Source organism: Treponema sp. Marseille-Q4523 (genome assembly GCF_016901105.1).
Lineage (GTDB): Bacteria > Spirochaetota > Spirochaetia > Treponematales > Treponemataceae > Treponema_D.
Genome location: NZ_JAFEVM010000006.1, coordinates 1 through 57,671 on the forward strand (window position 1 = coordinate 1; position 57,671 = coordinate 57,671).

The 57,671-nt window shown below is 50.5% G+C and carries 48 protein-coding genes, 3 tRNA genes and 1 pseudogene (1 of these 52 running past the window's edge); 34 read left to right on the forward strand and 18 right to left on the reverse strand.

The window, feature by feature from the left end; translation table 11 throughout:
• The first annotated feature begins 524 nt into the window (after window positions 1-524).
• The 10 genes from JSQ97_RS02850 (at window position 525) to JSQ97_RS02895 (ending at window position 12,154) form a co-directional block, all read left to right on the forward strand.
• Window positions 525-2,015, forward strand: a complete 1,491-nt coding sequence (locus JSQ97_RS02850) for a hypothetical protein (protein ID WP_205074665.1) — start codon at window positions 525-527, stop codon at window positions 2,013-2,015.
• A gap of 126 nt (window positions 2,016-2,141) precedes the next feature.
• Window positions 2,142-4,229 carry an elongation factor G gene (gene fusA, locus JSQ97_RS02855; protein WP_205074666.1) on the forward strand — a complete coding sequence of 696 codons (2,088 nt, stop codon included), beginning with the start codon at window positions 2,142-2,144 and terminating at the stop codon, window positions 4,227-4,229.
• 86 nt (window positions 4,230-4,315) lie between these two features.
• Entirely contained in the window at window positions 4,316-4,996 is a 681-nt protein-coding gene (locus tag JSQ97_RS02860; protein WP_205074667.1) for an ATPase domain-containing protein, read from the forward strand.
• A 178-nt stretch (window positions 4,997-5,174) separates the two neighbouring features.
• Window positions 5,175-5,245: transfer RNA gene (locus JSQ97_RS02865), tRNA-Gln, on the forward strand.
• A 160-nt stretch (window positions 5,246-5,405) separates the two neighbouring features.
• A tRNA-Glu gene (locus tag JSQ97_RS02870) sits at window positions 5,406-5,477 on the forward strand.
• 137 nt (window positions 5,478-5,614) lie between these two features.
• Window positions 5,615-5,839: a sterile alpha motif-like domain-containing protein gene (locus tag JSQ97_RS02875; RefSeq protein WP_205074668.1), complete on the forward strand. Its 225-nt coding sequence runs from the start codon at window positions 5,615-5,617 to the stop codon at window positions 5,837-5,839.
• A 600-nt stretch (window positions 5,840-6,439) separates the two neighbouring features.
• Window positions 6,440-8,050: a RecQ family ATP-dependent DNA helicase gene (locus JSQ97_RS02880; protein ID WP_205074669.1), complete on the forward strand. Its 1,611-nt coding sequence runs from the start codon at window positions 6,440-6,442 to the stop codon at window positions 8,048-8,050.
• Window positions 8,051-8,172: 122 nt separating this feature from the next.
• Window positions 8,173-9,249 carry a hypothetical protein gene (locus JSQ97_RS02885; RefSeq protein WP_205074670.1) on the forward strand — a complete coding sequence of 359 codons (1,077 nt, stop codon included), beginning with the start codon at window positions 8,173-8,175 and terminating at the stop codon, window positions 9,247-9,249.
• Window positions 9,177-11,021, forward strand: a complete 1,845-nt coding sequence (gene aspS, locus JSQ97_RS02890; RefSeq protein ID WP_205074671.1) for an aspartate--tRNA ligase — start codon at window positions 9,177-9,179, stop codon at window positions 11,019-11,021. Before JSQ97_RS02885 ends, aspS begins: the two co-directional genes overlap by 73 nt.
• Window positions 11,022-11,197: 176 nt before the next feature.
• Complete coding sequence (locus JSQ97_RS02895; RefSeq protein ID WP_239446891.1) at window positions 11,198-12,154, forward strand: FAD:protein FMN transferase; 957 nt, start codon at window positions 11,198-11,200, stop codon at window positions 12,152-12,154.
• Between the two features lie 128 nt (window positions 12,155-12,282).
• Here JSQ97_RS02895 and JSQ97_RS02900 read toward each other — a convergent pair whose 3' ends face one another.
• A complete protein-coding gene (locus tag JSQ97_RS02900; RefSeq protein ID WP_205074673.1) occupies window positions 12,283-13,092 on the reverse strand; it encodes a TetR/AcrR family transcriptional regulator in 810 nt (269 codons plus the stop codon).
• Between the two features lie 240 nt (window positions 13,093-13,332).
• Here JSQ97_RS02900 and JSQ97_RS02905 point away from each other — a divergent pair, with 240 nt between their 5' ends.
• The 4 genes from JSQ97_RS02905 to JSQ97_RS02920 all read left to right on the forward strand — a co-directional run bounded on the left by JSQ97_RS02905 (window position 13,333) and on the right by JSQ97_RS02920 (window position 17,242).
• Window positions 13,333-14,106, forward strand: a complete 774-nt coding sequence (locus JSQ97_RS02905) for a transporter substrate-binding domain-containing protein (protein WP_205074674.1) — start codon at window positions 13,333-13,335, stop codon at window positions 14,104-14,106.
• Between the two features lie 355 nt (window positions 14,107-14,461).
• The gene (locus tag JSQ97_RS02910; RefSeq protein WP_239446902.1) at window positions 14,462-15,124 is read left to right on the forward strand and encodes an amino acid ABC transporter permease; all 663 of its coding nucleotides are present in this window, start codon (window positions 14,462-14,464) and stop codon (window positions 15,122-15,124) included.
• Window positions 15,111-15,833: an amino acid ABC transporter ATP-binding protein gene (locus JSQ97_RS02915; RefSeq protein WP_205074675.1), complete on the forward strand. Its 723-nt coding sequence runs from the start codon at window positions 15,111-15,113 to the stop codon at window positions 15,831-15,833. Before JSQ97_RS02910 ends, JSQ97_RS02915 begins: the two co-directional genes overlap by 14 nt.
• Window positions 15,834-15,847: 14 nt before the next feature.
• Window positions 15,848-17,242, forward strand: coding sequence for an MATE family efflux transporter (locus tag JSQ97_RS02920; RefSeq protein WP_205074676.1), 1,395 nt, complete (start codon window positions 15,848-15,850; stop codon window positions 17,240-17,242).
• A gap of 63 nt (window positions 17,243-17,305) precedes the next feature.
• Here JSQ97_RS02920 and JSQ97_RS02925 read toward each other — a convergent pair whose 3' ends face one another.
• Entirely contained in the window at window positions 17,306-18,010 is a 705-nt protein-coding gene (locus JSQ97_RS02925; protein WP_205074677.1) for a DUF3298 and DUF4163 domain-containing protein, read from the reverse strand.
• Window positions 18,011-18,160: 150 nt separating this feature from the next.
• Between JSQ97_RS02925 and JSQ97_RS02930 the strand changes: the two genes are divergently transcribed.
• The 7 genes from JSQ97_RS02930 (at window position 18,161) to JSQ97_RS02960 (ending at window position 25,679) form a co-directional block, all read left to right on the forward strand.
• Complete coding sequence (locus JSQ97_RS02930; RefSeq protein ID WP_205074678.1) at window positions 18,161-19,093, forward strand: ABC transporter permease; 933 nt, start codon at window positions 18,161-18,163, stop codon at window positions 19,091-19,093.
• Window positions 19,090-19,893 carry an ABC transporter ATP-binding protein gene (locus JSQ97_RS02935; RefSeq protein WP_205074679.1) on the forward strand — a complete coding sequence of 268 codons (804 nt, stop codon included), beginning with the start codon at window positions 19,090-19,092 and terminating at the stop codon, window positions 19,891-19,893. The genes JSQ97_RS02930 and JSQ97_RS02935 overlap by 4 nt, the downstream gene beginning before the upstream one ends.
• Before the next feature lie 284 nt (window positions 19,894-20,177).
• A complete protein-coding gene (yajC, locus tag JSQ97_RS02940) occupies window positions 20,178-20,573 on the forward strand; it encodes a preprotein translocase subunit YajC (RefSeq protein ID WP_205074680.1) in 396 nt (131 codons plus the stop codon).
• 15 nt (window positions 20,574-20,588) lie between these two features.
• Entirely contained in the window at window positions 20,589-22,331 is a 1,743-nt protein-coding gene (gene secD, locus JSQ97_RS02945) for a protein translocase subunit SecD (protein ID WP_205074681.1), read from the forward strand.
• Window positions 22,331-23,575, forward strand: a complete 1,245-nt coding sequence (secF, locus tag JSQ97_RS02950) for a protein translocase subunit SecF (protein WP_205074682.1) — start codon at window positions 22,331-22,333, stop codon at window positions 23,573-23,575. The genes secD and secF overlap by 1 nt, the downstream gene beginning before the upstream one ends.
• 201 nt (window positions 23,576-23,776) lie before the next feature.
• Window positions 23,777-24,637 (forward strand): 4-hydroxy-3-methylbut-2-enyl diphosphate reductase, encoded by an 861-nt coding sequence (gene ispH / locus JSQ97_RS02955; protein WP_205074683.1) that lies wholly within the window; start codon window positions 23,777-23,779, stop codon window positions 24,635-24,637.
• Entirely contained in the window at window positions 24,627-25,679 is a 1,053-nt protein-coding gene (locus JSQ97_RS02960; protein WP_239446893.1) for a Gfo/Idh/MocA family protein, read from the forward strand. Before ispH ends, JSQ97_RS02960 begins: the two co-directional genes overlap by 11 nt.
• A 168-nt stretch (window positions 25,680-25,847) precedes the next feature.
• Here the strand turns inward: JSQ97_RS02960 and JSQ97_RS02965 are convergent, their stop codons facing one another.
• From JSQ97_RS02965 to JSQ97_RS02980, 4 genes and pseudogenes are all read right to left on the reverse strand, one after another.
• On the reverse strand, window positions 25,848-26,963 hold the full coding sequence (locus JSQ97_RS02965; RefSeq protein ID WP_205074685.1) for a D-alanine--D-alanine ligase family protein: 1,116 nt from the start codon (window positions 26,961-26,963) through the stop codon (window positions 25,848-25,850).
• A gap of 54 nt (window positions 26,964-27,017) precedes the next feature.
• Window positions 27,018-28,123 (reverse strand): annotated as a pseudogene (locus JSQ97_RS02970) (formylglycine-generating enzyme family protein).
• A gap of 325 nt (window positions 28,124-28,448) precedes the next feature.
• Window positions 28,449-29,507: a formylglycine-generating enzyme family protein gene (locus JSQ97_RS02975; protein ID WP_205074686.1), complete on the reverse strand. Its 1,059-nt coding sequence runs from the start codon at window positions 29,505-29,507 to the stop codon at window positions 28,449-28,451.
• A 157-nt stretch (window positions 29,508-29,664) separates the two neighbouring features.
• Window positions 29,665-29,832, reverse strand: coding sequence for a hypothetical protein (locus JSQ97_RS02980; protein ID WP_205074687.1), 168 nt, complete (start codon window positions 29,830-29,832; stop codon window positions 29,665-29,667).
• 197 nt (window positions 29,833-30,029) lie between these two features.
• Between JSQ97_RS02980 and JSQ97_RS02985 the strand changes: the two genes are divergently transcribed.
• Both JSQ97_RS02985 and JSQ97_RS02990 read left to right on the forward strand, forming a co-directional pair.
• Entirely contained in the window at window positions 30,030-31,787 is a 1,758-nt protein-coding gene (locus JSQ97_RS02985; RefSeq protein ID WP_205074688.1) for an ABC transporter ATP-binding protein, read from the forward strand.
• A 12-nt stretch (window positions 31,788-31,799) separates the two neighbouring features.
• Window positions 31,800-33,533, forward strand: a complete 1,734-nt coding sequence (locus JSQ97_RS02990; protein ID WP_205074689.1) for an ABC transporter ATP-binding protein — start codon at window positions 31,800-31,802, stop codon at window positions 33,531-33,533.
• Between the two features lie 303 nt (window positions 33,534-33,836).
• On the opposite strand, the gene murE is transcribed toward JSQ97_RS02990, so the two are convergent.
• Window positions 33,837-35,591, reverse strand: coding sequence for a UDP-N-acetylmuramyl-tripeptide synthetase (murE, locus tag JSQ97_RS02995; RefSeq protein ID WP_205074690.1), 1,755 nt, complete (start codon window positions 35,589-35,591; stop codon window positions 33,837-33,839).
• 191 nt (window positions 35,592-35,782) lie between these two features.
• Here murE and JSQ97_RS03000 point away from each other — a divergent pair, with 191 nt between their 5' ends.
• Window positions 35,783-37,051, forward strand: a complete 1,269-nt coding sequence (locus JSQ97_RS03000) for an argininosuccinate synthase (RefSeq protein ID WP_205074691.1) — start codon at window positions 35,783-35,785, stop codon at window positions 37,049-37,051.
• 6 nt (window positions 37,052-37,057) lie between these two features.
• A complete protein-coding gene (locus JSQ97_RS03005; RefSeq protein WP_205074692.1) occupies window positions 37,058-37,957 on the forward strand; it encodes a DUF6675 family protein in 900 nt (299 codons plus the stop codon).
• Here the strand turns inward: JSQ97_RS03005 and JSQ97_RS03010 are convergent.
• On the reverse strand, window positions 37,954-38,847 hold the full coding sequence (locus tag JSQ97_RS03010; protein ID WP_205074693.1) for a DMT family transporter: 894 nt from the start codon (window positions 38,845-38,847) through the stop codon (window positions 37,954-37,956). The two genes, JSQ97_RS03005 and JSQ97_RS03010, sit on opposite strands and share 4 nt — an antisense overlap.
• Window positions 38,848-39,018: 171 nt before the next feature.
• On the opposite strand from JSQ97_RS03010, the gene JSQ97_RS03015 reads away from it, so the two are divergent.
• The gene (locus JSQ97_RS03015) at window positions 39,019-40,374 is read left to right on the forward strand and encodes a divergent polysaccharide deacetylase family protein (RefSeq protein WP_205074694.1); all 1,356 of its coding nucleotides are present in this window, start codon (window positions 39,019-39,021) and stop codon (window positions 40,372-40,374) included.
• Window positions 40,375-40,709: 335 nt separating this feature from the next.
• Complete coding sequence (gene tsaD / locus JSQ97_RS03020; RefSeq protein WP_205074695.1) at window positions 40,710-41,738, forward strand: tRNA (adenosine(37)-N6)-threonylcarbamoyltransferase complex transferase subunit TsaD; 1,029 nt, start codon at window positions 40,710-40,712, stop codon at window positions 41,736-41,738.
• An 820-nt stretch (window positions 41,739-42,558) separates the two neighbouring features.
• On the opposite strand, the gene JSQ97_RS03025 is transcribed toward tsaD, so the two are convergent.
• Genes JSQ97_RS03025 through JSQ97_RS03035 form a run of 3 tightly spaced genes read right to left on the reverse strand, consistent with a single transcriptional unit; the run spans window position 42,559 to window position 44,353 of the window.
• Window positions 42,559-42,996 (reverse strand): GNAT family N-acetyltransferase, encoded by a 438-nt coding sequence (locus JSQ97_RS03025; RefSeq protein WP_205074696.1) that lies wholly within the window; start codon window positions 42,994-42,996, stop codon window positions 42,559-42,561.
• Entirely contained in the window at window positions 42,990-43,550 is a 561-nt protein-coding gene (locus JSQ97_RS03030; protein WP_205074697.1) for a GNAT family N-acetyltransferase, read from the reverse strand. Before JSQ97_RS03030 ends, JSQ97_RS03025 begins: the two co-directional genes overlap by 7 nt.
• Window positions 43,547-44,353, reverse strand: coding sequence for a protein-ADP-ribose hydrolase (locus JSQ97_RS03035; protein WP_205074698.1), 807 nt, complete (start codon window positions 44,351-44,353; stop codon window positions 43,547-43,549). Before JSQ97_RS03035 ends, JSQ97_RS03030 begins: the two co-directional genes overlap by 4 nt.
• Window positions 44,354-44,465: 112 nt before the next feature.
• Between JSQ97_RS03035 and JSQ97_RS03040 the strand changes: the two genes are divergently transcribed.
• Both JSQ97_RS03040 and JSQ97_RS03045 read left to right on the forward strand, forming a co-directional pair.
• Window positions 44,466-44,539, forward strand: a tRNA-Arg gene (locus tag JSQ97_RS03040).
• Window positions 44,540-44,711: 172 nt separating this feature from the next.
• Window positions 44,712-46,103, forward strand: coding sequence for a GntP family permease (locus JSQ97_RS03045; RefSeq protein ID WP_205074699.1), 1,392 nt, complete (start codon window positions 44,712-44,714; stop codon window positions 46,101-46,103).
• A 108-nt stretch (window positions 46,104-46,211) separates the two neighbouring features.
• On the opposite strand, the gene JSQ97_RS03050 is transcribed toward JSQ97_RS03045, so the two are convergent.
• The 4 genes from JSQ97_RS03050 to nrdD all read right to left on the reverse strand — a co-directional run bounded on the left by JSQ97_RS03050 (window position 46,212) and on the right by nrdD (window position 50,292).
• Entirely contained in the window at window positions 46,212-46,580 is a 369-nt protein-coding gene (locus JSQ97_RS03050; protein WP_205074700.1) for a DUF488 domain-containing protein, read from the reverse strand.
• Window positions 46,581-46,635: 55 nt separating this feature from the next.
• Complete coding sequence (locus tag JSQ97_RS03055) at window positions 46,636-47,463, reverse strand: ATP-binding protein (protein ID WP_205074701.1); 828 nt, start codon at window positions 47,461-47,463, stop codon at window positions 46,636-46,638.
• A 172-nt stretch (window positions 47,464-47,635) separates the two neighbouring features.
• Window positions 47,636-48,130, reverse strand: a complete 495-nt coding sequence (gene nrdG, locus JSQ97_RS03060; RefSeq protein ID WP_205074702.1) for an anaerobic ribonucleoside-triphosphate reductase activating protein — start codon at window positions 48,128-48,130, stop codon at window positions 47,636-47,638.
• Complete coding sequence (nrdD, locus tag JSQ97_RS03065) at window positions 48,130-50,292, reverse strand: anaerobic ribonucleoside-triphosphate reductase (RefSeq protein WP_205074703.1); 2,163 nt, start codon at window positions 50,290-50,292, stop codon at window positions 48,130-48,132. Before nrdD ends, nrdG begins: the two co-directional genes overlap by 1 nt.
• Before the next feature lie 173 nt (window positions 50,293-50,465).
• Here nrdD and JSQ97_RS03070 point away from each other — a divergent pair, with 173 nt between their 5' ends.
• Together JSQ97_RS03070 and JSQ97_RS03075 are read left to right on the forward strand one after the other, a co-directional pair.
• Window positions 50,466-51,377: a fructosamine kinase family protein gene (locus JSQ97_RS03070; RefSeq protein ID WP_205074704.1), complete on the forward strand. Its 912-nt coding sequence runs from the start codon at window positions 50,466-50,468 to the stop codon at window positions 51,375-51,377.
• 203 nt (window positions 51,378-51,580) lie between these two features.
• Window positions 51,581-52,003: a bacteriohemerythrin gene (locus tag JSQ97_RS03075; protein ID WP_205074705.1), complete on the forward strand. Its 423-nt coding sequence runs from the start codon at window positions 51,581-51,583 to the stop codon at window positions 52,001-52,003.
• Window positions 52,004-52,156: 153 nt separating this feature from the next.
• On the opposite strand, the gene uvrB is transcribed toward JSQ97_RS03075, so the two are convergent.
• Window positions 52,157-54,154 (reverse strand): excinuclease ABC subunit UvrB, encoded by a 1,998-nt coding sequence (gene uvrB / locus JSQ97_RS03080; RefSeq protein ID WP_205074706.1) that lies wholly within the window; start codon window positions 54,152-54,154, stop codon window positions 52,157-52,159.
• Window positions 54,155-54,322: 168 nt separating this feature from the next.
• Between uvrB and JSQ97_RS03085 the strand changes: the two genes are divergently transcribed.
• Window positions 54,323-54,601, forward strand: a complete 279-nt coding sequence (locus JSQ97_RS03085; protein ID WP_187384841.1) for a type II toxin-antitoxin system Phd/YefM family antitoxin — start codon at window positions 54,323-54,325, stop codon at window positions 54,599-54,601.
• Complete coding sequence (locus tag JSQ97_RS03090) at window positions 54,598-55,023, forward strand: type II toxin-antitoxin system VapC family toxin (RefSeq protein WP_205074707.1); 426 nt, start codon at window positions 54,598-54,600, stop codon at window positions 55,021-55,023. The genes JSQ97_RS03085 and JSQ97_RS03090 overlap by 4 nt, the downstream gene beginning before the upstream one ends.
• 40 nt (window positions 55,024-55,063) lie before the next feature.
• On the opposite strand, the gene JSQ97_RS03095 is transcribed toward JSQ97_RS03090, so the two are convergent.
• The gene (locus JSQ97_RS03095; RefSeq protein WP_205074708.1) at window positions 55,064-56,314 is read right to left on the reverse strand and encodes a S1C family serine protease; all 1,251 of its coding nucleotides are present in this window, start codon (window positions 56,312-56,314) and stop codon (window positions 55,064-55,066) included.
• Between the two features lie 127 nt (window positions 56,315-56,441).
• Window positions 56,442-57,110: a RadC family protein gene (gene radC / locus JSQ97_RS03100; protein WP_205074709.1), complete on the reverse strand. Its 669-nt coding sequence runs from the start codon at window positions 57,108-57,110 to the stop codon at window positions 56,442-56,444.
• A gap of 208 nt (window positions 57,111-57,318) precedes the next feature.
• Between radC and JSQ97_RS03105 the strand changes: the two genes are divergently transcribed.
• Window positions 57,319-57,671, forward strand: the 5' portion of a protein-coding gene (locus tag JSQ97_RS03105; RefSeq protein WP_205074710.1) for a glucosaminidase domain-containing protein. Its footprint extends 295 nt past the window's final position; the window shows 353 of its 648 coding nt (coding positions 1-353); its start codon is at window positions 57,319-57,321; the stop codon falls past the right edge of the window.

Below are 57,671 nucleotides of genomic sequence, written 5' to 3' on the forward strand. Positions count from 1 at the left end.
TTCTATTTGAGTAGAATATAGAAAACGTATAGGTATCTCATATCTGTATGATATGTATTCTGCTGCATCAGCTGTAGATGATTTAGCAAACGAAAAATAGAGGTAAAAAAATGTTTACTGCAAGATATGATGTTATAATGATTTTGGTAAGTATAATTATACTGCTTTACTCTGTATTTTATATTTCTCGAACGGGGAAGAAAGATTCTAAAATATGGAGTAAACGACTGAATATAATTTCCATTGCCGTGCTTATCGGATTTACAATTGACTTTATAATGAATTTTTTCAAACTGTGGTAGAATTATTTATAACTCGATCGTAAAAACAGCTGTGCATTTTTTGTATAGCTGTTTTTTACACCCCGCATCCAGCGTTTTCCACTCTAGCGAAAACCACGGATGTTAGTCCCACAAATAGGGATATGTATGAGTGCTTTAGGCAAAGCGCGCCCTCACAGTAATTTTGTCGAATTTTCTCCTAAAAAAACTCCGAAACCGAACATTTAGGGCGACTATTAGGGTATGAACTATCGCTGTATATTGATCGCTGCAGTCTTTGCGGCATTTTCGTCGGTACATCGATTATCCGCCGCCGAAAAATCGGGAGCCGAACAAGCGTCTCGCCTAAGCTCAGAGCCGAAGGCGAAACGAAAATCGGAAGCGCTTTTTAAGAGGCTCAATCTAAGCGCATCATCGTCCTTGTACTTCGATGACGCGGACTTTGCCCTGTCATCGGCGGACACGACCTGCGGCATACGCGCCCGATTTCGCGATGCAGACCTGCGGTTTTACGAAGCCGTGTCCGATATCGCGCTGCCGAATTTCGGCGAAGCCTCCGTTCGCCTGCCGCAATACGGGGCGGCGCTGTTTTTCGACCGTGTGTCGGGTGTTCCGCTGACGCTGAAAGCGGGTACCCTGTCCTTAAGCGGAAGTTTTTCGCGTCTCGCTGCTCCTGCCCCGTCCTTTTCCACATCCCCCTTTGTAAAATCGTTTCCGACAAAAACAGGGATCGCATCTTCTCTTCCGTCGTCGTCTACGGGCAACAAACCGCCCGCTTTTGCAGCCGACTGCCGGCTTCCGGATACGGCTCCGCGCTTTGCCGGGTCGGGCGCTTCTTTTTTTTACCGCGAAGACGGAACGCTTGCCGCATCGGCGGACATCAGGATTGCTTTGCCGCGCATGATGAGCGCTGCCGTTTCGATTACAGGGGCAAGTTTTTTTCTCAAAAACGATACGTCGTCGTGGTTTTCCGAAATCGCATTTTTCAAACCGGCGCGGTATTCCGCATTCGCACTCCAAGCGCTCTTTTCGGCGCCCAACTTTACATCGCTTTTTACAACAGGCTTATACGATCAGCCGTCGGGGAAACTGCGCTACACATACAGAAGCGAAAACGTGTTTACAGCAGGAGGATTTACGCTGCTCGCTTCGGCGTTCGCCTCCGACGGACGCGGTATCATCACGCCGAACGGCACGGTACTGCATACGCTCAGTCAATTCCGCATCTCCTCGCAATATACTCACCGCTTCCCTTCACCGCGCCTGCCGTCTCTCACAGTCGGAGCGGCGGGAACTGTCCGGCAAACATACGTGCCGTTCCGCGACGGCGAACGAACGAGCGTCAAATGCGGAGGCGGCGTTCAGTATTCGGACAAATATATCTCATCGCGCCTCGTCTTCGAAATCGGCGGCATCGATTTTTCAAGCGAACAAGGAGTCGACGCCGATACGGTACGCTATGCGATTTCAGAGAATTTTTTCCGGCGAAAAGGGAAACTCCGTTACGGAGCGCTGGCATCGTACACGTTTTCAAAAAAGGCAGCCGAGGAATCGTGCAAATTTTCGCTTATGCACTCGCAAAAAAACATTACAAGCTCAGGCAGTGCGGGTTTTTCCTTCAAGCAGAAAAACGGCGAATACGGAGGCGGAGCCGCCTCTCTCGGATTTTCGGTTTCTCATACGACAAAATTTATTAAATATGCGTTTCGCTTATCGGCTGTCGGAAAATATTGATAATTTTTGCCGAAAATTTCGGGATAATTTTTTCAATAATTTTTGCGGTATTGAATAAAGCTCTGTAATCGGTTATATTTATTCCTTACTGCAAGGTGGAATTTTTTTTATAAAGAGGTAATCAATATGGACTTTGATATTTCAAAAATACGAAATATCGGTATCAGCGCCCACATCGACTCAGGAAAAACGACTTTGTCGGAACGCATTCTGTTTTACTGTAACAGAATTCACCAGATTCACGAAGTTCACGGTAAAGACGGCGTCGGCGCGACAATGGACAGCATGGACTTGGAACGCGAGCGGGGCATTACGATTCAATCTGCGGCAACGCAAGTGCAATGGAAAGATTACACAATCAACCTGATCGACACTCCCGGACACGTCGACTTTACGATCGAAGTCGAACGGAGTTTACGCGTCCTCGACGGCGCCATCCTCGTTTTGTGTGCGGTCGCAGGCGTTCAGTCCCAGTCGATCACCGTCGATCGCCAGCTGAAGCGCTATCATGTACCCCGCATCGCATTCGTCAATAAATGCGACCGTCAGGGCGCTAATCCCATCCGCGTATGTAAACAGCTGCGCGATAAACTCGGACTCAACGCCCACATGATGGCGCTCCCGATCGGGCTTGAAGACAAACTCGAAGGCGTCATCGACCTCGTCGCGATGAAAGCGCTTTATTTTGAAGGTCCCGACGGTCAGGAAGTGCGCGTCGCAGAAATTCCCGCGCACATGGTCGATGAGGCAAAAAAATATCGCGCGGATTTGGTCGATGCGGTATCGATGTTCGACGATCAGCTCATGGAAGACGCCCTCGAAGGCAAAGAAACCGAAGAAGAGATCATCGCGGCCGTCCGTAAAGCGACGCTTGCGGAGCAATTCGTCGGCGTGTTCTGCGGTTCGGCTCACATGAACAAGGGCGTGCAGCTCGTGCTCGACGGCGTCACGCGCTATCTTCCCGACCCGACCGAGGTTCACAATTATGCGTTCGACCTCGACAACAACGAAGCGCAGGTCGAGCTCTTCAATGTCGCGGACAAGCCGACCGTCGCGATCGCATTCAAACTCGACGACGGACAATACGGTCAGCTCACCTACGTCCGCGTGTATCAGGGCACTATCCCGAAAGGATGCGAACTGTACAATACGCGCGCGCGCAAAAAGTTCAAAGTCGGGCGGCTCGTCCGCATGAATGCGGACAAGATGGAAGACATCAACGAAGCGACACCGGGCGATATCGTAGCGCTCTTCGGCATCGACTGCGCATCGGGCGATACGTTCTGCGGCGGCGGACTCAATTACTCCATGGCGTCGATGTACGTTCCGAATCCCGTCATCTCCGAATCGATCACGCCGAAAGAAAAAAAAGACGCCGCTCAGATGGCGAAAGCGCTCAACCGCTTTACGAAAGAAGATCCGACTTTCCAAACCTACGTCGATCCCGAATCGAACGAAACGATCATCAAAGGTATGGGCGAACTGCACCTCGCCGTCTACGTCGAACGCATGAAGCGCGAATACAAGTGCGAAGTCGTCGTCGGTCAGCCGCAAGTCGCTTACCGCGAATCGATCACACAGAGCGCTCCGTTCAACTATACGCACAAAAAGCAAACCGGCGGTTCCGGACAATACGGACGCGTTGCCGGTATCATGGAGCCGCTCGCGGACAAAGATTACGAATTCGTCGATGCGATCAAGGGAGGCGCCATCCCGAACGAATACATTCCGTCCTGCGATAAAGGCTTCCGCAAAGCGATGGAAAAAGGCACGCTCATCGGCTTCCCCATCGTCGGCGTAAAGATGACGATCAACGACGGTCAATACCACCCCGTCGACTCATCCGACATCGCGTTCCAACAGGCTGCGATCGGTGCGTTCCGCGAAGGCTACGAAAAAGCAAAACCCGTCATCCTCGAGCCGATCATGAAAGTGTCCATTTCGGGACCGACCGAATTCCAGGGCAATATGTTCGGCCTCATCAACCAACGGCGCGGTGTCATCATCGATACGACGGATGAAAACAATACCTCGACCGTAAACGCGGAAGTGCCGCTTTCGGAGATGTTCGGTTTTTCGACGATCCTCCGCTCTTCGACGCAGGGCAAAGCGGAGTTTACGATGGAATTCCTCAAATACGGACGTGTACCGAACGCCGTAGGCGAAGAACTGATGAAAAAATATCAGGAAGAGCGCAAAGCCGCGCAAAAATAACGAGATGTGATAAAAGCGGTGTCGCATTCCGGCATCGCTCTTTCGCAAGCTCCATACTTTCTGCAAAAGTTTTATAGGAGGCAGCTATGGATAAAAAAGATCTTATCAACTACAGCCCGGTGCGCAGCTTTGACAATATTGCCGACGGAGGACTGAAAGCGGGCGAGATCGGACTCGTCACCGCAAAAAAAGGCGTCGGCAAAACCGCGATCCTCGTGCAGTTCGGTCTTGACGCGCTGCTCAAAGACGAACAGCTCGTTCACGTTTCGTTCGATCAGCACTCTTCGAACGTCATTTCGTGGTACGACAGCATCTTTACGGAGATATCCAAGAAAAAAAATATAGCGGACAATCCCGAATTGAAAGACAGCATTATGCGCGACCGCATGATTTTGAATTTCAGCCAGGAAACCTTTTCGCTTACGAAAGTCATCAACACGCTGAAAGCGTTGAAAGCCGGCGGCATCGCCGTTTCCGCGCTCGTCATCGACGGTATGAACATGGATAAAGTGAGCAAAGAAGACATCGAAGCCGTTTCCGCCTTCGTCAAAGAAGAAAAAATGACCGCGTGGTTCAGCGACACAAAGGCAAGCACGGATTTGGAAGGCTCCTGCCGTCCGGAACTGCTTCCCTTTTTCGATGCGGTATGCCACCTTGCCGCTTCGCAAAACGGAGTTGCGCTCAGTGTATTGAAGCTCCGCGATAAAAGGGCCGTTGCGGGTACGGTAAACCTCGATCCGAAAACGCTGCTCATGTCGGCAAAGTAAGATTCGCTTTTTATTCCGAATTATCCGATCGGAAAACGCGGCTGGAATCGCTCTATGCCGCAGGCTTGTCGATCGGATATTTTTTTGCATACACGGAATTCCGGCAACACACAGCATACACTGCACACACCGTATTGACAAATGCCCGCCAAATGCGTATAGTGACGGAACAGTATATTCCCCGATTGTGTAATGGTAGCACCGCAGATTCTGGTTCTGCTTGTGGGGGTTCGAATCCTCCTTGGGGAACGCAAAAGACTTTTCAAAAATTTCGATTTTTGAAAAGTTTCCTTGATTTATTATGCGATGTTTGAAATTAAGTCATTAACAATACAAAGACTTAATTTCAAACTCGACAGGCTGTCGAAAAAGTAACCGACTTTTGAGACAGCCCTTTTTGTCAGTACCGGGTCCCTTCGTCTATCGGTTAGGACGAAAGATTCTCAATCTTTAAAGACGAGTTCGACTCTCGTAGGGACCGAAGCTTTGCGTTTTTTTTTCGAAAATTCGCGGATATACGTGTGCGCTCTTATGCACTAATTATACAGTTCCTAAATCTGAAAATTTACTCGCTGCATAATTCTAAGGAAAAAATGTCGAAATAACGGAGGGTAGAAAATGTCAAAATCATTTTACTCATGGTTGTTGCAGTTTAAAAACGACAGTACGCCTGTAGGAGATATTGCACGAGATGCAATGTTTGATGCAGGTTTTCCTCGACATTCCGTTTCTCATAATCATTTAAGAGATTATCTTGAAAATATGGGGGCATGTGACAGTGCTATGGGGATTTTTGAAGAAGCTTTTATCCGCTATGAGAAAGATGCAAAACAAAACTCATAAAAAATACAGCTATGCAAGATACATTAAAACCTCTTTAAAGACAGATTTGTTTACAGATCTTCGGACGGTATTTGTAATTTTGCGGTTTTCGATGAAAACATCGGCGGCGTCTATCATATAACCGTTGATCGGTTTCGCTTCTTTTCGTTTTCTTTGCTCATTCGACATTCTGCGATCCGGAGGACAGCCTTTGCGACGGTAACGGCAAAATCGTTTATCTCGATATCGTGGATTTCTTTTTTCGAGACGAGAAAAATGCCTGTTTATTTCCCCCTGGTCGCTCATCGTTCGGCTGGTGCATACCACATATCAGACCTCGTTTTATTATACGCATCTCCTTCGTTTCTTTAATCGGACAATCATATTGCAAGATTGCACGGGAAACTTCGCGCTTCGCGCTCGTTGCAAGATTGCACGGGGAACTTCATGCTTCGCGTTCGTTTCAAGCTGCGCAAGGAACTTCGTGTTCTGTGCCGTTTGCAAGCGGCACGGCCGAAAAGCGCTCCTCAATTCCGCGTAAATTTGCTTTTTAAACCGATTATTACTGTGGAGGGAATGCCGAGTTCGGCATCCTCCCGGTACGAAAAAAAAGGGGAAACTATGCGAATCGAAAAAGAAATCTATAGCGACGGCGAAGCAGGCTTGGACGACGACGCGCTCAGTGCGGCAAAACGCGCTTTCGGCATAAGCTATCTCTATCCGTGGCAGCGCCTCGTCATCGCGAACATTATTGACGCGTACCGTAGCAGGAGTGCGGTAAATGCAGCGAAAGCGGATGTTTCGGATGTGAGCATCGAAGACGCGGCCGAATACGGCAAGCAGATAGTTCTCCTTCCGACGGGAGCCGGAAAATCCTTGTGCTTTCTCGTTCCCGCCCTGCTTTTGGACGGGCCGACGCTCATCATCTATCCTCTCCTTGCGCTCATGGCCGATCAAAGGCGGCGCATGGAAGAAGGGAATATCGGCAATGTCACGCTTCGCGGCAACCAAAGCGCCGAAGAGCGGGCGGAAAATTTCAATAAAATAAAAGCGGGTGCGAAAATCATTTTGGCGAATCCCGAAGTACTGCAAAATGAGGCACTGGTCGCCCGCCTTTCCGAATGCGCAATCGCACACGTCGCGATCGACGAAGCGCACTGCGTTTCCGAATGGGGCGACAGTTTTCGCCCTTCGTATTTGACGCTCGGGAATATCATCAAAAAACTCGGCTCTCCCCTCGTCACCGCTTTTACCGCGACGGCTTCTCCCCAAGTGCTTTCCCGCATAGCGGAAGTGCTTTTCGACGGAAGCGCGCGCATCGTGCGATCGGAAAGCGATCGGCCGAATATCCGCTACCGCGTCGAATACAGCTGCTGCAAAAAATACACGGCGCTCATGCTTGCACACACCGAACAAAGACCGATGATAATTTTTTGCCCTACGCGAGTCCGCGCCGAAGACATTGCACGTGATCTTACGATCTGTTACGGAAAAGGAGCGGCGCGTTTTTATCACGCGGGCTTGGAAAAATCGGAAAAAGATGAAATCGAAAAATGGTTTTACGATAAAACCGATGCCGTCCTCTGCGCGACCTGTGCCTACGGTATGGGTGTCGATAAAAAAGACATACGCACGATCGTTCACATCGACGCGCCGAACACGGCCGAACAATATATTCAGGAAGCGGGACGGAGCGGACGCGACGGAAAAGACGCAAACGCGATTTTGCTGTGGAGTCCCTCGGACACTGCCCGCTTTTCACGCTTTCCGAAAGGGAGCCGCGAATATGCGATGAAAGAATTCGCCGAAACGAAAAACTGCCGCAGGCAAGTGCTCCTCGACGCACTCGGCGCGGAGAAGGCGGTGTGCAGCGGCTGTGACATCTGCGATGCCGAAAAGAAAGCCGAAGCGAAAGAGAGAGATTTCCGAGCGATGCCGTCGTATAAAAAAATACGTTGCCTTGTACAGGATCGGTTTTTTCGGGCGGAGCGCGACGAAGAGTTTGCATTACGTTTTATAGCAAATCATCGGAACGCATACACGAAAATCGAACTTGAAGGAATGCTGCTGCCTCTTTTAAACGAACGCTCTCAAAAAATCTGCGGCCTCAATACGTGGGAACACGATACCGTTTCCGAACTCATCTTTCAGCTTGAAAAAAGCGGACGCATTTGCATAAAAACTTTTCCGTGGAAAGGGAAAGTCGGCATCCCGCGCGGCGGAAAATCATAAAAATATGGAAAAAAAAGTTTCTAATCGATATAATAGAAACAAAGCGAATATGAGCCTCGAGCTTTTAGAACGGGCTTTCGTCAGCATAATACGCGTTCCCGGAAAGAGTGAAGAGATAAAGTATGTTTAAGAAAAAAAATTTATTGTTTATTTTTTTAATTTTCGAACTGTTTTTGTATGCTGAAGATTTTTATTCGTGCGGAGGGTTATCTCATATGCCGCGTCGAGCCGACTGCAACCACCTTATGAGAACAACATATCCCGACGCTCGCGTCGGGGTTGTTGATTATGTTGCTGAAAAAGACGTTTCCGTATTTTTTCGAGATGAAGATTTACAGCTATCGTTAAATAATAAAAAAATAATAAGAAAAGGTACGGCAGTGAATTTGGATTGCGAAAGCAGCAGAATTCGATTGACCGATAAAAACAAGCAAAACAAATTACTTTCTCTTGTTTATGACAGTAATACATACAAAGGATTTATTTCAATAAAAAATCTCAAGATAAAAGATTGCAACGAGGTTCTCCCCGAATCAATAATTTCAGTAGAAGAAATCGGTATATCTAAAAAATATGTACCTTCATATTTTCTTGAAGTATTAAAAAATAAAGATACTTCAAGAATAAAAAAATATGATTACAAATATGCATTGGAAAATCAAAATCCCGATATACAAAGAGAAACCGAAGAATATATAGCACGGGCTTTACAGGAAGATCGGTTTTATGTTGTTATCAGCAATGTGGGACTGAGATTCCATAATGACAATTCTTTTTTGTTCAATAAAATTGAAAAAATATCCGATACCGTATATCGTTGTACGGGATACGGAGTACCTTCATTCGGCAGAGATTTGATAGACGAAACCGACTGGGACTCATATTTTTCATATGATCAAATAGATTCAAACGAATATGAATCGCTGATTTTGAAAATTGACGGCGATTTTATACACATTTACAGCGAAACTCAAAAAAGAGATTTAATTACCTATGTAAAACTATCCGACGATGCAGAGGTTCAGCTTATAAATCTGTTTAATCATAAAGATTGCAATACCGAAAATCTGAATTGGCCGCGTAATTCTCTTCCCACGCCGCCTGCAATGTATTACAATACCCCATCATGGAAAATTCAAAACGAAGCGTTACCTGCGGAGAACTGCGCAAAAGCGATGTCGGTAAAACCGTCGTCTTAAACGGCTGGGTGCACCGCACTCGCGATTTGGGCGGTATTTTTTTTATCAGTTTGCGCGACCGCTACGGCATAACGCAAGTGCTCGTCGGACCCGACGCGGCACAAAGCGTCAAAAAAACTGCGGCTTCGCTCAAAAGCGAATACTGCATTGCAGTACACGGCACCGTTTCCGCGCGGGGCGATAAAGACGTTAACGCCGATATGCCGACGGGTGAAATCGAAGTCGCGGCCTGCGATATCGAAATTTTTACGGTATCCGATCCGCTGCCCTTTGCGATCGACGAAGTGCGCCAAAAAGATGGAAGCGTCGTATTGCCGAATGAAGATCTCCGTTTAAAATACCGCTATCTCGATCTGCGCCGCGCTCCGATGCAGCATCATATCATATTGCGCTCTCAAGTGACCTTCGCTGTCCGCGAATACCTCACGCAGCAGGGCTTTCTCGAAATAGAAACGCCGACTTTTATTAAATCGACGCCGGAAGGTGCGCGCGATTATCTCGTGCCTTCGCGCGTGCATGCGGGGAAATTTTATTCGCTGCCGCAAAGCCCGCAGCTCTACAAACAGCTTTTGATGGTTTCGGGTTTCGATAAATATTTTCAGATCGCCCGATGCTATCGCGACGAAGATGCGCGCGGCGATCGGCAGCCTGAGTTTACGCAGATCGATATGGAGATGAGCTTTACAGACCGCGAAGAAGTGCTCGGCGTGACCGAAGGCATGATGGGCTATGTTTTCAAAAAGACGATGAACTTCGATTTGCCTCTGCGCTTCGACCGGCTTTCGTGGGAGGACGCGTTCGATTTGTACGGTTCGGATAAACCCGATCTCCGCTTCGGTTTGAAAATGCAGGACGCGGCTTTTATGGCAGAGCTCTCGGACTTCAACGCGTTCAAAGCGGGAGCTGCAAACTCAGGGCGCGATATCGAACGGCACAAACGCTCGGCGATAAAAGCGCTCGTCGTCAAAAACGTCGCCGACAAGTACAGCCGGAAAATGATCGAAGCGCTCGAAGCGGTTGCAAAGACGTATAAAGCGAAGGGGCTCGCGTGGATGAAAGTCGACGGTTCGGGTGCGTTCGAAGGCGGCATCTCTAAATTCTACGCGGGCAAAGAAAAAGAGATTTCCGAAAAGCTCGGCGCCGAAAAAAACGATTTGCTTTTGTTTGTGAGCGACGAAAGATGGCAGATCGCATGCGTCGCCCTCGGTGCCGTGCGCAAGCAGCTCGGTAAAGAGCTCGGCCTCTATGATCCCCGTGATCGGTTTCACTTTGTGTGGATCATCGATTTTCCGTATTTTGCGTGGAACGAAGACGAGAGCAAGTGGGAAACGGAACACCACATGTTTACGCTTCCGCAAAAAAAATATTGGGACACGCTCGAGAGCGAGCCGGGTGCCGTCAAAGGCGATCTCTACGATTTGGTGCTCAACGGCTACGAGCTTGCATCCGGTTCCATGCGTATCAACGATCCCGAACTGCAAAAACGCATTTTTAAAATCGTCGGCTACAGCGAAGAGCGCGCGCAAAAAGCGTTCGGTTTTCTCGTGCGCGCATTTCAATTCGGCGCTCCTCCGCACGGCGGCATCGCACCGGGTCTCGACCGCCTTATCATGCTCATGGAAGGGGAGGAGAGCATTCACGAAGTGATCGCCTTTCCGAAAAATAATTTGGCCGCTTCTCCGATGGACGAAAGCCCGAGCGAAGTGGAGCAGATACAGCTCGATGAACTGCACATCGCGGTGACCGAAAAGGAAGATGCAAAAGACGTATGAAAAACGTTTTCGATTTTAATAAGACAGGGGAAAATCGTGCTTTAATAAAACACCGTTTCGGAGTGCCTTTGTTCAGACAATGTTTTCAAAGAGCGATGTTCGCCTTATTAATTATTATTTTTTCGATTTGTTTACCTTCCTGTGTTCGTACTGCGGATCCGCGTACCGAAGCTCTTATGGGAACGGTATGCACGGTGAACGCGTACGACGACGGCACAAAATCGTTGTACGACGAACTCTTTGCGCGGCTGCATGAAATCGACGAGACCTTCAGCGTCACTATCGACTCGTCGGAAATCTCGGCGATAAATAAAGCTGCCGGTGAACGAAGCGTTTCCGTTTCTTCCGATACGGCCTACGTCGTTAGATCTGCTCTCGCCTTTGCGGAACTCACCGGCGGCGCCTTCGATCCGACCGTCGGCCCGCTCGTAAAGATTTGGGGTATCAATACCGATCACGCGCGTGTGCCCGCACAGAGCGAAATCGATGCGGTGCTGCCTTTGATAAACTGGCGCGATGTTTCCGTAGCGGACGACAATACCGTCATGCTCAAACGGCGCGGTATGGCGCTCGATTTGGGCGGCATCGTCAAAGGCTACGCTGCAGACGAATTGACGAAAATTTTGGGCGCGCGAAAAGTACGCCGCGCCATCGTCGATTTGGGCGGCAACATCTTCGTGTACGGCAAAAAAAAGGACGGCTCTCCGTGGCGTGTCGGCATTAAAGATCCGAAAGATCCGGAAGGCGTACCCGCGATCGTTTTGAATGTGGCAAATTCGACGATCGTGACAAGCGGCGTCTACGAGCGTTTTTTTACAGAAAACGGCGTACGCTATCATCACATACTCGATGCAAAAACGGGATACCCCGCCTCAAGCGGTTTGCTTTCTTCGACGATCGTATGCGAATCGAGCATGGCGGCGGACGCGCTTTCGACGAGCGTATTCGTGCTCGGCAAAGAAAGCGGTATGGAACTGCTTCGCCGGATGCAGTCGTCGGCCGGTACGCCTCTTGCCGAGATTCCGGGGCTTCACGCACAAGTGCTCGGCATATTTATCGAAGAGGATGGAAGCATAAGCGCATCGAAAGCGCTTGAAGGTTCGCTCGAAGCGCCTGCCGTAACGTTCGAATAGCGCTTGCCTTGCAGTGCCGTTATGCGTATGCGAAGCGGTCGGTTTATTAAAATTGCCATACGCCGTTCGAGCGACGGCTTGTTAAAACCGAACTGCAGCGTTTGAGCGGCAACGTCTTTTTGCGGGCGTCAGCCTTTCCAATAAGCTTCGGCTCTCGCGATGATTTTTGCAAGCGCCGAATCGTCTGCGGGAAGAGCAAAGAGACTTCCCGCGCCGCTTTCGGGATTTTGCCGAAGCGTTTCTTTTTTTTCGACGATGTACGCACTCAATTCCGCGCTCAGTTCACGCGCAAAAAAGAGGGCGCGTTCTTTGAGCGTATCGAGTACGGCATCGCCTGCCGCTCCGCGCTCATCCTTTGCAGGGCGTTCATTTTTTTTCGTTGCATCCGCGGTCTGCACGCCGTCCGCCTGCCGCATATCTTCCGTACGATTTGTATTCCCTGCGCTTCCCGCATCGAGCGCGCGCGTTTGTTCCGTTTCACTTTCCGTGCCCGGCAGTTTTCCTTCGGCTGCAAAGCGCGCGATAAAAGATGCCGTATCCTCCGCAATCTTTTGCGTTTCCCGTTCGGCCGCCCGATAAGCCTCGGACGAAAAGAATTTGCTCGAATGGATAAACGCATACATTTGAAAGAGCGGTTCGATTTCGTATGAACGGAAATACTGTTTGACGATTTTTGCAAGCGCATCGGAAAACGAAAGCGGAGCGAGAGAATCCGCGCTTTCGGGAATAAAGCGGACGCCGCTCATATAGTCGGCGCAAAAATCGATCGCCGCTTCACAGATCGCATCTCTGCTTGAAAAGTGATTGTAGAGAGAGGCTTTGTTTACACCGAGGAGAGAGGCGATGTCGGCGAGGGAGACGGCGCCCGCGCTTTTTTCGAACGCACACGTGAGAAAGGCTTGTATTATTTTATCGCGGTCTATCCGTTTTTTTGCCATGCCGTCATTATATCGAAATGCGCCGCACTTGTAACGGGTGCGGCGATGCGGTGTCAGTGAGGCGGACGGTGTACGCGATTGCCCCTCTTGTTCCGACGTATCGAAAAATCCGGAATTGATGAGACGTATCGAAAAAATAATTGACATTTTATATGCCAAATTTTATACTTTTACAGGCGGACAAAACTGCGTGCGCAGACTTTTGTCCCTTTTTATTTTTGCAACAGGAGGAAGAATAGTATGAAAAGAATTATGTTTGCGCTTTTTGCCGTGCCTGCTTTATTCTGCTTTATTTCGTGCTCGAAAAAAGCGCAGGTGAACATCACTTCGGCGGAAGATTTGAACGGCAAAATACTCGGGTGTCAGGCGGGAACGACGGGTGAAATTTATATTCAAGACGAAGTAAAGGGCGCAACGCTGAAATCGTTTAAGACGGGTATGGACGCGGCTCTCGATTTGAAAAACGGCGCGATCGATGCGATCGTTCTCGACGAACTGCCTGCAAAAGAGATCGTAAAACGCAACCGCGACTTAAAGGTGCTCGATATCCGCTTTGCAACCGAAGAATACGCGATCGCCGTAAAAAAAGGAAATACCGCTTTGCTCGCTTCGATCAATAAAACGATTTCCGCGATGAAAACGGACGGGACTTATGAAAAACTCGTAAAGGCGTTTATGCCTGCCGACGGCGCCATCGTCGTTCCCGAAGCGATTGTGTCGAACGGAAGTGAAATTATTAAAATGGGAACGAACGCCGCCTTTCCCCCATTCGAGTATATCGAAGGTACGGATCCTGTCGGCTTCGACGTGACGATGAGCCAGATGATCGCGCGCGACTTGGGGAAAAAGCTGCAAGTCGTCGATATGGCGTTCGACGGACTGATCGCGGCTCTTCAATCGGACGCGATCGATTTTATTGCGGCGGGTATGACTGCAACCGACGAGCGCAGAAAAAACGTCGATTTTTCCGAGCCGTATTATTCGTCGAATCAGGTCATCATCGTTCGAAAATAATTGATAGATCGAATATCGAGTTTGGAAAGTATTAGCTAATAGCGCTGTGTTTACGGCGAGAACCCGCCCGCTTAGCCGCGGTCGAGCTTTTTAAGTTAGGCTTCCGTAAGCCTAACGCTCGAAACGGCACGCGGCCGGAACCTCGCCGTAAACATAAGTTTATTTGTTTTCCAAACTCGCCATTCAATTGTTGCGCGAAACGGTTGGAAAAGGACTGTCTTAAAAATTACTTATTTTTTCGACAGTCCTGCGAGTTTTAGAAAACTCGAAATTGACCCTAATATTGACTGCAACGTTTTGAGCCGGATATCGCATTCGGCTCGAATCGATTTACGAGGAGCGGATTGTGTTTCAAATGTTTTATGACACGATGATTTCGCATATGCGCTGGAAGCTCATATTTTACGGGCTCGGTACGACACTGCTCATTGCGATCTGTGCCGTCCTCATCGGTTCGGTGCTCGGCTGCACCTTCGCTCTTTTTAAGATTTCAAAAAATAAAGTGCTACAAAAGATTTCGCAGATCTACACGACGGTTATACGCGGCATACCGATGGCGACGCAGCTGATGATTTTTTATTTTGTGATCTTTTCGCCGATCGGCATAAGCAATGCGGTGCTCGTCGCGATCATTGCCTTCGGCATCAATTCCGGCGCCTACTGTACGGAAATTTTCCGCGCAGGCATTCAAGGGGTCGATGCGGGACAGACGGAAGCGGGCCGCTCGCTCGGTCTTTCGTGGCGGCAGACGCTTGTTAAAATCGTTATGCCGCAGGCGTTCCGCGTCATCATTCCGACGTATACGAGCGAGTTTATCGCACTCATCAAAGAAACGTCGGTTGCAAGTTTTATCGCCGTAGTCGATCTGCAAAAAGCCTGCGACAATATCCGCAACGCCACGTACAACGCATGGCTTCCGCTTTTGTCGTGTGCGGCGGTCTATCTCTGTCTCACGGTCGGCTTGACAAAACTGTTTTCGATTTTTGAGAAAAGGATGGCGCGCAGTGATCGAAGTTAAAAATTTAATAAAAAGATTCGGAGGAGACGCAGTTATCAACGATATCTCCGAAACGATCGTTAAAGGCGAAAAGATCGTCATCATCGGACCTTCGGGTGCGGGCAAGAGTACCTTTTTGCGCTGCCTCAATCTGCTCGAACGTCCGGACGGCGGCCGGATTTTTTTTAACGGCGTCGATATAACCGCCGAAAAGACGAACGTCGACGAACTTCGCGCAAAGATGGGTATGGTCTTTCAGCACTTCAATCTTTTTCCGCACTTGACCGTTTTACAGAACATCACGCTCGCGCCCGTCACGCTCAAGCGCCGGACGAAAAGTGAGGCCGAAGCGAATGCGATGAAACTCCTCGCAAGAATCGGTCTTGCCGATAAAGCTTCGACTTATCCGTCGAAATTGTCCGGCGGGCAAAAGCAGCGCATTGCGATCGTGCGCTCACTCGCGATGAACCCCGACGTGATGCTCTTTGACGAACCGACGAGCGCGCTCGATCCCGAAATGGTCGGCGAAGTGCTCAACCTCATGAAAGGGCTTGCCGAAGAGGGCATGACGATGGTCGTCGTTTCGCACGAAATGGGATTTGCGCGGGAAGTCGCCACGCGCGTGCTCTTTATGGACGGAGGAGTCATCGCGGAATCGGGAACGCCGGATGATATTTTCAACCGGCCGAAGTGCGAACGGCTGCAGCAGTTTCTAAAATCGGTTTTATAAAAATTATTAATCCTATGCCTGAGACGGGTTTGTTGTTTTCGCCGAAGGATTTGCGGCGTCTCATTTTGCCGCTCATCGTCGAGCAGCTCCTTTCGATATTTCTCGGTATGGCCGATATCGTTATGGTGTCGACACTCGGCGAAGAAGCGGTGTCGGGCGTCTCTCTCGTCGATTCCCTGAACGTATTGCTCGTCCAGCTCTTTGCAGCCCTCGGTACGGGAGGCGCCGTCGTTGCCTCACAATACATCGGGCACGGCGCTCACGATATGGCGTCGAAAACCGCAAAGCAGCTTCTTTATACGATCGTCGCCGCCTCTCTTACCGTTTTGGCGCTCTGTCTCGGGTTTAACCGCCGGCTCCTTTCGTTTTTGTTCGGCAGTATCGACGACGGCGTTATGAGCGCTTCCCGCACGTATTTTTTTATTACGATTTTTGCGCTCCCTTCGATCGGTTTGTACAACGCGTGTGCGGCGCTGTTCCGCGCTCAGGGTAATTCCCGCGTGTCGATGCTCATCTCGCTTTTGATCAATGTTTTGAATATCGGCGGCAATGCGATCCTCCTCTACGGCTTTCGATGCGGTGTCGAAGGAGTGGCGTTTCCGACGCTCGTGTCGCGCACGGCGGCGGCCGTCGTTTTGCTTGCACTTTTGTACAAAGGCGGTGAATACAACGGACATCCTGCCGTTTCGATACGCGGCATATTCCGTTTCGAATTCGACGGAGGGATCGTCAAACGCATCCTCTCGATCGGAGTGCCGAACGGACTTGAAAACAGCATGTTTCAAATCGGAAAGATACTCGTGCTTTCGCTCATCGCGACGTACGGTACGACGGCGATCGCAGCAAACGCCGCGGCGAATACGCTTGCTTCGTTCGAAACGCTACCCGGTTCGGCGATGAGTCTTGCCATGCTCACGGTCGTCGGCCAGTGCATCGGTGCGGGAAAAACGGAGCAGGCCGAATACTATACGAAAAAACTGCTCGCGCTCGCATTCGTTTCGATGGCCGTGTTGAATGTGCCGTTCCTTTTGTGTTCGCGCTCGATCTTGAGCCTGTATGCGCTTTCAACCGAAACGACACGCCTTGCGTGGTATATGACGCTCTTGCACGGTGTATGCGCCATGCTCATTTGGCCCGTGTCGTTTACGTTTCCGAACTCGCTCCGCGCTGCGGGAGACGCCGTATTTACGATGATCGTTTCGATGATTTCGATGTGGGCAGTGCGTATCGGTATGAGCTATGTGCTCAAGCGGACGGATATTTTCGGCCTTATGTCGAGATTCTGCTGGCCCCCCTCGTTCGGCGCGCTCGGAGTTTGGTTTGCGATGATACTCGATTGGATCGTGCGCTCATCGTGCTTTGTGTACCGCTTCCGAAGCGGCGAATGGAAAAGAAAGCGCGTCATATAGAAAACCGCCGCAGTGCGCGGCGGTCGAAATTATTTATTAATTAAAAAATTGCGTCGGGCAATTTTATCTCACAGCTGAAATCGTAACTTTTTGTACGCCTTCCGAATACGGCGCGACAGCGTAGGGTTCGAAATAAACGGTGAGCGTTTTGCCGTCGTATGTGAACGTCTGATAATTGCCGGCTTCCGGTATGGTGCCTTCGGCTATCCAGTCCGTGCGCGCTTTTTGCGCTTCCGCTCCGTTTCCTCCGTAGTTTAAGCGCTTCATAAAATAATCTTTGCACTGCGTTGCGATATCTTTGACCGATAAGCCGGACGCTTCCGTGATCGACACTTCTTTTTTCAGCGCTTTGTCGTAGGTGATCGAGTCGAGCAGCGTTTCTCCGTGCGCGCCTCCTTCATAGCGGTACGCCGTAAAGAGCATCGAAATATAGTTGTCGCTTACGATGATCGAATCGCACACGGCTTTGTATTCGAACGGCGGAATTTTTTCGGCAGAAGCGTTCTTTGCGCTTTCGATTTCGCGCCGTGTCTTTTGCGCGGAGGATTTGAAATCGTCGTACGCGCCGAGCGTGCGCGATTTGATAAGAGAATTGAGATCGTCGAAGCCCGCGAACTGCGGATAGGCGATTTCCGCTTCGAAGGCGGCGTTTTTTTCGGAGACCGTCGTCATTTTGTAAGATGCCGCTCCCTTTTGAGATGCGGTTTGACATGCTGCGAATACGAGAGATGCAAGCACTGCAGAATACACGATGTGTTTTGTTTTCATAAAAACCCCTGTAAAAACTTTTGGCAAACGGCGGCGATTGTATTAAAACGGATACACATTTGTGCTTGCCGTTTCGGATTTGTCGCCTATTCACATAAATGAAAAAAAATATTACTATCAATAGTTACAAGAAGATTATGGGGAGTCTGCATGATTTACAGTGTTTTAATCGAAGGCTTGATATACGGCATTATGGTGCTCGGTGTCTTCGTGTCTTTCCGAGTTATCAATTTTTGCGATATGACGGTCGACGGAGCCTTTCCGCTCGGCGGCTGCATCCTTGCCGCGTGTTTGCTGCACGGCTTCCCGCCCGTCTTTGCGCTTTCGCTCGCATTTTTCGGCGGCGCTTTTGCAGGACTCGTCACGACGCTCATCTATACGCGCTTTCGCATACCCGATCTGCTCGCCGGCATCCTCGTCATGACGATGCTTTATTCGATCAATCTCCGTATCATGTCGAACCGTGCGAACATATCGTTTTTGCGCATCGAAACGATTTTTTCAAAGAGCGCCGCTTGGACGGAGCGCGTCTTTCCCACACTTCCTCCTGAAGCGGGCATCCTTTTGTTTTTAATAATTTTCGTCGCCGTCTTAAAAGGACTCCTCGATCTCTTTTTTCACACCGACATGGGCTTGACGATGGGCGCGCTCGGAGCGAACGAACAGATGGTCGTTTCGCAGGGCGTCGATCCGAAAATACTCCGCGGCATCGGCGTGTCTTTCGGCGACGGACTTGCAGCCCTTTCGGGTGCCTTTGCCGCAATGTACAACGGCTTTGCGGATGTGGGAAGCGGTACGGGCGTCATTGTCGGAGGGCTTGCCTCCCTCATGCTCGGAGAGTTTATCATCCGTTCGAATAAGATTTCCATGCAGACGCTCCGCGTTTTGCTCGGATCGATTTTATACCGCGCACTCATGTTCGCAGGCAGAAGCTACGGCTACCGAATCGGCTTGACGAGCAACGATCTGAAACTCGTTACCGGTTTGCTTATCATCCTGTGCCTCGTCATATCCAATTTGAAAGGTAAAGCGAATTTTAAATCGCATCTTTTACGGCCGGCGAAAGCGGGAGGCGAAGCATGATTGAATTGAAAAATATCGCGATAACGTTCAATCCCGGCACAGCAGACGAAAACGCGGCGTTGAAAAATATTGATTTGACGATCAATAAGGGCGACTTTATCACGGTGATCGGATCGAACGGAGCGGGAAAGTCGACGCTGTACAATGTCATCGCCGGTACGCTTTCTCCGACTGCCGGAACGATTTCGCTTTCGATGAACGGCTCCATACGCGATATCACGAAAGACGAAGAATACAAACGGGCACTGTACATAGGGCGCATCTTTCAAAATCCTCTGCTCGGCACTGCGGGGAAAATGTCGCTTGAAGACAATATGATGATATGCAGCAAAAAAGGCTGGAAAGGTTTGAAGATCGGCTTGAATGCCCGCACGCGCTCATATTTCCGAAGCGAACTCAAACAGCTGAACATGGGACTTGAAGAGCGTCTCTCCGACAATGTCGAACAGTTTTCAGGCGGACAGCGTCAAGCGTTGACGCTGCTCATGGCGGTCATGTCGCGTCCGGCTCTTCTTTTGCTCGACGAACATACTGCCGCCCTCGATCCTTCGAACGCCGCCCTCGTTATGAATTTGACAAAGCGCTTTGCGGAATCCTATGATCTCACCGTGATGATGGTGACGCACAATATGCAGCACGCGCTCGACTACGGCAATCGTCTTATCATGATGGACAAAGGCGAAATTATTTTCGACATAGCCGGAGACGAAAAAAAGAATTTGACGATGAACGATATCGTACAGCGCTTCCGCTCCATAAAGAAGACGGCGCTTACGAGCGACCGCATGATATTGCAGTAAATCGCACAGTATTTATTTGCGAAAAAAAATCCGTCCGAAGCGTCGCATCGCCGCCCGACGGACTGATTTTTGCAGGGGCAAAGGAAGGTTTAAACTGAACGGCGCTATTTCAGACGTGCAATTTAAATCTTTCCGTTTTTTTACAACGGTAAAATTATCGCGCGAGCGGATGTATCGTCGATTTTCGCATCTCCGGCATCGCTCTTGACGCGCCGACTTCTCTCGTGATATGCTCATAAAACTGGCATTTTTGTCAAATTTTAATAAAATGAAGGGGCTATACAATGTCTTTTATTCCTTTTTTAATGGGCGCAGCCGAAGGCGGAGCGGCCGGCGGTGCGTCGACAACCGGCGGTTTTATGTCATCGATCGTGATGATGGTGCTGCTCGTCGTTATTTTCTATTTTTTCCTTATCCGCCCGCAGAGCAAAAAACAAAAAGAAACGCAAAAAATGCTCGACGCGCTGAAAAAAGGCGATAAAGTCGTTACGATAGGCGGCATTCACGGCGTCGTTTCTTCGGTTGACGAAAAAAACGTCATCGTAAAAGTGGACGATGCGACAAAGATCAAATTTACGCGGAGCGCTGTCGCTGCAATCGAAAATCCCGAAGCTCCTGCAAAAGACGCGAAAAAATCTTCCGACGCCGATGCGGAAAAACCTTCAGAGGAAAAGAAATAAAACGGAGCTGTCAGCATGAATAAACGTACTCGTTTTGTAATCCTGCTTGCGGTGCTTGCCGTTTGTTTCGCTTTTTTGTGGCCGTCGATCAGCTGGTACTACGGCACGCCGAAAGAGATGAAAGCGCTCGCACTCGGTTCGCTGCAGAGCATTAAAGATTACGCGACCGTAAAAGCGTCCGACGACGTAAAGGCGTTTACGGATGCGGCGCGAAAAGATTCGAACGCTCAGCTCGACGAATCCTACGGCTGGATAAAAAAGATCGTCGCGCGGAACTATAAAAATATGGGTGCGAAAGTGCCGTCGCCTTTGACGAAAAGCGCGGTGCTCAACGCATTTTCAAGCGAGCAGGAATTCCGCGAAGCGGTGCAGGCCCGTTACCGCGACGCCATTTTAAAAGCGAAAAAACAATATCAAAATTCGGTAAAGCTCGGACTCGATCTGTCAGGCGGTATGAACATCATCGTCAAAGCCGATCTGGATGCCGCCGTAAAAAATCAGGAAGGAGCCGATACGGCCGAATCGAGCGCGACGCTCAAAGCAAACGCGATGCAGCAGGCGATCGACTCGCTTTCGAGCAGGATCGACCGCTTCGGCCTCACGTCTCCGGTGATCCGTCAGCAGGGTGAAGACCGCATCTATATCGAAATCCCGGGAGCTGCGGAAGCGGATGCCGTCAATACGATCATCATGGGAAAGGGCATTTTGAATTTCCGTCTCGTCGACGATGCGGCAACTCAGGCGTTTAATAATTATTATCTGCAAAATCCCGGAAACGTCTTCGCTTCGGACGGTACGCTGCTTGACGCTTCCGTCATTCCCGCCGACTGTGAAGTGCTCGGTCTTTATCAAAACGACGACTACGGTCTTGAAGACCGGATCGGCTGGCTTGCCGTAAAAAAAGAAATCGCGCTCGACGGCAGGCATATCAAATCTGCGGAAGTCGGTTCGAGCAATTTGACGAACCGCCCCGAAGTCGATTTCGTACTTGACGGCGACGGTGCCGTGATTTTCGGCGAGTTTACATCGGCTCACGTCGGCGAGCGGCTCGCCATCGTAAACGACAACAGGATCCGCTCGGCGGCGACGATCAACGACGCGATCACCGGCGGCCGCGTTGCGATAACGGGTTTCAATCTCGAAGAAGCTCAGACGCTGCAAAAAGTGCTGCAGACGGCCTGGCTTTCCGTGCCGCTTTCGGTCGAAAGCCAGCAAGTCATCGGCGCCTCTCTCGGACAGAAGGCGAAGCGGATGGGCATCATCGCAGTGTTGGTCGGTCTCGGCGCGATCATGTTTTTTATGCTCGTCTACTATAAAGGTGCGGGCGTCAACGCGTGCGTCGCGCAGATCCTCAACCTCTACATCATGTTTTCGGTGCTCTCGGCGTTCAATATGACGATTACGCTTTCGAGCATCGCCGGTATGATTTTGACGATCGGTATGGCCGTCGATGCGAACGTTATCATTTTCGAACGTATCAAAGAAGAGCTTTCCGACGGCAAAGGACGTACGGCTGCGATCGCTGCAGGATTCCGCAATGCGTTTTGGGCGATCATGGACTCGAATATTACGACCTTTATCGCGGCGATGTTCCTGTCTCAGCTCGGCAGCGGCGCGATCCAGGGCTTTGCGGTCAGCTTGGCGATCGGTGTCGTCTCTTCGGTGTTTACAGCCTTGTTCGTGTCGCATCTCATGTTCGATTTCAATACCGACGTGTGCCGCAAAAATACCGTGAGCATCAGCTGGAGGGTAAAATAATGACGCGAAAGACGATACATTTCAGCAAAGGTTTCCTTCCGTGCGCGGTCATCAGCGCGGCGATAATCGTTTCGGGCATCGCGGGATTTTTTATACGCGGCATCAATTTCGGTCTCGACTATCGTCCCGGTTTGCTCGAAGAAGTGCGCATCGCGCCCGCCGTCTTGGACGTGAGCTATTCCGGGGCTTCGAACGTCAGTCTCGACATGAGCGGCGAAGGGATCGACGTCGTCATAAGCGGAACGGGTTCGGAAAACAAAACCGAAACACTTTCGTTTGCCGCGAACCGAACGGTTTCCGATCTCGCGTCGAGTCTCAATGCGATCGACGGGATCCGCGCGCAAGTCAATTCGAACGCATCTTCTTCGACGGCGGATTTGTTCGTCGATACGAACGCGTCGAACAAGCTTTCGTCGACTCCGTACCGTTTGTATTCCGCCGGAAAAATCGATGTCGCCGTTTCGCAAGTGCGCGAAGCGCTTTCGTCGGTCGAAGGCATTTCGATTCAGCAGCTCGGTGCGGGAGAAGCGGCGAGTTTTCAAATCCGCATGGCCGATAAGGGCGACGGAAAATCGAGCGCCGATCTGCAAAATACGGTTTTGACGAATCTGAAAAACAAATTCGGAAATGACAACGTAGTCGTCGTCCGTACCGATTTTATCGGTTCGAATTTTTCGCGCGCGATCGCAGTGCAGTCGATCATCGTGCTTGCCTTTGCCGTTGCGCTTATATGGCTGTATGCGACGATCCGCTTTCACTGGGATTTTGCGCTCGGCTCGGTGCTTGCGCTTCTCCACGATTCGCTTATCATGATGACGTTTATCGTGTGGTCGCAGATGGAATTTTCGACGATGACGGTAGCGGCTGTTTTGACGATTGTCGGTTATTCGATCAACGCGACGATCGTTATCCTCGACCGCGAACGCGCGCTTTTGCCGATCATGCGGGACACGAAAAAATTTACCGACATTATCGATCAGGCGCTCACCGATACGCTGAGCCGTTCGATCATCACGACGGTGACGACGATGTTTGCTGCGGCATCCCTCTACGTGTTTACGCAGGGCGATATCAAAAACTTCGCGCTCGCACTTCTCGTAGGACTTGTCAGCGGCTGTTATTCGTCCATATTCATTTCGAGCGGATTTATCGCCGCGACGCGAAAAAATTGGAAGCCTGAGTACGGCATCCACCATTCGCTGAAGCTCCAAAAAGGCGTGTTCGACGTCGGAGTAAGCGTGTAAGCGCATTTTATTGATACAGTTTTGAAAAATACCGCGCGGGAATGCGCGGTATTTTTTTTATGACGATTGGATGCGTGAGACGGTTATTTATACTGTGTATCTCGCGCGACGCTAAAAACCTGCAGTCGAAATTTCCTTATCGCGTCATTTGTTTTTGTGCGTGCGGTGTACTAAATTCGCCGTTCGAGTTATACTGCCTCTATGACTGTCATCCGCTCCGATGTCCTCGGCTGCTGTTTCGGCGTGCGCCATGCCCTCGATGCGGCGCAAAAGGCGCTTTCGGACAATCCCGGAAAAAAAGTATATACGCTCGGTCCGCTCATCCACAATCGTCTCGCCCTCGAAGCGCTTGAAAAGCAGGGGCTTTCGGTGCTCGGCGAAAACGATGCCGAAAAAGCCGAATGCGGCAGCGTCGTCATCATCCGCGCGCACGGCGTGCCGCCTGAAACGATCGAAACGCTTCAAAGGCGGAACTGTACGGTCGTCGATGCGACCTGTACCCGCGTTACCGAAAGCCAAAAACTTGCCGCCTCTTCCGCGCAAAAAGGCTGCACGGTAGTGTTTGCGGGCGATGAAAAACACGGCGAAGTGGCAGGCATTGCGGGCTATGCGAAAGAGCGTTTCGTGCTCGTGCAAAGCGCGGAAGAAGCCGAGATTCTCCCGCTTTCGGAAAATGAAAAAGCGGTGCTCCTTTCTCAGACGACGTTCAGCAAAACGGAATTCGAAAAAATTGCGGAATTGTTAAAACGAAAGTGTCCCTCGCTCACCGTCATAAATACTATTTGCCCTGCGACGAAAGCGAGGCAGGATGCGCTTTTAAAGCTCTGTCCGAACGTGGACGGCGTACTCGTCGTCGGCGGAAAAAACAGCGCGAATACGAAGCGGCTTTTGCTTGCCGCAAGAGCACGATCGTGCCGCGCCGATTTGATCGAAACGGCGGATGAGATCCCGAGCGATTATTTTAAAATGAAAAGGGTCGGCATTACAGCCGGAGCGAGTACGCCCGATTACATAATCGATGAAGTCGAAGCTTCTCTTACGGGGTGCAAAGATGCGCAGTAAAAAAAAATATACTGCGGCTATAATCGGTACGGGAAGGATCGGTTTTACGCTCGGTTTCGATAAAAAACGCGAGCAGCCGGCAAGCCATACGGCAGCTCTCCTCAAAAATCCCCGCATACGCATTATCGCGGGCTGCGATACCGATGCCGAAAAACTTGCGGCGTGGAAACGGTACTGCAAGGGGGCGGCCTCTTATCATACGACAAGCTATCTCTTTGCCGCATGCAGTCCCGATATCGTCGTCGTTGCGGTCAACGAAAGCGCGCATTTGGAAGTAGCGCTCGAAGCGATACGGACTAAGCCGAAATTAATAATTTTGGAAAAGCCCGTCGCGCTCTCCATGAAAGACGGACTTGCGATCGCAGACGAAGCGAAAAAATACGGCGTGCCCGTACTCGTAAATCACGAGCGGCGCTTTGCCGACGACTACGCGGCGGCAAAATCCTACATAAAAAAAATCGGCGCTCTCCAGCGCGTGCGTGCCGAACTCTGCTCCGGTCTTCGCGTCTACGGAAAAAAATACGAAGCCTCCGGCGAATACAGTCTCTTTCACGACGGCACGCACCTCGTCGATATCGTGCAGTATTTGCTGTCGGACGTCGCGGATACGGAAAAGAGGCGGAGCATACTGTACAATATGTCGATTACGGGCATATACCGTGATGAAAGCGATCCTTCGATCGTGCAAAATCTCTCCGCGCACTTCGCATCTGATGTCTGTCCCGACGTCACGCTTACGATGAGCGGGCGCTCGCGTTTTTTTTCATTCGGCGTCGACATACTCGGAACCGAAGGGGCCGTCGCGATCGGAAACGGCTATGCGAAATTTTACCGCCGCGAAAAGGCGAAGCTGTACACGGGGTTTTATTCGCTTGCCGAAGATAAAAAAGTTTCCGCGCCGAAAAAGACACGCAGCTTTTCGAATATGGTGAAAAGCTGCGTCGATTTCCTCGATGGGATCGCTCCTCTCAAATCGACGCTCGAAGACGGATTGCAGACTCTCGACATCCTCGAGCGGATCCGTGCGGAACTTTGCGCATAAGGTTATTGCATGAAGATGCAGCCTACGCCCGCGCGAAGCGGTGCGAAGCAGCGACCGCAGCAAAGCGAGGACGCCGAGCGTGAGCGAGCCGCGAAGGGCGGGATGGCAAAAAAGTTTCGTCCGAAGTCCGTTCGTGTGTCGGGATTTTGCGCGGCAAAAATACGGCACTCAGCGCGATGTTTTTAAAACGCTTCGCTCTTTCCGGCGGAGGATCGCTTCTTCGATGAGCAATTCGGTGAGGCAGGTAAAACTCAAGCCTTCGCTTTCGCAGGCTTTCGGAAACATGCTGATAGCCGTAAAGCCCGGCATCGAATTGATTTCGTTGAGATAGATTTCGCCCGAGTCTTTGTCGAGAAAAAAATCGATACGGCTCAAACCCGATGCGTCGACGATCTTGTATGCGTTCAGTGCGATGTTTCTGATTTTTTCGCGGAGGCTTTCGCTTATGTCCGCCGGTATGCGAACGCCGTCGCTGTCTTTGTATTTTGCGTTGTAATCGTAAAACTCGTGCGTCAAAACGATTTCACCCGGTCCGTATACGCTAACGCTTTCGCGCACGCCTTCCGCCGCCGTCGTATTTCCGGTGACGGCGCATTCGAGTTCGCGGGCGTTTATCGCCTTTTCGATGAGCACTTTATCGTCCCACAAAAAAGCGTCCGCAAGTGCGAGCGAAAGCGCTTTTGCGTTTTCCGCTTTCGCCGCTCCGTTCGAAGAGCCCGCCGCGCAGGGCTTTACAAAAAGCGGAAAGCCGAGTGTACTGACGGCTTTTTCTACGAGAGCATCGTACGCGCGCGAATCGAGTACATCCGCTCTCCGAATCGTAACGTAGGGGACGACGGGAATGCCCGCCGCCTGAAGGACGACCTTTGTTTTTTCTTTATCCATCGTGAGCGCGCTTGCCGTGACGGAGCAGCCGACATAGGGGATGTCCGCCGTTTCGAAGAGCCCCTGAATGGTGCCGTCTTCGCCGTTCGTGCCGTGAAGGACTGCGAACGCGACGTCGATATCGAGCATTCTGCCGCCCGCCGAAAAGGCCGCATTTTTCATTCCGGGTGCGACCCTTATTTCAGCGCCCTCTTTTTCCGTTACCCTAAGCGCCGCCTTTGCGTCCGCTCTTACGCGGCCGAGTTCGGCATCGTCCTGTAAAAACCATCGTCCGTCTTTTGTGATGCCGATAAGAATGATTTTATGCTTTTTATCGATGTGCCGCGCGACCGCCGCGCCCGACATGAGCGATACTTCGTGTTCGCCGCTTTTTCCGCCGTAGATAAGTGCTATCGTCATATAACGAGTATACCGTTTTCGGTGCGGCGCGGGAATGGCTTAGCGCGTACCGAATTACGGGCGCCACGCCAAGCGGAAGCCGAGATAGATGCTTTTGTTTTTAGAGATGCCGCTGTTCCGTATGCCTACAGTGCAGGCCCTTGCACTATCTATCCAACGGCCGCCGCGTACAATACGGCGTTTGTTCTGCGGCTCGGGCGATGCGGGACCTTGAGGATCGGTAACGATATCTTCACTCTTATAAGCGTTATCGTTTAATGCAGGGTTTTTATCATACCAATCAAAACACCATTCCAAAACATTTCCCGACATATCATATAAACCAAGTGCATTCGCCCTTTTTTCTCCTACAGGATGGGTTTTGCCTTCTGAATTATCATTATACCACGCAACCTCTCCTGTCTCAGCCGTGTCCCACTTGTCTTTTGCTCCGCTTGCACTGTTCAGTTCGGTAAGCCATACATCGCCGTATCGTACCGCATTTGTGTTATCGCTTCCCTGCCAGCGGGCGGCATATTCCCATTCGGCTTCGGTAGGAAGCCTAAAGCCTTTTTTACTCATATCGGCATAGGCGGCATCGCAATCAGCTTCTGCCGTTGAGTTTTTTAATACCGCAGTATCGGTTTTGCTTTTGCGATATACGCATTCACTTTCACCCATCTTCATTTCGGTATACGCATTACACCACACAATACAATCCTGCCAGCTTATAGTTGTTACGGGTTCATCTTCGTTTCCGGTTCCGAGACTGCCTTTTTTCCCCGCATTTTTAAAGGTATAGCCATTTTCGGGTTTTACCGCCCAATCGTAGACGTCTTTCCAAAGTTTATACGTTACCTCCGTTTTACCGAGCACATAGGGGCTTAATTTTACCTTTCGTCCCGCAATAAATACGCCTTTCCACTTATCTTCATTTCCGGGTAAGGAGCCGGGATCGGGAGCAATGCCTTCGGTGCCGGTTGTCGGAGGAATTATTTTTACAAAATCGGCTGCATACGCTGGCGTTGAAGGCGTTGAAGGCGTTCCGCCGCTTGCGTCCGAGCTGTCCGTGCAGGCGGTAAACAGCAGTGTCGTTGCAATAAGTGCAGCCGTGATGAGCGCCGCCCCCCCCCCCCCTTAAAGGTATATGTCTTTATATTGTGAGTTTTAAACTTTGTCATAGACTCCTCCTCTTTTCAATCGATAATTTGTAAAATGAAAAACGCACGAAGACGGATCCTGTTCTGTGCGTATTGAGCGTAGTGTGTGCCCCTTATGTGCGGGCGGTCGGAATACGGCGGAAAGATGTGTTATATGCTCTCTCATGGCTTCAGTATAAAGTATATAATAAAAATTAACAAGCGAGCGTCCGCGCACAAAACGACCGCCCCTAAGCCTAAGTTATCTCGGGCTTTAAGAGCGGTCGGTTTAATCTGTAACGGGTGATTGGGAATGGGGTTGTCTCAAAAGTCGGTTAGTTTTTCGACAGCCCCGTTAATTACCGAATTACGGACGACAAGCCAAGCGGAAGCCAAGATCGGTGCTCCTGTAGTTAGGACTGCTGCTGTCCCGTAGACCTACAGAGCAGTAGCCCGCGGAGTGGAACCAGCTGCCGCCGCGCAAGACACGGCTAGTACCCTCATCGGGACCGTTCGGATCGATAACAATACCGTCCTGCACATAATCTTCGTCTGTAGGGCTCTCCTTATACCAGTCCCAGCACCACTCCTGAACATTCCCGCTCATGTCATGTAAGCCAAGAGCATTCTTCCGTTTTTCTCCTACAGGATGGGTTTTGCTATCTGAATTACCATTATACCATGCAACTTCACCCGTCTCAGCTGTGTTCCATTTGTCTTTTGCTCCGCTTGCACTGTTCACTTTGGTAAGCCATACATCTCCGTATTGTGCCGCATTTGTGCTGTCGCTTCCCTGCCAGCGGGCTGCATATTCCCCTTCGGCAGCGGTAGGAAGCCTAAAGCCTTTTTTATCCATACGGGGCTCGGCATATTTGCAATCATCTTCTGCCGTTGCGTCTTTTAATACCGCATCATCATTTCTTCGGTATACGCATTGCTCTATTCCTTTTTCTTTTTCCGTATACGCATTACACCATACCATGCAGTCCCGCCAGCTTATAGTTGTTACAGGCTCATATTCGCTTCCTGTTCCGTCTTTGCCTTTTTGCCCTGGATTTTCAAATTTGTAACCATGTCCAGGTTGTACCGCCCAATCGTACACTTCTTTCCACAGTTTATAGGTTACCTCCGTCTTGCCCAGCATGTAGGTGCTTAATTTTACCGTGCGATCTTTAATAAATACGCCTTTCCACTTGGCTTCATTTCCGGGTAAGGTGTAGTCAGGGTCAAGGCCGACGATGCCTCTTGTAGGCGGTATTATTTTTACAAAATCCCCTGCATCTTCAAAAGAACCTACATCGGGCGGTGTGGGCGGCGTTCCGCCTCCTCCCGCGTTATTCGGGCAGGCGGTGAACATAATTGCGATGAACAGCACAAAAGCTGCTCCCAAAAAGGCGAGTGCCTTGTGTTTTGAACTTGTTTTCATCTTGAAAACCTCCTTACAATATGTTTCTTTTAATGTGTAATGTGTGATTATATAAAAAAATATCTCAAACGGAACACGTACGTGTACATTTCGCCTGAGGCATTTGATTGTGCGAATAAAATTGTGTGTGATTGTATTATTTGGGCACAGTTCGCCCTTAGCGGAGAAGCGGAGAAGCGGAGAAGCGGAGAAGCGGAGAAGCGGAGAAGCGGAGAATTTTACCGATCCTGCGCATCGTGTCAAGTACCCTGTAGCACTGTTTTTGCATGCGGACGACCGTGCATATACGGTATGCCGCGGACGGATGTGTTATACGCTCTCTCATAACATTAGTATAAGGTATATAATAAAAATTAACAAGCGGAATATTGTTATGGCGCTCCGGAGCGTTTACTTTGACTTTTCCACTTGCGGATTTTGCCGAGATACGCTACAATTTTTTAAGTTAGCCTAAGCTAATTAAAGCGGCGTTGCCGAGCGCGTACCGGCGCAAGACCGATATGCGGAGGAAGGGTGTAACTGATGGAAAAGAAAAAACGTTCCGCAGTTTCTTGGATCGCGGAATTTGCGGAAGATCGGAAAATGTACTATGCGTTGAGCGTGCTTACGGCAGCTCTCGGCGTTTTATGCGGCATCGCGCCGTATTTTTTTATCGCCGATATCATAAAAAAGCTTTTGGCGGGTACACGCATTTTCGGCGCTTTTGCCGCGGATCTTATTTTAATAATGTTGTTTTGGGCACTTCGCGTCGTCCTGCATGCCGTGTCGACTTCTCTTTCGCACAAAGCGACATTCCGCGTGCTCGCCGAAATCAGAAAGAGATGCTGCGATAAACTTGCTCGATTGCCGCTCGGCAACGTGCTCGATATTCCGTCGGGCGCTCTTAAAAATACGCTCGTCGAAAGAATCGACAGCATCGAAACGACGCTCGCGCATGTCGTGCCAGAGTTTACGGGAAACCTCTTCGGACCCTTTTGCGTACTCATCTATCTCTTTTTTATCGATTGGCGCATGGCTCTCATATCGCTCATCTCGCTTCCGATCGGTATTATCTTCGGCTCATGCATGTGGATAGGCTATGAAGCGTCGTGGAAGCGAGTCATCGATAAGACGAAAGCACTCAACGATACCGCGGTCGAATACATCAACGGCATTGAAGTTATCAAAGTGTTCGGCAAAGTGAAAAGTTCGTATGACCGCTTTGTCGTTGCGGCGAAAGAAGGCGCCTCCTGTTTTATCGACTGGATGAGGAGAGCCAATATATTTTTTACGCTTACGATGGTGATCACGCCCGCGACGCTTTTGTTTGTTCTGCCCGCAGGCGGATTTTTTGTTAAGAACGGATCACTTGCCGCGACCGATTTTATTCAAATAATCATTTTGAGCGTCGGATTGATATCTCCGCTCATCACTGCAATGTCGTATACGGACGATATGGCAAAAGTGAGCGTCGTTATCGGTGAAGTTTCGGATATCCTTGAACGAAAAGAACTTTCGCGTCCCGACAAAATGATCGAAGAACCTGAGGGGAATGCGATCCGCCTCGACGGCGTGCGCTTCGCATACCGCGAAAAAGAAGTGCTGCACGGCATAACTCTTGAAATCCCCGACGGTTCGGTGTGCGCTTTGGTGGGGCCTTCGGGAAGCGGCAAATCGACGATCGCAAAGCTCATCGCGTCTTTGTGGGACGCAGGCGAGGGTGTCATCACTTTAGGCGGCGTCGATATCCGAAAGATCCCGCTCGAAGCGTACAACAGACGCATCGCTTTCGTGTCGCAGGATAATTATCTTTTCAATGAAAGCGTGCGCGAAAATATCCGCATCGGAAAAGAAGGCGCGAGCGATAAAGAAGTCGAAGAAGCTGCGAAAAAAAGCGGTTGCCACGAATTCATCGAAAGCCTCGAACACGGCTACGATACGATCGTCGGAGACGCAGGCGGACACCTTTCAGGCGGCGAGCGGCAGCGCATCGCGATCGCGCGCGCCATGCTCAAAGACGCGCCCGTCGTCATCCTCGACGAAGCGACGTCGTATACCGACCCCGAAAACGAAGCGGTCATCCAGTCGTCGGTCGCAAAGCTCGTAAAAGGGAAAACGCTGCTTGTCATCGCACACCGCCTTTCGACGATCAAAGACTCGGACAAAATCTTCGTTATCAAAGACGGAACGCTCGACGATGAAGGGACGCACCGCGAACTCCTTTTGCGCGGAGGTTTGTATGCGAAGATGTGGGAAGCGCACATATCGGTCAAAGACGGCTTGAGTGCAGTGAAAGGCTAGGAGATACGACAGATGTTTAAAATATTGTTTAAGTTTTTTGATTTTGCGGGCGGCATCAATAAAAAGAAATTCCATATAGCCGTCGTGCTCGGTATCGTCATTGCTATGTGCGACGCGATGAAAATTCCCGCGATCGCAGTTATGATTTCAGCGATCGTTTCAAACTCGCTTACGACCCGGACGATCTTTACCTGTACCGGCATCATGCTCGGCAGTATGGTCGTCAATTTTTTTGTGCGCTATACGTCGACGATGCTGCAAACGGAAGCGGGCTATACGGCATGTGCGGACAAGCGGATCGAAATCGCAGAGCACTTGCGCTATCTTCCGATGGGCTATTTTAACAATAACAGTCTCGGCTCCATCACGTCCGTGACGACGAATACGATGGAAAGCCTCGGAGATATCGCCGCGCGAGTGGTGATGATGACGACGCAGGGTATTTTAAATACGGTGCTTGTTGCGGCGATGATTTTGTTTTACGACCGGAGGATCGGTATCATCGTCGTTCTGGGCCTTGCGCTCTATTCGCTCGTAAACCGGGCTATGCAGCGTCAGGCGGCGCACCTTGCTCCGCAAAAGATGAAAGCCGATACGGACCTCGTCGAGAGCATCCTCGAATATATTCAAGGTATTGCGGAAGTAAAAGCCTACAATCTGACCGGAGCGGCCGCGAAAAAACTCGTCAAAGCGATCGACGGCAACGCCGATATCAACATTCGGATGGAGATGAAATTTATCGGTTACATGACCGCGCAGAATTTCATCACAAAGGCGCTCGGAGTTGCGATGAGCGCGCTTTCGATAGCATTGTATATCGCGGGTTCTATGGAGCTGCTCATCGCTGTCGTTATGATCATAAGCTCGTTTATGATTTACGCTCACCTCGATGCGGCGGGAAATTATTCCGCGCTGCTTCGCGTCATCGACGCGAGTATCGATAAAGCGAAAGCCATCCTCGATTTGCAGCCGATGGATACGAGCGGTGAAGACATTGCGCCGAAAAAATGCGATATCGATATCGAAGATATCGGCTTTTCGTACGATACTCGAAAGATCATCGACGGTGTGTCGCTGCATATTCCCGAAAAAACGACGACGGCTTTTGTCGGGCCTTCGGGCGGCGGAAAGACGACGCTGTGCAGCCTTGTCTCGCGCTTTTGGGACGTGCAGGAAGGGCGCGTGCTTTTGGGCGGCAAAGACGTGAAAGCGTACAGCATGGACAGCCTTATGAAAAATTTCAGTTTCGTATTCCAAAACGTCTACCTCTTTCACGATACGATAGCGAACAATATACGCTTCGGGCAGAGCGACGCGCCCATGTCGAAAGTTATCGCCGCGGCAAAAAAAGCGTGCTGTCACGAATTTATCTCAGCTCTTCCGGACGGCTACGATACGGTCATCGGAGAGGGAGGGGCGAGTCTTTCGGGCGGAGAAAAACAGCGTATTTCCATCGCGCGTGCGATTATGAAAGACGCTCCGATAATCGTACTCGACGAAGCGACCGCAAACGTCGATCCCGAAAATGAAAAAGAACTTATGGAAGCGATCGACGCGCTGACGAAAAAGAAGACGATTTTGATGATAGCGCATCGTTTGAAAACGGTGCGCGATGCGGATCAGATCGTCGTAGTCGATCAGGGCAAAATCGCCGAACAGGGAACTCACGCATCGCTTATGAGAAAAAACGGCATATACCGCCGCTTCGTCGATGCGCGAAAGCTCGCCGTAAGCTGGAAGATTTAATAAGGACGAGTTTGGAAAGTAAATACAATTATGCATACGGCGAGGTTCCGACCGTATGCCAAAACATCTTGACGTGTGTACGATGCGGCGTAGCAGCGGGAGACACGCGTGCGACTTTGTGCGTTCAGCTTGCGGAAGCCTTGCTTAAAAGCACAACCGGAGCGTAAGCGGGGATTCCGCTGTGAGAGCCGCGTTCGCATGTCTATAAAGATTGTACGTCGATCATCCTCGCCGTAGACACGACGCGATTAGCTGATACTTTCCAAACTCGACATTTGACCTGATAAACGCGGAGCGCGCGGTTTACGCGTAGCCAAGTTCGGACAGGGCGGCGAGCGCTTCGCGTATTTCATCGTAGGGCAGGGTTTTGTCCTTGTAGATGATCGAATTTTCGTGCGACTTTCCGAGGAGCAGTACGATGTCTCCGCTTGCCGCCATTTTAAAAGTTTCGCGGATCGCTTTCGGCCGCTCGTGAATGATAAAGAGATCGACGCCTTTTTTTTTGCCGCGCTTTTCGGCGCCTTTTGCGATCATTTCGAGCAGCGCTACGGGATCTTCGCCTCGCGGATCTTCATCGGCGAGCACGACGACGTCGCAGAATTTTGCGGCAATCTCTCCCTGCAGCGGCCGCTTTGTCAAATCGCGCTCTCCTCCCGAACCGAAGAGAGCGAAAAGCCTTCCCGTACATCTTTTTCTGATCGGAGGAAATATCGTTTCGAACGACGAAGGCGTGTGTGCGTAATCGACGATGAGTTCAAAGGGCTGTCCTCTGTCGATGACCGTCATGCGCCCTTTGACGGGAGTGAGTGACGGAAAGTGATGCGCGATTTCTTCAAAGGATTTTTGCGTAACGCTGCTCACCGCGATGAGGGACGCCATGAGATTGTATGCGTTGAACGCACCGGGAAGCGGAGCGGTGACGTGGATGACGGGACGTTTTCTCGGAAAAGCGGGATCGTCGCTCGCTCGGAATACGGCGTCTTCCCCGTCCGCGTCGATCGTAAACGAAATGCCGAATCGCGCCGATGCGATGTTCCGAGCCGTCATGCAGCGGACTCCTTCGGGTACGGGCGGGAGTGCGACCGCGTCGGCTCCCGTTTCCGCTGCGGCTTTTCCCGCTTGTCCTTCGGTCGTAAACGCATAGACGGGATGCTTTGTCGAATTGATGCAATAGACTGCCGACGGATCTTCGGCGTTGACGACTCCGATGGAAGGAATTTTCATCGGAGTGCCGGCGATCGTTTTTACGTGGTCGCACTTGTCGAGCGCGCGGAAAAGATTCGCTTTATCGCTTCGGTACTGCTCGAAGGTTTTGTGAAATTCGAGGTGTTCGAGCGTGACGTTCATAAAAACCGCGCAGTCGAATTGGACATTGCCGAGTCTGTTCGTCAAAACGGAAAGCCCGTGAGAAGAGGATTCGATGACCGCATAAGTACAGCCGTTTTCGAGCATCGCGTTGAGGTGATGTTGGATGATCGGCGCTTCGGGCGTCGTCTGATGTTCGGGGTTGGGGAGGGCATCTCCTCCGAGGGAATATTCGACTGTCGAAATAAAGCCCGCTTTTTCTCCGCACAGGCGTAAGAGCTGCCAGATAAACGAAACCGTGCTGCTTTTTCCTTCCGTACCCGTCACTCCTATGACGATGAGGCGCTTTGACGGGGAATCGTAAAAAGCGTCGGAAACGGGCGCCATGGCAAAACGCGCATCGTTCACGCGTAAAAAGGCCGGAAGATATCGTTTCGTTTTGCCGACGGCGCTTTCGATCGCACGTCGCGCGATGATGTTTGCGCATTCGCGTCGAACTTCGTGAGGAATATCTCCCTGATAGACGACTGCATTCGCACCCGCTTCAAGCGCCTCGGATATAAAATCGTTTCCGTTCCGATGCGTTCCGGGCAGCGCAAAAAAAAGCGAGCCTTCTTTTACGTCGCGCGAATCGAATGCGAGATTCGTGATCGGAATATTCATGATATCGACGGTTTCGACGGGGCTGATTCCGTCGGCTGCAAGCGCTTTGTGTGCAAAAGAAGGCAGCAATTGTGACAGGAGCTTTTCCATAATACAGCGATTGTAGCGATAAATATGCGGTTTTTCAATTGCCGCATACTTTGCTCGAATGCGTACGGTATCGGGAATTCGTGCGAAAATATCACGTGTCCTCGATAATCGGGAATTCGTGCAATTGCCATACTGCGCGATTGCTGGTACAATCCTCCTCAGAAATTTGTTTATCGAAAAGAGGCGTTCGCATGGCTAAAAAAAGCAAAGTGATTCTCGCGTATTCGGGCGGACTCGATACGACGGTCATCATTCCGTGGTTAAAAGAAAATTACGATTACGACGTCATCGCCGTCTGCATCGATTTGGGACAGGGCGACGATTGGAAAGCGGTAAAAGCGCGCGCGATCAAAACGGGCGCTTCGGCGTGTTATGTCGTCGACGCGCGAAAAGAATATATCGAAGAATATATTTGGCCCGCGCTGAAAGGCGGTGCGCTCTACGAAGACCGATATCTGCTCGGCACGTCGACGGCGCGTCCGCTTATCGGAAAAATTCTCGTCGAATACGCTCGACAGGAAAAAGCCTCTGCGATCTGTCACGGCGCGACGGGAAAGGGCAACGACCAAGTCCGCTTCGAACTTGCGATCAAAGCGTTTGCGCCGGATCTCCGCGTCATCGCCGCGTGGCGCGATCCGAAATGGGATCTCCAAAGCCGCGAAGACGAAATCGAATACCTTGAAAAAAGAGGCATTCCCGTTCCGGTAAAAAAATCGTCGTCGTACAGCTGCGACGAAAATATTTGGCATATCAGCCACGAGGGTCTCGAACTTGAAAAGACGGAAAACGAACCCGACTGGAAAAACATGCTCAAAATCACAAAGCTGCCGGAAGCGGCTCCCGACAAAGCCGAATACGTAAAGATCGAATTCGAAAAGGGCATTCCCGTCGCGGTCAACGGAAAAAAGATGGATGCGCTTTCGCTCATGGAAACGCTCAACAAAATCGGCGGGAGAAACGGCATCGGATTAATCGACCTCGTCGAAAACCGCTGCGTCGGCATGAAAAGCAGGGGCGTATACGAAACGCCGGGCGGGACGATTTTGTATTACGCGCATGAACAGCTTGAACACTTGTGCCTCGACCGCGATACTTATCACTACAAGCAGCAGATCGCGCTCAAGCAGGCGGAACTCATCTACAACGGTTTGTGGTTCACCTCTCTCATGAGCGGTATCATGGCGTTCAACGACAAAGTCGAAGAGACCGTGAGCGGCTGGGTGCGCCTCAAATTGTATAAGGGCACGATGCAGGGTGCGGGTTCCTTCTCTCCGTACAGCTTGTACAACGAAAGCATTGCAAGCTTTACGACAGGCGATCTCTACGATCACCGCGACGCGGACGGCTTTATCACGCTCTTCGGTTTGCCGCTTACCGTGCGCGCGATGATGGAACAAAAAGCGGGCAAAGGACAGGCTGTCGTAAAAAGCCGTTCTTTGAAAAAGCGACCGACGGAATAAATTGGCATGAAAAAAAATATAAAAAAAATCGTCTTCGCTCTCGCGGCATCGCTCTGCATGATTTCCGCTTACGCAGGCGATGAAGCGATGTCCGATCCGTCTACCGTGATTTTCCCGACATACGGGGATGCGGAGCACAAATTCGCTGTGAAAAAAATTGAGACTCTTTCGGCGGTCCTTCCGAACCTCGACGAAAAAGCGGCGGCCGATCTTGTCGGAGGAAAGGTGATTTCTTTCGGCAACGGAAGCGGGGAAGATTTGACAAAGTACGTGCCCTCTTCGAGTGCCGCCGCGAAAAAATTGGCGGCGGCTCCGCAAGGCAAACAGGGCTTTGCCGTCGTATCGTGTGCGATTATCCCGTATCCCGCTTCGTGGAAAGATATGAGTGCGGACGAAAAGCTTCTTTCCCTCTACAATGCACTCGGCCGCGTTTCCGCGCAAAAGGGCATTACGTATATTTCGCGGAGGGCGGGCTATAAGCCGAAAACGCTTTTTACGCGCTCGTACTACATCGCAGATGCCGAGCATACGGAAAACGCGCTCGCCGATCCCGTTGCAAGCGAAGTTTCCCCTTCCGATGTGCGCTATGTGTTTCAGGAAGATACGTCGTTCGGCGAAAATACGTATCTCCACACGTACACCGATTCCGCATCCGAAATCTTCGTCGAAATCACAAACTGTACGCCGATGAAATATCACGGAGTGACGTGCTTAAAAGAGCGCGAAATGGAAATGTGTATCTCGGCGTATCCGCTCGAAGAAGGCATTTTCTTTTCTTCCGCCGCAATCGTTACGGGGCAAAAACAGACGGTGACTGTTCTCTTTATAAAAGTGGATTTGGCCGACGCATTTAAACGCCGTACCGATGCGCTCTACGAGTGGTTCCTCGATCAAATCAATAATTAATAATCGCTGTGCCGTCTGTTGTACACGAATACGACGATCGCCATAGCGATGATGACGGTGTAACCTGCAAAACTCATCGCATCGGGTATTTGGCCGAATGCGATATATCCCATGAGCGACGAAAATAAAATTTGCGAATAATCGAATATGCTGATCTTTGCGGCAGGTGCCGCACCGTACGCGGCGGTTATAAAAAACTGTCCGCCTGCCGCCGCGATGCCCGTGCCGGTCATAATGATGAGCTCGGCTTTCGTCATCGGCGAATAGCGGAAAAGTAAAAACGGGACTGCCAAAAGCGATGAAAAAAGCGAAAAGTATGCGACGATGAGAGTATTGTTTACTTTCATCGCGCTTAAACGGCGGACGCACGCATAGGCGAATCCGGCTCCGACTCCGCCGAAAAAGCCCGCAAGGGACGGGAGCATCTCGACGACATCGAACGACGGTTTGATGACGAGCGCGGCTCCGGCAATCGAAACGCATATTGCCGCAAGCGGAAGCGGCATGATCTTTTCGCCGAGCAAAACAAAGCTGAATACGACGGCAAAAAACGGTGACATTTTATTGAGGATCGACGCGTCTGCGATATTGATTTTATCGATCGCGTAAAAGTTTCCGAATACGCCGAGGGAACCGGCGGCGGATCGGAAAAAGAGAAAACGGCCGCTTCCCCGCGGCAATGCGAACGGGCGCTTCCCGGTGCGGCATTCTCTCAGCAAAAGCGCGGCCGCGATAAAAAAGGCGATGATATTGCGGAAAAACGCTTTTTGCACAAAGGGTATGTCGCCTGCAAGGTGCGCGAGCATTCCCATAAGCGCAAAGCAAAACGACGCGCAGACGATATAAAAGACGCCTTGTGCGACGCGGGCTTTGCTGTATTCTTGGGACATATATGCATTATAGTCCGAAACGACGACATTCGTAAAGCTTGAAAACCCGATGTGTGGAAAACATGGTGTGGCAATAATTTTTGATTCGATTTTTCACATTCGAATTTTTCGATTCTTCGACCGGGATCATCGCCGTTTCCAAAATCTGCGATACGTGATAGAATACGCGCTATGGCACAAAATGGACGCACGCGCGGGCGGAAAACCGTTTCGCGATCTTCCGCAAAACCGTCAACGCGGATAAAACCCGCATCGGGGCGGAGAGCGGGCAAAAAACATAAAATCGTATTTTCCTCCGTACAGACGGCGATCCTGTGTGTCGTAATCGTCGCTTTGTGCTTTGCAGTCCTCATCGTCAATTCGGGACGGAATCCGAAAAACACCGCCGTCGAAAATCAGATCGCCTCACAAAACGCGGACAGTGCAGGTGATGCGTCGGGCAGAACGGAGAGTCGGCAAAATGCCGATCTGCAAAGTTCGAAGGATCCGCAGCAAAGTTCGCGTTCTTCGTCGCGCCGAAAAGCTGAGAGCTCCGACGCCGTACAAAGTGCAGAAAATCTCGACGTGCGGCAAAGCTCAGGGCGGGAAACGCGATCGAGCGAAGAGCCGAAAAAAAATGCAGCAGTGGGAACTTCAACCGAGCGGGAGCGCGTGGTCGAAGCGCAGGTTCGCCGAAGCGCGGGTAAAAATTCTTCCGAAAACGCAAAGCCCTCGTCTTCCTCGCCCAAGGGGCAGCCGGCAAATCCCCCATCCGTAAAACCGCTTTCGGCGGTAAAGCCTTCTCCCTCGGCTTCCGTGTCTCCGGCAGTACCCGCATCTCAGCTTCCCGACATCCCGCAGGCGGTAAACGGCGCGAAGCTCGTTTTCGTGTTCGACGATGCGGGGCAAAGCCTTTCGCAGCTTGAAAAATTCGTTTCGCTCCCGTTCCCGATCACCGTGTCCGTTTTGCCGAAGCTCGCGCATTCGAAAGCGTGCGCCGACAAAGTGCGCGCATCGGGCAACGAAGTGATGCTGCACCAGCCCATGCAGGCGGTAAACTTGAACGTCAATCCCGGTCCAGGCGCGGTGACGGCGGATATGCAGACGTCTTCGATCGAAGCGCTTATAAAAGAGAATATCGCCGAAATCGGCCCGGTCGCAGGGATCAACAATCACGAAGGCTCGCTCATCAGCGAAGACGAAATGAAAATCGGAGCTGCGATGCTTGCGGCAAAAGAGAGCGGCGTCTTTTTTCTCGATTCGCGAACGACGAGTCAAACGCGCGTACCGCAGGCGGCTATGGCGCTCGGCATACCCTACTATTCGCGGAACGTGTTTCTCGACAATACCAAAGACCGCGAAAAAATCATCCGCGAACTCATGCGCGGCGTCGGCATTGCGAATGCGAACGGCGCTGCAATCATGATAGGGCATATATGGTCGGCCGATATCCTGCCGGGCATATTGATCGAATTTTATCCCGCGCTGAAAAACAAGGGGTATGTGTTTACGACGGTGAGCAATTCCGACGCGCTTATCCGCCCGTAGTTGTGCGGCGCAGGCGGTACGGCGTTTTACAAGTTTATTAATTGGTTCAATTTCGAGTTTTTTAAAACTCGAAATTTTCCATCAGTTTTGTGTAATGCAGAAATGGTGAGTTTTAAAAACAAATAACAGTGTGCGGAGGCGAGGCTCCGGCTGCGTGCCGTTTCGAGCGTTAGGCTTGCGGAAGCCTGCTCTAAAAGCTCGACCGCGGCATACACGGCGAGTTTGCAGAGCAAACTCGGTAGTGAGCGCAGCGAGCGAAGTTCTCGCCGAAAGCATAGCTTTATTCACGCATACTTTCAAAACTCGACATTCGACCTAATTAGTTTGGAGTAACGATGAAAGTTCTCGGTATCGAATCTTCATGCGATGAAACGGCGGCGGCGATCGTCGAAGACGGCCGTGTTATTTTAAGCAACGTCGTTGCGACGCAGATCCCGTTTCACGAAATATACAAAGGCGTCGTCCCCGAGATTGCCAGCAGAAAGCATGCCGAATGGATTTTGCCCGTCGTAAAGCAGGCGTTCAAAGAAGCTTCTCTTTCGCTCGACGACATCGATGCGGTTTCTGCGACGAACCGTCCGGGATTGATGGGCGCTCTCCTCGTCGGTTTGACTTACGGCAAAACGCTTGCATGGGCGGCGGGAAAACCCTTTATCGCGGTCAACCACATGCTCGGTCACCTCTACGCGGCGCACCTTGCAAACGATATCGCCTACCCGTATCTCGGTCTCCTCGTTTCAGGCGGTCACAGCATCATCTGCAAAGTGCACGGATTCGACGACATCGAAGTGCTCGGTACGACAGTCGACGATTCGGTCGGCGAAGCTTTCGATAAAGTCGCCAAGTTTTACGACCTCGGCTATCCCGGCGGCGTCATTATCGATAAACTTTCGAAAGAGGGAGATGCGCGCGCATTTTCGTTTCCCGTTCCCAAACTCGACGAAAGCGAACACCGCTACGACGTTTCGTTCAGCGGATTGAAAACGGCCGTCATCCATCAGCGCGATCTCTTTTTGAACGAAGGCTTCGAGCCGACGACGGAAAATATGTGCGCGTCGTTTCAGGATGTTGCGTGCCGTACGCTCACATCGCGCCTTTTCCGCGCGGTGGAAGACACGGGTCTTACGACCGTCGTCGCAGGCGGAGGAGTCGCCGCCAATTCGCACTTGCGCGCGCTGCTCGCCGAGAGGCGCGACATCACGTGCATATTTCCGCCGCTCAAACTCTGCGGCGATAACGGCGCGATGATCGCAGGCGTCGCTTATCATTTTTTGCAGCGCGGCGATACGAGCCCGCTTAACACGACCGCCTGTGCGCGCATCCCTCAGTTTAAGCGCGGATTGGAACAGGTGCGGAGGCGATAGCGGTTAGGGCAATGGATGCGCGAGGTGGGGAAAATGCAGGAACAATATGCTTGAAAAAACATTGAAAATTATTTCTGTAATATTAATAATTAATTCTTTGGTAACGGTTGTGCTCTTTGTAGTTATCGATGAAAAATTCGGCGGCAACGTATTGAATTGTCAACAAATCGAAAATGAATATGCGATAGCGAATAAAAACGGAGATATAAAAATCGTTTCGAAAAGGGTATGGCAGGTCAGTTATATCCTTACGGTTTTGTTATTCGTTGCTGTTATTCTCGGCATTTTATCCGTTTTTTATTTGTTTGTTCGCTACGTTTTTTTGCCGAATACGGTGCGGACGTATAAAATTTATAAGTCCCGTGCATATCGGTAACAGGGTTATTCAGCGATGACAATCTGCACCGCGACTCTATGTTCCGCAAAGCGGGGAGAAAAAACGAATGGACGATCACGATAAAAGCGCCGCCGCAAAACGGCAAAGTATCCGCAGAAAAAGACAGGAGGCAAAAAAAGTTTGCATCTATGCAAGGAATGCGTTTTTAATTTGTTTGTTATTGACAATAATGCAAATGGTTTTCATAGCGATGAACGGACCGTATCAAGGTTCGATACTCATGAAAACTTATCAATTTTATACCGACTCTTCAATATATCTGAAAAAGAGATGTTTGCCGATTTATACGGCGGCTTTTTTCATACTGTATATCGTTTATTTGATAAAATCGAAGATGTATCGAACACGTAATACGAAAGATTATCGAGCAAAACATGTCCGCCGTATGCCAACTTAGAGACCGTTGAAGTAAAATAGAGCGTATTACTCAAGCCATTGTATAAATGCGGTTTTATCTTCACTGTTGTACCCTGCATTTCTATAGAAGTTCAATGTGTTTTTATTTTTTGTGCCGGTTAAAAGCATCATCTTATAGCAGTTGTTTTTAATTGCAATCGCTTTGGCATAATTCAGACATTCGCTTGCGTATCCTTTGCCGCGAAAATCCGTATGAGTAACTACGTTTTCAATAAACGCATACGGGCGTATATTTCTTGTTAAATTCGGAATGATAACACACACGCAGGATGAAATTATTTTACCGTTTATTTCGTTGACAATAATATGATGGTTCTCATCTTCAATAATCGTTTTCCATGTATTTTCCAAATGCTTCGAGTTTTCCGGAATATCGGTTTCATGTAAAAACAGATACAAACCCAATAATTCATGTAAATCTTCTTTAACCGCTTCTCTTACCATACGCACTTACCATGATCCTGTAACAACCACGCTTCTTTCGATATGCAGGTAAAGTGCGTCGTTCGCAGGACCCCTTTTAAAGCACAGGGAACGTTTTCTTTCGTATGATGATATCGGAAGCCGCATTTTTCCTGCGCCCGTTTCGATTTATCGTTTCCGTCAAAATATCCGCACCACAGTTTTTCGAGTTTCAAATCTTCGAAGCCGTGCCGCATCAGCTCGCGAACCGCCTCCGGAATAAGTCCTTGTCCCCAATACGGTACGCCGATCCAAAACCCTATTTCACCTTCCGTATCGGGAAGGCCGATATTGCTTAACTTACCGATCATTAAGGCGATACTGCCTACAGGCTGTCCCGTCTCTTTGAGTACGACCGCGTATGACTCCGGTACGGAGAGGATATTACTGATGACGGTTCTGCTGTTTTCAACACTCGTATGGACAGCCCATCCGGCTGTCGGCCCCACGTCGGGATGACTTGCGTATCGGAAGAGATCTTTTGCATCCGATTCCCTCCACGGGCGAAGCGTCAATCTTTTTGTTTCCAAAATCATTCGGCTCCTCCTCCGGTACCCTTGAAGATGTTACTGTAGATATCCCAATCTTTATCGTTAAATACATTAAACACGACTTTCATTCCGCTTTCACTTTCTTTACAATATGTGCGGACGGTTTCGACGGCGATTTCGGCCGCGCGTTCATTCGGAAACATAAAGACTCCGGTGGAAATGCAGCAAAAAGCGATGCTTTTTACGTTGTACGCTTCGGCAAGATCAAGGCAGGAACGGTAGCAGGACGCGAGCTGCTCTTCGTGTTTTTTTTGCAATCGCCCCTGCACGATAGGCCCTACGGTATGGATCACATACTTGCACGGCAAATTGAATGCAGGAGTGATTTTTGCGCTTCCCGTCGGCTCTTCGTGCCCCTGTTTTTGCATAATGTCGGCGCACACGGCGCGCAGCTGAATGCCTGCGAATGTGTGGATGCAGTTGTCGATGCATGCGTGGCAGGGCTGCCAGCATCCGGTCATGCCGCTGTTTGCCGCGTTTACGATCGCGTCTACTTTGAGCCTTGTGATGTCGCCCTGCCAAAGGTACATATTCCCGCCGCCTTGTCCGGTAACCGGTGTTAAATCGGCAAAATCGGTAATGCCGCGCTCTCGACCTGCTTCCTGTAAATACTCGTCCTGTATGCGCAAAAATTCTTCGCTTGCAGGCTCGGGCGGACGGACATTCATGAGGGAGCGGAGCAGGCGTTTTTGTTCATTCTCATCGTCCGGTATCTGTACATCGTGATAGCCGGGATTTTCCTTTAAAAGAGAGTCTATTAAAAAAATGCGCCGTTCATTTTGCGTCATAGAAATTCCTCTGTATGATCCGATTGATTATACCGAAAAATGAAAGAGCTGTCTCAAAAATCGATATCTTGAACTTGCAAGAATCCTGCGTTTACTGTAGTATAAGCCTTACGGCGCTTTAGCTCATCTGGATAGAGCAACTGCCTTCTAAGCAGTAGGTAGGCGGTTCGAGTCCGCCATGCGTCAATCTGAGGCGCACAAAAGCTGCGGTCGAGGTTTTCGTTCCGCTGAAAAAATCATCGCGTATGACTGCTCTTATTGTTTTGTACGCCCCCGATATGCATTTTCCTTGAAAAAAATCTTGCAAAAATGAAAAACTCGTGTTAGTATAATTGACAAAAAAAGGAGGTCATTATATATGACAGGTTTACCGTTTATTTTTGTTTTTGTCATTGCGATCATCGTCATGGTGTTTGCGATCTCAAAATTTAAAATTCACCCCTTTATTTCGATCATGTGCATTTCGTTGCTGCTCGGTTTGATCGCCGGCATTCCGCTCGTCAACGTGAAAACCGCCGACGGAAAAACGGTGCAGGGACTTGCAAACGTCATCGGAGCGGGCTTTGCCGGTACGTTTACGAGCATCGGTATCGTCATCATCCTCGGTGCGCTCATCGGTTCGATACTCGAAAAAACGGGAGCTGCGCTGAAACTCGCCGATATGATCATTCATCTCGTCGGGAAAAATCATCCCGTCCTCGCCGTAGAACTTATGGGCTGGGTCGTTTCCATTCCCGTGTTCTGCGATTCCGGTTTCGTTATCTTAAACCCCATCCGCAAAGCGCTTGTCAACAGGACCGCCGCTTCTTCCGTTGCAATGACGACGGGGCTTTCGTTCGGTTTGTATATCTCGCACGTATTTATCCCGCCGACGCCGGGTCCGATCGCCGCTGCGAATACGCTCGGTATCGGCGACAATCTTTTGCTCGTTATGGGCATGGGCGCGCTCTGTTCTATTTTGCCGCTCATCGCAGGTTATTTTTTTGCAAAATACATCGGTGCCCGCGTCCGTGCGGACGATGAAGCCGATGCGGGGCAGGTGACGAAAAGCTACGAACAGCTCGTTGCCGAATTTAAAAAACTTCCGAACGGCTTTAACGCGCTCGCGCCGATAGTCGTTCCCGTTATCCTCATGGCGGCGTCATCCGTTGTCTCGATGGCAAAGATGCAAGGCTTCGGGATCGATGTTGTTAAATTTCTCGGAACTCCGGTTATCGCGCTCGGCGTGGGTACCGCCTTTGCAGTGCTCCAGCTCAAGCTTGCCGATAAAATAAAGGATTTTTACGCTATCGTCGAAGAGACGCTCAAAGTGACCGGTCCGATCCTGTTTATCACGGCTGCCGGCGGCGTTCTCGGAAAAGTTATCGCGTCTTCCGATATGGTGAACTATATCAAAATGCACGCGACGGTGCTCCAGACGATGGGTATATTCTTCCCGTTTATCCTCTCCGCGATTTTGAAAACGGCTCAAGGCTCTTCGACCGTCGCGCTTGTAACTTCTGCAGGCATCATCGCGCCGCTGCTTCCGGTGCTCGGTCTCGATTCTCCGGTACGGGCGGCTCTTGCGTGTATGGCGATCGGCGCCGGTGCCATGACCGTAAGTCACGCGAACGATTCGTATTTCTGGGTCGTCACGAATTTCGGCGCAATGTCGCCCGAGCGCGGTTATAGAACGCAGACACTCGGTACGCTCGTACTCGGTATCGCAGGCGTCGTTGAAATATTCATTCTCTCTCTCTTCCTGCACTGATAAAAAACGGGAGAAGCACAAAGCAGCGCTCTCCCGTCTTATTGCACAATCCGGGCACCGCTAACAATCGATTACGCTTTAGCGGTGCTCATTGATTTTAGGGAACCTCTATCCTATCTTTTGCAAAATCCAATCGCGGAGTACGACGGCGTTATTGTGTTCGCTGTCCTTTGCGCCGTAGAGGAGCGTTACATTTTTCGTTTTGAGCCTTTCGGCGCATTCGGCTGCAAATTGTTTTGCTTCCTCGTTTTTTGAAAGTTCTTTTTTGTATGCGGCACGAAACATCGGAAATTTTTCCGGTTCGTGATTGAAATCTTTTCGAATTTCGTTCGACGGCGCAATATCTTTGAGCCAACCGTCGATGGCGGCATTTTCTTTTTTTAATCCTCGCGGCCACAGGCGGTCTACGAGACAGCGCTCTCCGTCATCGTCCGATGCGGGAAGATATACTCTTTTGATAAGCAATTTTCCTTTCATAGTTACCATATCATACTTTTATCGCTCAAGTTCCGCAATAACACCGCACTTATTTTTATTCGTCCAAAATACGGCCGTCGCATGAAACGGTGACGACCCGCCACGGAATAAATTTTCCGCTCGCTTTCAACGCGTTTACCGCAGCGTTTTCGATGCCGCCGCAGCAGGGCACTTCCATGCGGACGACGGTGAGGCTTTTGATATCGTTTTCGCCGATAATCGCAGCGAGCTTTTCCGTGTAGTCGCCTTCGTCGAGTTTCGGACAGCCGATGAGCGTCGTTTTACCTTTGATAAAATCGTTGTGAAAATTTCCGTATGCGTAAGCGGTACAGTCCGCCGCGATCAAAAGATGCGCGCCGTCGAAATACGGAGCGCGGAGCGGGGCGAGCTTGATCTGCACCGGCCACTGCCGAAGCTGCGATGAGAGGACGTGCATCGCTTGAAAAGCCGGGGAGGGCGAAGCGTCGGCGCTTTCCCGATCAAACGCTCGGAGTGCGGAACCCGGACAGGCAGTCGGACGGTGCTCATGCAGGGGAGATGCGGCGCTGCGATCGAAGGTGCGCAAAGCGGATCCGGGACATCCTCCCGCACGATGAAAACTTCTTTCGGGACGGCACTCTTCCTGCTGCGTGTGAAGGGCGGCGCGCGAGGCTTTGTGAGCGGCGACCGCTTTTTCATCGTAGGCTGCAGCTTCTCTCTCTTCAAAAGTGATAGCTCCCGTCGGGCATTCGGGAAGACAGTCTCCCATGCCGTCGCAGTAATCGTCGCGGATGAGTTTCGCTTTGCCGTCTACCATGGCGATAGCGCCTTCGTGGCAGGCGGTCGCGCAGGCGCCGCAGCCGTTGCATTTTTCCCGATCGATATGAATGATTTGCCGTTTCATAATTTTTCCGTAAAAGTTTCCGTGTAATAAACGCACGTTTTTAAGCGAACGTTGTTTTATCGGTATAATTCAATCTTGTTAAATTATACCGCTTTTTAAAGAATGAATACGTTGGAAAAACAACGCATTTTGAAAAACGCGACATTCGGCCTAAAAATATGCGGACGGCAATTTACTCGCTGCGGTTTTTCAAATACAGGATGCGCTGGTTCCGTGAGCCTCGGAACGCGAGCGTTATGTCCCGCTCTGCTTCGATAAAAGGTCCGTCGATGAGCACGTCGATGAGGGAGAGCATTTCATCCGTCGCTTCGCAGTGTTTCCGTCCGCCGGAAAGCAGATCCGCTTCGTACACGTAGCCCGTGTAGCACCATATCGTTTTGTGCGGAAAGGCTTTTTTGACGCGGCGCAAAAAGGGGAGGATATCCCGCTGGTTTTCTTCTTCGAAGGGCTCTCCTCCGAGCACGGTGAGACCCGCGATATAATCGGGTTCGAGTGCGCGGATGATTTCGTTTTCAGTTTCTTTTGTGAATTCCTTGCCGTAGAGGAAATCCCATGTTTCTTTTTGAAAGCATCCCTTGCAGCAGTTGCGGCAGCCGGAGACGAAGAGCGAAACGCGTACTCCTTCTCCGTCGGCCACATCCGTTTTTTTTATGGCGCCGTAGTACATTACAAGTGCAGCACGCGCTCTTTTATCTCCTGCGTGCGTCCCTGATTCCAGTACTGTGTGCCGATATAGCCGCAGGTACGGCGCGCTACATTCATCTTCGCCTGATCGCGGTTGCCGCAGTTGGGACATTCCCACACGAGCTTGCCGTCGGTATCGGAAGCGATGCGGATTTCGCCGGTAAAGCCGCAGCTTTGGCAAAAATCGCTTTTCGTATTGAGCTCCGCGTACATGATATTGTTGTAGATGTGTTTTAAAAGTGCCATGACCGCTTCCATATTGTTTTCCATGTTCGGCACTTCGACATAGCTGACCGCACCTCCGGGAGAAAGCTCTTGGAACTGCGCTTCGAATGTCAGCTTTTCAAACGCGTCTATCGGCTCGGTGACGTGCACGTGGTAGCTGTTGGTGATATAGTTTTTATCGGTAACGCCGGGAATGATGCCGAAGCGCTGTTTTAAACACTTGGCGAATTTATACGTCGTGCTTTCAAGCGGAGTGCCGTACAGCGAAAAGGCGATCGTCGTTTCTTTTTTCCATTCGGCGCACGCATCGTTTAGGCGGTGCATGATAGCAAGCGCAAAAGGCGTCGCTTCGGGATCGGTGTGCGATTTTCCTGTCATATAGCGCACGCATTCGCAGAGTCCCGCGTATCCGAGCGAAATCGTCGAATAGCCGTCGAACAAAAGCTTATCGATTTTTTCACCCTTTGCGAGGCGCGCGATCGCTCCGTTTTGCCACAGGATCGGAGCCGCATCGCTTTTCGTTCCGAGAAGGCGCTTGTGACGGATCATGAGCGCGCGGCGGCACAGCTCAAGCCGTTCGTCCATGATGCGCCAAAATTTTTCCGTATCGCCGCCCGAAGAGCAGGCGACATCGACGAGGTTCAGCGTGACCACGCCTTGGTTAAAGCGTCCGTAGAATTTCGGCTTGCCGTTTTCGTCGCGATAAACCGTGAGAAAAGAGCGGCAGCCCATGCACGGATAGCAGTTGCCCTCTTTGAGTTCGAGCATCTTTTTTTCGGAAATGTAATCGGGTACGAGACGCCTTGCCGAACACTTCGCCGCAAGTTCGGTGAGATAATAATATTTCGAACTGCGCTCGACGTTGTCGTCTTCGAGTACGTAAATGAGCTTCGGGAAGGCGGGGGTGATCCACGCACCGGCTTCGTTTTTGACGCCCTGATAGCGCTGCTTGAGCGTTTCTTCGATGATGAGCGCCAAGTCCGATTTTTCCTGTGCGCTCTTAGCTTCGTTCAAATACATAAAGACCGTGACGAAGGGCGCCTGTCCGTTCGTCGTCATCAGCGTAATCACTTGGTATTGGATCGTTTGCACGCCCCGCTTTATTTCATCGCGCAGGCGGTTTTCGACGATGTATGAAAATTGCTCATCCGTTACGGAAAGCTTCGTCGTCGCGATCATCTCTTTCGTTTCTTTTTCGATTTTTTTGCGGCTCACGTCTACGAAGGGCGCGAGGTGTGCAAGCGAAATGCTCTGGCCGCCGTACTGACAGCTTGCAACTTGAGCGATGATCTGAGTGGCGATATTGCACGCGGTCGAAAACGAATGCGGCCGGTCGATTTTCGTATTGCTGATGACCGTGCCGTTTTGCAACATATCTTCGAGATTGACGAGGTCGCAGTTATGCATGTGCTGCGCAAAATAGTCGGCGTCGTGAAAGTGGATGATGCCTTCGGCGTGCGCTTTTGCGATATCTTCGTCGAGCAAAAAGCGCCTCGTGATGTCTTTGCTCACTTCTCCGGCCATATAGTCGCGCTGGACGCTGACGACCGTCGGGTTTTTGTTCGAGTTTTCCTGTTTGACTTCTTCGTTGTTTTCATCGAGCAAACTTAAAATCTGCGCGTCCGTCGTATTCGCTTTTCTCATGAGCGCGTGACGATAGCGGTACGTGATATACGTTTTTGCGACGTTGTATGCGCCGCATCTCATGATGCCGTTTTCGACGCGGTCCTGGATCGTTTCGACGTCGAGCGCGTGCCCGCCTCTCGCGCATTCGATTTCGATGTCATCGGCGACGGAATCGATCTGCTCTTGCGTGAGGCGCTCGGTTTCCGGCACCTGTTCGTTTGCTTTTGAAATCGCAACCGTTATCTTTGAGCGGTCGAACGGAACTTCCGCACCGCTTCGCTTTATGATTTTCATATATTCCCCTGATATTTTCGGTAAAATCGATATAAAATTGATATCGATATAATTTTAGCGCTATATATAGCGCCTATTGATAATAAAACTACCAGATATAGCGTTTTTAGTCAAGCGAAATATAAAAAACAGCACATATATTAAAAAAAATCGATTTTTGCTATACTCGAGCTATGGCCGAAGCGTTTTTACAGTATACGTCGCTCGCGCACGCGCTCACGGATATCTTCGGGCGCGGCATTTCGATTTCGCACACCGAGCGGCTTTCAGGCGGCGACATAAACAAAGCGTACGCGCTCATCCTTTCAGACGGTAAGCGCATTTTTATGAAAGCAAACGCAAAAGAAAACGCCGCTTTTTTTAGCGCCGAAGCGACAGGTCTTTTTGCGATCGCATCGACGGGTACGATCGCCGTTCCGCACGTTTTGGGCGCGGGTACGGACGACGGAGAGCATGTTGGCTATTCTTTTTTACTCCTCGACTATATCGATCCCGGTGAAAAAGACGATGCGTATTGGAAAACGTTCGCCCGCTCTCTTGCAGCTCTGCACCGGGCGGACTGCGCTTCTTTTTCTTCCGGTAAAAAGTTCGGTTTTATCGAAAACAATTTTATCGGAGCGGCCGAACAGATAAATGCGCCGTCCGATTCGTGGGTCGATTTTTTTCGTGAATGCCGCCTCGCTCCGCAGTTTAAAAAAGCTTCCGGGTATTTCGATACGGCGATGAACGGAAAAATTATTAAACTGCTCGAACGCATGGAAAACTTTATCGCAGAGCCGGAAGCTCCTTCTCTTTTGCACGGCGACTTGTGGAGCGGAAACCTTATGTGCGCTTCCGGCGGCAAAGCCGTTCTTATCGATCCCGCATGCTATTGCGGAAATCGGGAAGCGGATATCGCGATGACTGAACTTTTCGGCGGGTTTCCGCGCATATTTTACGACGCGTATAACGAAGCCTATGCGCTTGAGGCGGGCAGGGAAGAGAGGCGTGATCTGTACAATCTCTATCATATAGTAAATCATTTAAATCTCTTCGGCAGGGCATATTTTACTGCCGTATGCGACATCGTAAACGAATATAGTTGATATGCAAACATATTTGACATGATTTGAAAATGCAGTTATGATAAAAGCCGGCCATGAAGTTGCTATTATCGGCTCATCTTCGCCGGAGTCGCTTTGCTTGCGGTGAGTGCGGTCTTAAACGATATTGAAATTAATAATTTTTTTGTGCGGATACAATGTTTTGAAAGCGTACGCTTCGTACAAAAAGAATATGGGAGTATGTTATGGAAAAGGTTGCAAAGGTTCAGTGGGACGATTCCTATCTTTTGAATATACCGGAGATAGACAGTCAACATAAGCGGCTGCTCGCTATTGCAAATGAGCTTTATGATGCGGTGGAAGGATCTCCCGAAGATTATAAACTGAAGATGTCGAAAGTGCTTAAATCATTGACCGATTACACCGTTTACCACTTTACCGAAGAAGAAAAATTTATGGCAAAATACGGTTATCCCGCGACGAGTACGCATAAGGTTGCGCACGACGCGTTCGTGCGGGAAGTCGAAATACAGGTACGCAAGCTCGACGGCGGTACTCAGGATGATGCGCTCAAATTTTATTCTTTTATCGTAAACTGGGTTTTGATGCACATCGCGCGCGCCGACCGCATTTGGGGTAAATTCGTTTCGCAAAAATTGGAACAATAGCAAAACGCAGCGGAACGCGGCCGCTTCCGTTTCGGACTTTTTTATTCGTGCGGAGGGTTTAATACTCCGACGCCGCTTGAAGTTTCGCTGCGAGGCTGCGTCGGGGTCGTTGATTAAAATTGCCGCCGATCGATTCGCGTTCGGCGGTTTTTTTTATGTTCCGTATTGATTTTCGATATCGCGTATTTGATCGCGGATGACGGCGGCCTTTTCGTATTCGAGACGGTCGGCGGCTTCAGCCATTTCGTTTTTAAGAGCGGCGATAAGCTTTTTGCGCTGAGAAGGCACAAAGAGGTTCGCGCTTTTTTTGAGGACGGCCAGTTCGACCGCCGCCGTTTCTTCGGCTTCTTTTTCTTCGTGCACTAAAATATCTTCGACCGCTTTTGCGATCGTCTTCGGCGTAATGCCGTGTTCTTTGTTGTACGCTTCCTGAATTTCGCGCCGGTGCTTCGTTTCGTTCAGCGCTTCCTGCATCGCATCGCTCATCCTGTCCGCATACATGACGACCGTTCCCTCCGCATTCCGCGCCGCCCGTCCGATGATTTGGATCAAGCTCGTCGCCGATCTCAAAAATCCGATTTTATCGGCATCGAGGATCGCGATAAACGACACTTCCGGCAAATCGATCCCTTCGCGCAAAAGGTTGATGCCGATGAGTACGTCGAACTCTCCCGCACGCAGCCCTTTTAATAATTCGACGCGCTCGAAAGTTTCGACTTCGGAGTGAATGTATTTTACTTTGAGCGAAAGACCGAGCAGGTAGTCGGTCAAATCTTCTGCCATTTTTTTTGTCAGCGTCAGAACGAGGCTGCGTTCGTTTTTTGCGATGCGCTTTTTGATTTCGTTGTAGATGTCTTCCATCTGACCTTCGCTCGGCCGCACTTCGACGATCGGGTCGAGAAGGCCGGTGGGTCTGATGAGCTGTTCGACCACTTGCGTGCTCTGTTTTACTTCTTCTTTTCGCGGCGTTGCGCTCACGTAGATGACTTGGTTGAGCTTTGCGGAAAATTCGGCAAACTTGAGCGGGCGATTATCGAGCGCGCTCGGCAGGCGGAAACCGAAATCGACGAGGTTTTGTTTTCGGCTCCGATCTCCTTCGTACATCGCGCCGAGCTGCGGGACGGTGACGTGCGCTTCGTCGAGCATGCACAAAAAATCGTCGGGAAAATAGTGGAGGAGCGTCGCGGGCGGCTCTCCCGTTTTTCGTCCCGTGATCGGTGCGGAATAGTTTTCGATGCCCGGACAGTAGCCCATCTCTTTCATCATTTCGATATCGTACGTCGTGCGCGTTTTGAGGCGCTCGTATTCGAGCGGCTTTTTTTGCGCTTCAAGTTCGGCGAGGCGAACGTCGAGTTCCCTTTGTATGCGCTCGGTTGCGGCGACGAGCAGTTCGTGCGGTACGACAAAGTGGCGTGCGGGGTAGATGACCGTTTCGTCCAAATCTTCGATCGTCTTTCCCGTCATCACGTTGAAGCGCTTTATCTTTGCGACTTCATCCCAATCGAATTCGATTTTATACGCTTCGTCCGTTTCCATGTATGCCGGAAAGATTTCCATGACGTCGCCGCGGATTCTGAAATTGCCCCGCTCCAATACGGCGTCGTTGCGCTTGTACTGCAGCGCGATAAGTTCTTCTGCGATCGTATGTGTAGTGCGCGATTCTCCCTTTTCGATGTGTACGCGCATCTCTTTGTATAAGTCCGGCATACCGAGGCCGTAGATGCACGACACCGTTGCAACGACGACGACGTCGCGCCGCTCCATAAGGCTGTACGTCGCAGCCAAGCGCATCCGGTCGATTTCATCGTTTATCGACGCGTCTTTTTCTATATACAAATCCCGTGCGGGCACATATGCTTCGGGTTGATAATAATCGTAGTACGAAACGAAATATTCGACGGCGTTGTCGGGGAAAAAACTTTTAAACTCGCGATACAGCTGCGCCGAAAGAGTTTTATTGTGGCTGATGATGAGCGTCGGACGCTGCACGCGTTCGATGATTTTCGCCATCGTAAAAGTTTTGCCGCTTCCGGTTACGCCTTTGAGCGTCTGGTACTTGTCGCCGCGTAAAAAACCTTCGGCAAGCGCGTCGATCGCCTGTTTTTGGTCGCCCGCCGGTTCGTACGGAGACACTACGTGAAATTTGCGCATACCGTAAATATACCGTACCGTGCGGTAAAAGGCAAAAGGGTCTGCCTTTCGGGGAAATCGATTTTCCGAGCTCTATTTAAAAAGTTGATAAAGTGCCGGTCGGCAGTATGGTAAATCGATATAGCCAATTTTATTGACAAATAGCCAGGATCGCCGTATACTGTGCGTATGTGCAGATCGTCGATCTACGATGCGAGAAACAATTTTTCAGCTCTCATAAAGATGGCGGAAGCGGGGGAAAGCGTCGAGCTTACCCGCCGCGATAAGCCGGTGGCCGTCATCATCAGCTATGAAGCATACCGTGAACGACATATTCGGCGGCAAAATTGGCTTTCCGAATGGAGAAAAGCTCACGAGGACAGCTTGCTCGATGAGGGCTTGCCCTATGTCAGATCGCGAGAGATGCCCGATCCTAAGAAAGCTCAAAAACTTTGGTCGGAAAAATGAAAGCGATATACTTATTGGATACGAATGTTATTTCCGAATTTGCAAAGAAAATTCCTAATGAACATGTATTGGAACGGTACTACGCAAGCGAAACACGCTGTGCGATCCCCGCCGTCGTTTGGCAGGAATTAATATACGGATTGGAAAAGATGCCCGAAGGCAAGAGGCGACACATCGTTGCAGATGCGATCGAGAACCTCAGATCAAATATGGATATCATCCCCTACGATGCGTTTGCCGCCGGCATTTGCGGAGAACTTTCGGCGCGCTGCGATGCAGCGGGTACGCCGAGCTCTTATGCGGATACGCAGATTGCGGCGACAGCCGTAGCAAACAATATGATCCTCGTAACACACAATGAGCGGGATTTCGCGGCACTCTGTAAAATCAGTATGCTGAAAATCGAAGACTGGGCGCGGTAAAATCAATCAGCCGGTATACTTTCCAAACTCGACATTTGACTTATTGATTTTGCTGCGGCGGAGCGAGCGTTACGTTTATCGTCAAATCTCTGCGATTTCGGCGGATCGTCATCGAAACCGTATCTCCGGGGCGCTTGTCTTCGAGCGCGGAAAAATAATCGGCAAGGGAGGCTATCGCGATGTCGTCGATCTTCGTTACGATGTCGCCGCCGAGGAAGATTATCGAGCGGCCGTAGTTTGCCCGCTGCGTGCCGCCTCGTATACCGGCTTTGTCCGCGTTTCCGTTTTTCGTCACTTCCGAAACGAGCACGCCCGCCGACACGTCGAGACCCGCGTACTGCACGATCGTCCGGTTCAGCTGTACGATCGACATCTGTACAATGCCGCGGTTTACGCGCCCGTAGCGTATCAAATCGGAAACGACGCGCACGGCGGTTTCCGCAGGGATCGCAAATCCGACGCCGGCGGAGCTTCCCGAAGGCGATACGATCATCGTGTTGATACCGACCATGCGCCCTGCAGTATCCAAAAGCGGACCGCCCGAATTTCCCGGATTGATTGCGGCATCGGTTTGAATCATGTTGCGGATGATCCTGTTGTTGTTGTTCCGCACGGGTCGCGCGAGTCCCGAAACGATTCCCGTCGTCATCGTACGGTCGAGTCCGAACGGGTTTCCGATCGCGATGACTTTTTGTCCGATTTTGACTTTGCTCGAATCTCCGAATGAAATCGTTTTTAAAACCGTACCTGCAGGCGGCGTGAATTTAATAACTGCCAAATCGCTTTCGCTGTCCTGTCCGACGATCTCCGCTTCGTACTGTGTGCCGTCTGAAAGCGACACGTAGATTTCCGACGCATTTTGGATAACGTGCACGTTCGTGACGATATATCCGCGCTTGTCGATGATAGAGCCGCTTCCCGTTCCTCCGTCTTCGACTATCGGTTCGAGAAACCAGTTTACGCCGGCGATCTTCGTGCTGATGTTTACGACCGATTCGGCGCACCGGTCGTAGACGTTGATATTTTGCTGTTCGTCTTCCGTAAAACCGGATGCATCCGCAACGGGACGCAGCGGGAGGGCGGCGCTTTGTTCGAAAACCGGATAGCTTTCGGCGGCCGTTTGATTTTCAAAATCGCGCTGCGCTTCGGCAGGCTGCGATGTATCTTCCCCGATGCCCGCGAACGACGCAAATGAGCCGATGTTTCTATCGATAAAAACCGCTGTCGCTGCGGTGATTACGACTGCCGCGGCGATTGCACGTATGAATTGCGTTTTCGAATAAAGCTTCATATCGATAATGATATCGATTTAAAAGCGATGCGTCAAATCGAAGGTGTAGAATTCCGGCGACGGTAGAAGCCGAGCCGTATTCGGATTAATCGCACGCTTTATCGCAGCCGCTGAATGCGCTCTGTCGTTATTCCGCAGGCGTAAAAAGCAGATCGTGTTCGAGAAAACTGAAATACGAATCACGGTCGAGGATGATGTGATCGAGCAGCGTGATGCCGATGATTTTCGACGCTTCTATGAGCGTCTTCGTCGTTTCGATATCTTCTCTGCTCGGTGCGCAGCTGCCCGACGGATGATTGTGGCATACGATCATCGCCGCTGCATTTTCGACGAGCGCTTCCGAAAAGATTTCGCGCGGATGAACGATCGTTCGATTGATCGTGCCGACGCTTACGACGCGTATCTTTATGATTTCGTGTCCGCCGTTGAGCGTTATGCACAGGAAGTGTTCTTTCGGCAGCACCGAATAATTTTTCACAAAGGGCACGACATCTTTCGGCTGCGTGATGACCGAATGCAAGTGCGCGTTTCGTCTGCGTCCGAGTTCGATCGCGGCCGCTACGGCGAGGCTTTTTCCCGTTCCCATGCCTTTGATCGCCAAAAGATCCGGCACGATGTTTTTGTCGTCCGATTCGTACAATGCTTCGACGACGCTGCGCGCGAGGCGGCGCACGGGCGATTTTTTTGTGCCGCTCCCGAGTATGAGCATGACAAGCTCTTCATCGCTCGGATATGAAAATCCGTGTTTTAAAACCTGTTCCCGTACGTCCGGTTTTGCGTTTTGCTGATAGTTCATCACTTAATAATCGAAAAAATGTTGCGATTTCGGAGTTTTTGCTCGAAGTTTTTACGATAAAATCGTGCGTTTGTTCGTATGCACATGCGCGGTATTCGTACATCGGAATTTTGCGCCCTCGTTTGCGCGGTATTCGTATGTCGGACTGATCGCTGCCGTTTGTATCGGAACGCTCACGAAGAAGGGACGCGGTGCCGAAAATATCGATATGACAAGATCGGAAAAAATACTGTCGGGAATAAAAAAGGCCGAAAAAAACGGAGGGCGTCCGTCGAAATCGGCTTTATTTTGCCGCATCGCACTGCCGTGTGCCTGCGCTGCGATTTTCGTTTCGTGTGCGACGCTTTCGTTTGAAAGGCCTGCAGCATCGCGGAGCCTTACGGGCGAGGGTGTTTTTTCAGCGACGGAACTCGCATCGTTTTTACGCTCTCATAACCCCGCGATACGCAAAGAGGATGCCCTCTATATTGCGCAGTGTTATATTTCGGAAGCACACGACGAAGGTATCAATTCCGACGTCGCCTTCGCGCAGATGTGCCTCGAAACGGGATTTTTGAGATT

What these genes read in the sequence shown, in the direction of transcription:
- JSQ97_RS03035 (WP_205074698.1), bottom strand. Translation starts at nt 44,353, where the DNA reads ATGACGCAAAATGAACGGCGCATTTTTTTAATAGACTCTCTTTTAAAG.
- secF (WP_205074682.1), top strand. Translation starts at nt 22,331, where the DNA reads ATGACGCGAAAGACGATACATTTCAGCAAAGGTTTCCTTCCGTGCGCG.
- JSQ97_RS02860 (WP_205074667.1), top strand. Translation starts at nt 4,316, where the DNA reads ATGGATAAAAAAGATCTTATCAACTACAGCCCGGTGCGCAGCTTTGAC.
- JSQ97_RS02900 (WP_205074673.1), bottom strand. Translation starts at nt 13,092, where the DNA reads ATGGCAAAAAAACGGATAGACCGCGATAAAATAATACAAGCCTTTCTC.
- JSQ97_RS02880 (WP_205074669.1), top strand. Translation starts at nt 6,440, where the DNA reads ATGCGAATCGAAAAAGAAATCTATAGCGACGGCGAAGCAGGCTTGGAC.
- JSQ97_RS02990 (WP_205074689.1), top strand. Translation starts at nt 31,800, where the DNA reads ATGTTTAAAATATTGTTTAAGTTTTTTGATTTTGCGGGCGGCATCAAT.
- JSQ97_RS03005 (WP_205074692.1), top strand. Translation starts at nt 37,058, where the DNA reads ATGAAAAAAAATATAAAAAAAATCGTCTTCGCTCTCGCGGCATCGCTC.
- JSQ97_RS03075 (WP_205074705.1), top strand. Translation starts at nt 51,581, where the DNA reads ATGGAAAAGGTTGCAAAGGTTCAGTGGGACGATTCCTATCTTTTGAAT.
- fusA (WP_205074666.1), top strand. Translation starts at nt 2,142, where the DNA reads ATGGACTTTGATATTTCAAAAATACGAAATATCGGTATCAGCGCCCAC.
- JSQ97_RS03025 (WP_205074696.1), bottom strand. Translation starts at nt 42,996, where the DNA reads ATGGTAAGAGAAGCGGTTAAAGAAGATTTACATGAATTATTGGGTTTG.
- yajC (WP_205074680.1), top strand. Translation starts at nt 20,178, where the DNA reads ATGTCTTTTATTCCTTTTTTAATGGGCGCAGCCGAAGGCGGAGCGGCC.
- JSQ97_RS02895 (WP_239446891.1), top strand. Translation starts at nt 11,198, where the DNA reads ATGGGAACGGTATGCACGGTGAACGCGTACGACGACGGCACAAAATCG.
- JSQ97_RS02930 (WP_205074678.1), top strand. Translation starts at nt 18,161, where the DNA reads ATGATTTACAGTGTTTTAATCGAAGGCTTGATATACGGCATTATGGTG.
- JSQ97_RS03030 (WP_205074697.1), bottom strand. Translation starts at nt 43,550, where the DNA reads ATGATTTTGGAAACAAAAAGATTGACGCTTCGCCCGTGGAGGGAATCG.
- secD (WP_205074681.1), top strand. Translation starts at nt 20,589, where the DNA reads ATGAATAAACGTACTCGTTTTGTAATCCTGCTTGCGGTGCTTGCCGTT.
- JSQ97_RS02875 (WP_205074668.1), top strand. Translation starts at nt 5,615, where the DNA reads ATGTCAAAATCATTTTACTCATGGTTGTTGCAGTTTAAAAACGACAGT.
- JSQ97_RS03045 (WP_205074699.1), top strand. Translation starts at nt 44,712, where the DNA reads ATGACAGGTTTACCGTTTATTTTTGTTTTTGTCATTGCGATCATCGTC.
- JSQ97_RS03015 (WP_205074694.1), top strand. Translation starts at nt 39,019, where the DNA reads ATGGCACAAAATGGACGCACGCGCGGGCGGAAAACCGTTTCGCGATCT.
- JSQ97_RS02850 (WP_205074665.1), top strand. Translation starts at nt 525, where the DNA reads ATGAACTATCGCTGTATATTGATCGCTGCAGTCTTTGCGGCATTTTCG.
- JSQ97_RS02980 (WP_205074687.1), bottom strand. Translation starts at nt 29,832, where the DNA reads ATGAGAGAGCGTATAACACATCCGTCCGCGGCATACCGTATATGCACG.
- radC (WP_205074709.1), bottom strand. Translation starts at nt 57,110, where the DNA reads ATGAACTATCAGCAAAACGCAAAACCGGACGTACGGGAACAGGTTTTA.
- JSQ97_RS02935 (WP_205074679.1), top strand. Translation starts at nt 19,090, where the DNA reads ATGATTGAATTGAAAAATATCGCGATAACGTTCAATCCCGGCACAGCA.
- ispH (WP_205074683.1), top strand. Translation starts at nt 23,777, where the DNA reads ATGACTGTCATCCGCTCCGATGTCCTCGGCTGCTGTTTCGGCGTGCGC.
- JSQ97_RS02910 (WP_239446902.1), top strand. Translation starts at nt 14,462, where the DNA reads ATGTTTTATGACACGATGATTTCGCATATGCGCTGGAAGCTCATATTT.
- JSQ97_RS02925 (WP_205074677.1), bottom strand. Translation starts at nt 18,010, where the DNA reads ATGAAAACAAAACACATCGTGTATTCTGCAGTGCTTGCATCTCTCGTA.
- JSQ97_RS02905 (WP_205074674.1), top strand. Translation starts at nt 13,333, where the DNA reads ATGAAAAGAATTATGTTTGCGCTTTTTGCCGTGCCTGCTTTATTCTGC.
- tsaD (WP_205074695.1), top strand. Translation starts at nt 40,710, where the DNA reads ATGAAAGTTCTCGGTATCGAATCTTCATGCGATGAAACGGCGGCGGCG.
- JSQ97_RS03085 (WP_187384841.1), top strand. Translation starts at nt 54,323, where the DNA reads ATGTGCAGATCGTCGATCTACGATGCGAGAAACAATTTTTCAGCTCTC.
- nrdG (WP_205074702.1), bottom strand. Translation starts at nt 48,130, where the DNA reads ATGTACTACGGCGCCATAAAAAAAACGGATGTGGCCGACGGAGAAGGA.
- JSQ97_RS03070 (WP_205074704.1), top strand. Translation starts at nt 50,466, where the DNA reads ATGGCCGAAGCGTTTTTACAGTATACGTCGCTCGCGCACGCGCTCACG.
- JSQ97_RS02965 (WP_205074685.1), bottom strand. Translation starts at nt 26,963, where the DNA reads ATGACGATAGCACTTATCTACGGCGGAAAAAGCGGCGAACACGAAGTA.
- murE (WP_205074690.1), bottom strand. Translation starts at nt 35,591, where the DNA reads ATGGAAAAGCTCCTGTCACAATTGCTGCCTTCTTTTGCACACAAAGCG.
- JSQ97_RS02885 (WP_205074670.1), top strand. Translation starts at nt 8,173, where the DNA reads ATGTTTAAGAAAAAAAATTTATTGTTTATTTTTTTAATTTTCGAACTG.
- JSQ97_RS03000 (WP_205074691.1), top strand. Translation starts at nt 35,783, where the DNA reads ATGGCTAAAAAAAGCAAAGTGATTCTCGCGTATTCGGGCGGACTCGAT.
- nrdD (WP_205074703.1), bottom strand. Translation starts at nt 50,292, where the DNA reads ATGAAAATCATAAAGCGAAGCGGTGCGGAAGTTCCGTTCGACCGCTCA.
- JSQ97_RS03050 (WP_205074700.1), bottom strand. Translation starts at nt 46,580, where the DNA reads ATGAAAGGAAAATTGCTTATCAAAAGAGTATATCTTCCCGCATCGGAC.
- aspS (WP_205074671.1), top strand. Translation starts at nt 9,177, where the DNA reads ATGGAAAATTCAAAACGAAGCGTTACCTGCGGAGAACTGCGCAAAAGC.
- JSQ97_RS03095 (WP_205074708.1), bottom strand. Translation starts at nt 56,314, where the DNA reads ATGAAGCTTTATTCGAAAACGCAATTCATACGTGCAATCGCCGCGGCA.
- JSQ97_RS02960 (WP_239446893.1), top strand. Translation starts at nt 24,627, where the DNA reads ATGCGCAGTAAAAAAAAATATACTGCGGCTATAATCGGTACGGGAAGG.
- JSQ97_RS02920 (WP_205074676.1), top strand. Translation starts at nt 15,848, where the DNA reads ATGCCTGAGACGGGTTTGTTGTTTTCGCCGAAGGATTTGCGGCGTCTC.
- JSQ97_RS02985 (WP_205074688.1), top strand. Translation starts at nt 30,030, where the DNA reads ATGGAAAAGAAAAAACGTTCCGCAGTTTCTTGGATCGCGGAATTTGCG.
- JSQ97_RS03090 (WP_205074707.1), top strand. Translation starts at nt 54,598, where the DNA reads ATGAAAGCGATATACTTATTGGATACGAATGTTATTTCCGAATTTGCA.
- JSQ97_RS03010 (WP_205074693.1), bottom strand. Translation starts at nt 38,847, where the DNA reads ATGTCCCAAGAATACAGCAAAGCCCGCGTCGCACAAGGCGTCTTTTAT.
- JSQ97_RS02975 (WP_205074686.1), bottom strand. Translation starts at nt 29,507, where the DNA reads ATGAAAACAAGTTCAAAACACAAGGCACTCGCCTTTTTGGGAGCAGCT.
- uvrB (WP_205074706.1), bottom strand. Translation starts at nt 54,154, where the DNA reads ATGCGCAAATTTCACGTAGTGTCTCCGTACGAACCGGCGGGCGACCAA.
- JSQ97_RS03055 (WP_205074701.1), bottom strand. Translation starts at nt 47,463, where the DNA reads ATGAAACGGCAAATCATTCATATCGATCGGGAAAAATGCAACGGCTGC.